Annotated in this window: 56 protein-coding genes (2 of these 56 running past the window's edge); 43 read left to right on the top strand and 13 right to left on the bottom strand. The window is 65.6% G+C overall.

Features of this window, described 5'->3' with window-relative positions; translation table 11 throughout:
* Positions 1 to 509 carry the 5' portion of a hypothetical protein gene (locus tag ACSFCA_RS24505; RefSeq protein ID WP_435461084.1) on the bottom strand. The gene continues 298 nt to the left of window position 1, outside the view, so the window shows 509 of its 807 coding nt (coding positions 1-509); it begins with the start codon at positions 507 to 509; its stop codon lies off the left edge, out of view.
* Complete coding sequence (locus ACSFCA_RS24500) at positions 506 to 2,035, bottom strand: DUF262 domain-containing protein (protein ID WP_435461083.1); 1,530 nt, start codon at positions 2,033 to 2,035, stop codon at positions 506 to 508. Before ACSFCA_RS24500 ends, ACSFCA_RS24505 begins: the two co-directional genes overlap by 4 nt.
* Before the next feature lie 411 nt (positions 2,036 to 2,446).
* Between ACSFCA_RS24500 and ACSFCA_RS24495 the strand changes: the two genes are divergently transcribed.
* The 3 genes from ACSFCA_RS24495 to ACSFCA_RS24485 all read left to right on the top strand — a co-directional run bounded on the left by ACSFCA_RS24495 (position 2,447) and on the right by ACSFCA_RS24485 (position 4,236).
* Positions 2,447 to 2,773, top strand: coding sequence for a hypothetical protein (locus tag ACSFCA_RS24495; RefSeq protein WP_435461082.1), 327 nt, complete (start codon positions 2,447 to 2,449; stop codon positions 2,771 to 2,773).
* Between the two features lie 86 nt (positions 2,774 to 2,859).
* On the top strand, positions 2,860 to 3,795 hold the full coding sequence (locus ACSFCA_RS24490; RefSeq protein WP_435461081.1) for an AraC family transcriptional regulator: 936 nt from the start codon (positions 2,860 to 2,862) through the stop codon (positions 3,793 to 3,795).
* A 150-nt stretch (positions 3,796 to 3,945) separates the two neighbouring features.
* The gene (locus ACSFCA_RS24485; protein WP_435461080.1) at positions 3,946 to 4,236 is read left to right on the top strand and encodes a putative quinol monooxygenase; all 291 of its coding nucleotides are present in this window, start codon (positions 3,946 to 3,948) and stop codon (positions 4,234 to 4,236) included.
* A gap of 83 nt (positions 4,237 to 4,319) precedes the next feature.
* On the opposite strand, the gene ACSFCA_RS24480 is transcribed toward ACSFCA_RS24485, so the two are convergent.
* The 6 genes from ACSFCA_RS24480 to ACSFCA_RS24455 all read right to left on the bottom strand — a co-directional run bounded on the left by ACSFCA_RS24480 (position 4,320) and on the right by ACSFCA_RS24455 (position 7,702).
* Positions 4,320 to 4,550 carry a hypothetical protein gene (locus tag ACSFCA_RS24480; protein ID WP_435461079.1) on the bottom strand — a complete coding sequence of 77 codons (231 nt, stop codon included), beginning with the start codon at positions 4,548 to 4,550 and terminating at the stop codon, positions 4,320 to 4,322.
* Positions 4,551 to 4,772: 222 nt separating this feature from the next.
* A complete protein-coding gene (locus ACSFCA_RS24475) occupies positions 4,773 to 5,375 on the bottom strand; it encodes a hypothetical protein (protein ID WP_435461078.1) in 603 nt (200 codons plus the stop codon).
* Between the two features lie 57 nt (positions 5,376 to 5,432).
* The gene (locus ACSFCA_RS24470) at positions 5,433 to 5,747 is read right to left on the bottom strand and encodes a hypothetical protein (protein ID WP_435461077.1); all 315 of its coding nucleotides are present in this window, start codon (positions 5,745 to 5,747) and stop codon (positions 5,433 to 5,435) included.
* Positions 5,744 to 6,157 (bottom strand): OmpA family protein, encoded by a 414-nt coding sequence (locus tag ACSFCA_RS24465; RefSeq protein WP_435461076.1) that lies wholly within the window; start codon positions 6,155 to 6,157, stop codon positions 5,744 to 5,746. The genes ACSFCA_RS24470 and ACSFCA_RS24465 overlap by 4 nt, the downstream gene beginning before the upstream one ends.
* A 58-nt stretch (positions 6,158 to 6,215) precedes the next feature.
* Entirely contained in the window at positions 6,216 to 6,686 is a 471-nt protein-coding gene (locus ACSFCA_RS24460) for a hypothetical protein (RefSeq protein WP_435461075.1), read from the bottom strand.
* Positions 6,683 to 7,702: a M35 family metalloendopeptidase gene (locus ACSFCA_RS24455; protein WP_435461074.1), complete on the bottom strand. Its 1,020-nt coding sequence runs from the start codon at positions 7,700 to 7,702 to the stop codon at positions 6,683 to 6,685. The genes ACSFCA_RS24460 and ACSFCA_RS24455 overlap by 4 nt, the downstream gene beginning before the upstream one ends.
* Before the next feature lie 231 nt (positions 7,703 to 7,933).
* Here ACSFCA_RS24455 and ACSFCA_RS24450 point away from each other — a divergent pair, with 231 nt between their 5' ends.
* The 4 genes from ACSFCA_RS24450 to ACSFCA_RS24435 all read left to right on the top strand — a co-directional run bounded on the left by ACSFCA_RS24450 (position 7,934) and on the right by ACSFCA_RS24435 (position 12,109).
* Positions 7,934 to 8,500 carry a DUF3455 domain-containing protein gene (locus tag ACSFCA_RS24450; RefSeq protein WP_435461073.1) on the top strand — a complete coding sequence of 189 codons (567 nt, stop codon included), beginning with the start codon at positions 7,934 to 7,936 and terminating at the stop codon, positions 8,498 to 8,500.
* Between the two features lie 100 nt (positions 8,501 to 8,600).
* Complete coding sequence (locus tag ACSFCA_RS24445; RefSeq protein ID WP_435461137.1) at positions 8,601 to 9,125, top strand: sigma-70 family RNA polymerase sigma factor; 525 nt, start codon at positions 8,601 to 8,603, stop codon at positions 9,123 to 9,125.
* Positions 9,122 to 9,838, top strand: coding sequence for an anti-sigma factor (locus ACSFCA_RS24440; protein WP_435461072.1), 717 nt, complete (start codon positions 9,122 to 9,124; stop codon positions 9,836 to 9,838). Before ACSFCA_RS24445 ends, ACSFCA_RS24440 begins: the two co-directional genes overlap by 4 nt.
* A gap of 132 nt (positions 9,839 to 9,970) precedes the next feature.
* Positions 9,971 to 12,109, top strand: a complete 2,139-nt coding sequence (locus ACSFCA_RS24435; protein WP_435461071.1) for an alpha/beta hydrolase domain-containing protein — start codon at positions 9,971 to 9,973, stop codon at positions 12,107 to 12,109.
* Here the strand turns inward: ACSFCA_RS24435 and ACSFCA_RS24430 are convergent.
* Both ACSFCA_RS24430 and ACSFCA_RS24425 read right to left on the bottom strand, forming a co-directional pair.
* A complete protein-coding gene (locus ACSFCA_RS24430; protein ID WP_435461070.1) occupies positions 12,072 to 13,010 on the bottom strand; it encodes a LysR family transcriptional regulator in 939 nt (312 codons plus the stop codon). The two genes, ACSFCA_RS24435 and ACSFCA_RS24430, sit on opposite strands and share 38 nt — an antisense overlap.
* A 27-nt stretch (positions 13,011 to 13,037) precedes the next feature.
* Positions 13,038 to 14,228 (bottom strand): MFS transporter, encoded by a 1,191-nt coding sequence (locus ACSFCA_RS24425; RefSeq protein WP_435461069.1) that lies wholly within the window; start codon positions 14,226 to 14,228, stop codon positions 13,038 to 13,040.
* A gap of 85 nt (positions 14,229 to 14,313) precedes the next feature.
* Between ACSFCA_RS24425 and ACSFCA_RS24420 the strand changes: the two genes are divergently transcribed.
* Positions 14,314 to 14,943, top strand: coding sequence for a 2-hydroxychromene-2-carboxylate isomerase (locus ACSFCA_RS24420; RefSeq protein WP_354338833.1), 630 nt, complete (start codon positions 14,314 to 14,316; stop codon positions 14,941 to 14,943).
* A gap of 22 nt (positions 14,944 to 14,965) precedes the next feature.
* Positions 14,966 to 15,304, top strand: coding sequence for a hypothetical protein (locus ACSFCA_RS24415; protein ID WP_435461068.1), 339 nt, complete (start codon positions 14,966 to 14,968; stop codon positions 15,302 to 15,304).
* A gap of 28 nt (positions 15,305 to 15,332) precedes the next feature.
* On the opposite strand, the gene ACSFCA_RS24410 is transcribed toward ACSFCA_RS24415, so the two are convergent.
* Positions 15,333 to 16,244 (bottom strand): LysR family transcriptional regulator, encoded by a 912-nt coding sequence (locus tag ACSFCA_RS24410; protein WP_435461067.1) that lies wholly within the window; start codon positions 16,242 to 16,244, stop codon positions 15,333 to 15,335.
* Positions 16,245 to 16,437: 193 nt separating this feature from the next.
* Between ACSFCA_RS24410 and ACSFCA_RS24405 the strand changes: the two genes are divergently transcribed.
* The 12 genes from ACSFCA_RS24405 (at position 16,438) to ACSFCA_RS24350 (ending at position 27,944) form a co-directional block, all read left to right on the top strand.
* Positions 16,438 to 17,091 carry a hydrolase gene (locus ACSFCA_RS24405; protein WP_435461066.1) on the top strand — a complete coding sequence of 218 codons (654 nt, stop codon included), beginning with the start codon at positions 16,438 to 16,440 and terminating at the stop codon, positions 17,089 to 17,091.
* Between the two features lie 159 nt (positions 17,092 to 17,250).
* Positions 17,251 to 17,550, top strand: coding sequence for a DUF1427 family protein (locus ACSFCA_RS24400; RefSeq protein ID WP_435461065.1), 300 nt, complete (start codon positions 17,251 to 17,253; stop codon positions 17,548 to 17,550).
* Positions 17,543 to 19,438, top strand: a complete 1,896-nt coding sequence (locus tag ACSFCA_RS24395) for an amidohydrolase (protein ID WP_435461064.1) — start codon at positions 17,543 to 17,545, stop codon at positions 19,436 to 19,438. Before ACSFCA_RS24400 ends, ACSFCA_RS24395 begins: the two co-directional genes overlap by 8 nt.
* A 2-nt stretch (positions 19,439 to 19,440) precedes the next feature.
* Positions 19,441 to 19,839, top strand: a complete 399-nt coding sequence (locus ACSFCA_RS24390; RefSeq protein WP_435461063.1) for a DoxX family protein — start codon at positions 19,441 to 19,443, stop codon at positions 19,837 to 19,839.
* Positions 19,832 to 21,433: an MFS transporter gene (locus ACSFCA_RS24385; RefSeq protein ID WP_435461062.1), complete on the top strand. Its 1,602-nt coding sequence runs from the start codon at positions 19,832 to 19,834 to the stop codon at positions 21,431 to 21,433. The genes ACSFCA_RS24390 and ACSFCA_RS24385 overlap by 8 nt, the downstream gene beginning before the upstream one ends.
* Before the next feature lie 48 nt (positions 21,434 to 21,481).
* Positions 21,482 to 22,303, top strand: a complete 822-nt coding sequence (locus ACSFCA_RS24380; protein WP_435461061.1) for an alpha/beta fold hydrolase — start codon at positions 21,482 to 21,484, stop codon at positions 22,301 to 22,303.
* 72 nt (positions 22,304 to 22,375) lie between these two features.
* Entirely contained in the window at positions 22,376 to 23,251 is an 876-nt protein-coding gene (gene dapF, locus ACSFCA_RS24375) for a diaminopimelate epimerase (RefSeq protein WP_258351240.1), read from the top strand.
* Positions 23,248 to 23,952 carry a DUF484 family protein gene (locus ACSFCA_RS24370; RefSeq protein WP_258351239.1) on the top strand — a complete coding sequence of 235 codons (705 nt, stop codon included), beginning with the start codon at positions 23,248 to 23,250 and terminating at the stop codon, positions 23,950 to 23,952. Before dapF ends, ACSFCA_RS24370 begins: the two co-directional genes overlap by 4 nt.
* A complete protein-coding gene (locus ACSFCA_RS24365; protein ID WP_435461060.1) occupies positions 23,949 to 24,584 on the top strand; it encodes a YdcF family protein in 636 nt (211 codons plus the stop codon). The genes ACSFCA_RS24370 and ACSFCA_RS24365 overlap by 4 nt, the downstream gene beginning before the upstream one ends.
* Positions 24,568 to 25,557, top strand: a complete 990-nt coding sequence (locus ACSFCA_RS24360) for a tyrosine recombinase XerC (protein WP_435461059.1) — start codon at positions 24,568 to 24,570, stop codon at positions 25,555 to 25,557. The genes ACSFCA_RS24365 and ACSFCA_RS24360 overlap by 17 nt, the downstream gene beginning before the upstream one ends.
* Before the next feature lie 10 nt (positions 25,558 to 25,567).
* Entirely contained in the window at positions 25,568 to 26,782 is a 1,215-nt protein-coding gene (locus ACSFCA_RS24355) for a class I SAM-dependent rRNA methyltransferase (protein ID WP_435461058.1), read from the top strand.
* Between the two features lie 109 nt (positions 26,783 to 26,891).
* Positions 26,892 to 27,944, top strand: coding sequence for a CobW family GTP-binding protein (locus ACSFCA_RS24350; RefSeq protein ID WP_093056291.1), 1,053 nt, complete (start codon positions 26,892 to 26,894; stop codon positions 27,942 to 27,944).
* A 77-nt stretch (positions 27,945 to 28,021) separates the two neighbouring features.
* Here the strand turns inward: ACSFCA_RS24350 and ACSFCA_RS24345 are convergent, their stop codons facing one another.
* Complete coding sequence (locus tag ACSFCA_RS24345; protein ID WP_435461057.1) at positions 28,022 to 29,539, bottom strand: YdgA family protein; 1,518 nt, start codon at positions 29,537 to 29,539, stop codon at positions 28,022 to 28,024.
* A 383-nt stretch (positions 29,540 to 29,922) separates the two neighbouring features.
* Here ACSFCA_RS24345 and dksA point away from each other — a divergent pair, with 383 nt between their 5' ends.
* The 22 genes from dksA to ACSFCA_RS24235 all read left to right on the top strand — a co-directional run bounded on the left by dksA (position 29,923) and on the right by ACSFCA_RS24235 (position 54,740).
* On the top strand, positions 29,923 to 30,897 hold the full coding sequence (dksA, locus tag ACSFCA_RS24340; RefSeq protein WP_256329220.1) for an RNA polymerase-binding protein DksA: 975 nt from the start codon (positions 29,923 to 29,925) through the stop codon (positions 30,895 to 30,897).
* A gap of 48 nt (positions 30,898 to 30,945) precedes the next feature.
* Positions 30,946 to 32,628 (top strand): STAS domain-containing protein, encoded by a 1,683-nt coding sequence (locus tag ACSFCA_RS24335; protein WP_258351234.1) that lies wholly within the window; start codon positions 30,946 to 30,948, stop codon positions 32,626 to 32,628.
* A gap of 56 nt (positions 32,629 to 32,684) precedes the next feature.
* Positions 32,685 to 33,230, top strand: coding sequence for an ATP-dependent protease subunit HslV (gene hslV, locus ACSFCA_RS24330; RefSeq protein WP_042578379.1), 546 nt, complete (start codon positions 32,685 to 32,687; stop codon positions 33,228 to 33,230).
* A 2-nt stretch (positions 33,231 to 33,232) separates the two neighbouring features.
* Positions 33,233 to 34,555, top strand: coding sequence for an ATP-dependent protease ATPase subunit HslU (hslU, locus tag ACSFCA_RS24325; protein WP_435461056.1), 1,323 nt, complete (start codon positions 33,233 to 33,235; stop codon positions 34,553 to 34,555).
* 272 nt (positions 34,556 to 34,827) lie between these two features.
* Positions 34,828 to 35,256 (top strand): division/cell wall cluster transcriptional repressor MraZ, encoded by a 429-nt coding sequence (gene mraZ, locus ACSFCA_RS24320; RefSeq protein ID WP_081270207.1) that lies wholly within the window; start codon positions 34,828 to 34,830, stop codon positions 35,254 to 35,256.
* Positions 35,257 to 35,264: 8 nt separating this feature from the next.
* Complete coding sequence (rsmH, locus tag ACSFCA_RS24315) at positions 35,265 to 36,188, top strand: 16S rRNA (cytosine(1402)-N(4))-methyltransferase RsmH (RefSeq protein WP_435461055.1); 924 nt, start codon at positions 35,265 to 35,267, stop codon at positions 36,186 to 36,188.
* A gap of 2 nt (positions 36,189 to 36,190) precedes the next feature.
* The gene (gene ftsL, locus ACSFCA_RS24310) at positions 36,191 to 36,547 is read left to right on the top strand and encodes a cell division protein FtsL (RefSeq protein ID WP_258351231.1); all 357 of its coding nucleotides are present in this window, start codon (positions 36,191 to 36,193) and stop codon (positions 36,545 to 36,547) included.
* Complete coding sequence (locus ACSFCA_RS24305; RefSeq protein WP_093056277.1) at positions 36,544 to 38,298, top strand: peptidoglycan D,D-transpeptidase FtsI family protein; 1,755 nt, start codon at positions 36,544 to 36,546, stop codon at positions 38,296 to 38,298. Before ftsL ends, ACSFCA_RS24305 begins: the two co-directional genes overlap by 4 nt.
* Before the next feature lie 2 nt (positions 38,299 to 38,300).
* Complete coding sequence (locus ACSFCA_RS24300; protein WP_435461054.1) at positions 38,301 to 39,860, top strand: UDP-N-acetylmuramoyl-L-alanyl-D-glutamate--2,6-diaminopimelate ligase; 1,560 nt, start codon at positions 38,301 to 38,303, stop codon at positions 39,858 to 39,860.
* Positions 39,857 to 41,293 (top strand): UDP-N-acetylmuramoyl-tripeptide--D-alanyl-D-alanine ligase, encoded by a 1,437-nt coding sequence (locus ACSFCA_RS24295; protein WP_435461053.1) that lies wholly within the window; start codon positions 39,857 to 39,859, stop codon positions 41,291 to 41,293. Before ACSFCA_RS24300 ends, ACSFCA_RS24295 begins: the two co-directional genes overlap by 4 nt.
* Before the next feature lie 15 nt (positions 41,294 to 41,308).
* Positions 41,309 to 42,487 (top strand): phospho-N-acetylmuramoyl-pentapeptide-transferase, encoded by a 1,179-nt coding sequence (gene mraY / locus ACSFCA_RS24290; RefSeq protein WP_093056272.1) that lies wholly within the window; start codon positions 41,309 to 41,311, stop codon positions 42,485 to 42,487.
* 7 nt (positions 42,488 to 42,494) lie between these two features.
* Positions 42,495 to 44,594 carry a UDP-N-acetylmuramoyl-L-alanine--D-glutamate ligase gene (murD, locus tag ACSFCA_RS24285; protein ID WP_435461052.1) on the top strand — a complete coding sequence of 700 codons (2,100 nt, stop codon included), beginning with the start codon at positions 42,495 to 42,497 and terminating at the stop codon, positions 44,592 to 44,594.
* Positions 44,591 to 45,889, top strand: a complete 1,299-nt coding sequence (gene ftsW, locus ACSFCA_RS24280; RefSeq protein ID WP_093056268.1) for a putative lipid II flippase FtsW — start codon at positions 44,591 to 44,593, stop codon at positions 45,887 to 45,889. Before murD ends, ftsW begins: the two co-directional genes overlap by 4 nt.
* Positions 45,886 to 46,950, top strand: a complete 1,065-nt coding sequence (gene murG, locus ACSFCA_RS24275; protein WP_435461051.1) for an undecaprenyldiphospho-muramoylpentapeptide beta-N-acetylglucosaminyltransferase — start codon at positions 45,886 to 45,888, stop codon at positions 46,948 to 46,950. The genes ftsW and murG overlap by 4 nt, the downstream gene beginning before the upstream one ends.
* Complete coding sequence (murC, locus tag ACSFCA_RS24270) at positions 46,947 to 48,416, top strand: UDP-N-acetylmuramate--L-alanine ligase (protein ID WP_435461050.1); 1,470 nt, start codon at positions 46,947 to 46,949, stop codon at positions 48,414 to 48,416. The genes murG and murC overlap by 4 nt, the downstream gene beginning before the upstream one ends.
* Positions 48,413 to 49,384 (top strand): D-alanine--D-alanine ligase, encoded by a 972-nt coding sequence (locus tag ACSFCA_RS24265; RefSeq protein ID WP_093056262.1) that lies wholly within the window; start codon positions 48,413 to 48,415, stop codon positions 49,382 to 49,384. The genes murC and ACSFCA_RS24265 overlap by 4 nt, the downstream gene beginning before the upstream one ends.
* Positions 49,385 to 49,386: 2 nt before the next feature.
* Complete coding sequence (locus ACSFCA_RS24260) at positions 49,387 to 50,175, top strand: cell division protein FtsQ/DivIB (protein ID WP_093078611.1); 789 nt, start codon at positions 49,387 to 49,389, stop codon at positions 50,173 to 50,175.
* A 30-nt stretch (positions 50,176 to 50,205) separates the two neighbouring features.
* Positions 50,206 to 51,435: a cell division protein FtsA gene (gene ftsA, locus ACSFCA_RS24255; RefSeq protein ID WP_007832444.1), complete on the top strand. Its 1,230-nt coding sequence runs from the start codon at positions 50,206 to 50,208 to the stop codon at positions 51,433 to 51,435.
* Between the two features lie 170 nt (positions 51,436 to 51,605).
* The gene (gene ftsZ, locus ACSFCA_RS24250; protein ID WP_093056258.1) at positions 51,606 to 52,820 is read left to right on the top strand and encodes a cell division protein FtsZ; all 1,215 of its coding nucleotides are present in this window, start codon (positions 51,606 to 51,608) and stop codon (positions 52,818 to 52,820) included.
* 255 nt (positions 52,821 to 53,075) lie between these two features.
* Complete coding sequence (gene lpxC, locus ACSFCA_RS24245) at positions 53,076 to 53,999, top strand: UDP-3-O-acyl-N-acetylglucosamine deacetylase (protein ID WP_258351224.1); 924 nt, start codon at positions 53,076 to 53,078, stop codon at positions 53,997 to 53,999.
* Between the two features lie 15 nt (positions 54,000 to 54,014).
* Entirely contained in the window at positions 54,015 to 54,191 is a 177-nt protein-coding gene (locus tag ACSFCA_RS24240; RefSeq protein ID WP_164713437.1) for a hypothetical protein, read from the top strand.
* A 69-nt stretch (positions 54,192 to 54,260) separates the two neighbouring features.
* The gene (locus ACSFCA_RS24235; protein WP_435461049.1) at positions 54,261 to 54,740 is read left to right on the top strand and encodes a hypothetical protein; all 480 of its coding nucleotides are present in this window, start codon (positions 54,261 to 54,263) and stop codon (positions 54,738 to 54,740) included.
* A gap of 6 nt (positions 54,741 to 54,746) precedes the next feature.
* Here the strand turns inward: ACSFCA_RS24235 and ACSFCA_RS24230 are convergent, their stop codons facing one another.
* Positions 54,747 to 55,639: the 3' portion of a LysR family transcriptional regulator gene (locus tag ACSFCA_RS24230; RefSeq protein WP_435461048.1), read on the bottom strand. 67 nt of this gene lie beyond the right edge of the window; 893 of the gene's 960 nt are visible here — the last part of the coding sequence; its start codon lies beyond the right edge, outside the window — the gene reads right to left on this strand; its stop codon occupies positions 54,747 to 54,749.

The raw sequence follows: 55,639 nt of genomic DNA, 5'->3' as shown, positions 1-55,639 counted from the left end.
AGTTTTCGACTTATTGCTTGAACAAGTGGGGCCTCTAGTCGGATTTCAGGTAAATCAAAAGTGCAGTCATCGCATTTCAATTTTCCTGTAACAAAAACGTTTAGAGCAGTGTCGCTGGTTTGATTGGAGATGTTGATCGCGGCAATGAAGTCAATTTTCTTTGGCTCAGTCAGCATTGCGCGCTCAAATCCCACTTTTTCTTCAATATTTGCAATTACCAGCGGTTTTAATCCCTCCCTTCTGGCGCGCGAATCTGCCCACAAAGTGATGGCTACAGCAAACAATGCAAGGCCAGAAAATAACGAAGTCACTGAGCCGAATAAATCACCTGTTGTTCCCAGCTTGCTGAAAAACTTCTCGCATTCAGAACTTCCCTGAAATTTGCATTCAGGACTTAAGCTTGCAATATGCGAGGATAATAAAGGAAGCCAATAGGCAGTGGAAAACCAAAGCGCTATAGCGCAGAGGAGGGCCGTAACTCTGATTCCCCAGTATTTGATGAACTTCATTGGTGGTCGCCTGCCCAAGCGGAGTTATAGTTCTGAAAAATGGAATCGAGATTTCTGAGAAATGCCGGAGGTTCGATTCCTTGGCTTTTAAGTGCTGAAAAGGCAGTTTCATCCAGCGCCATTAATGGAACTGCTCGCGGTAGCTTGCGATCTGATTCTGCAGAGAGAACAACAATTGATTCCATTGTGTCTTCTGAGTTGATGCTTCGAAGCCCGGCGCTTCGATCAATGGCCCTGAGAGTAATACTGGCGGCAGGTATAGCTTCTCCAGTGAGAATGTCCCTTGCCCCAGCTTGGACCAATAGAGCACCTATACCTCTTGCAAGAAGCCCGTTGCGTCGCGCCGGTTGTTTAAATGCGCTGGCGTACTCGATCTTCGAAATTGGTGTTTGAAGATAGATTCCATCACTGATGTAAGAAAAGTCTGCGACAACTCTCGTATTTGCAGCTTGAGAATAATACTGGCCAAACAGTCGATTTATCCACCATTCGGTGATTAAATCGTCGTCAATGTTAGGTTTATTCAGCCAGCCTGCCACTCCCAAAATCATCGACCACGACGGAACGAGGTCTTCAGAGATTACACCAAATCTATTTGCGCAGTACTTCAGGGTTCTGATATATAAATCTAGCGCACTCGACCAGCCGTCTTTTATAAGATTTCGATCAATGGCTAGAAGATCACCCTGCCGGACACCCTTGGCGGCCTTTGGGCCATGCTCGAAGCGAACTAAAAGAGCAAGTAATTTCAGAACTTCCAGTGCATCCGGATTGATTTCTTGCAATATGGGAGTTGCCCGTAAAGCAGTGTCCCATTCATCTCGAAGATGAAATCCGCTGGGATAGAGGGCTGCAACCATTAGGTCGAAGGCATTAAGCTTTACGCCAGTTCTATTTAGCGTTTCGAATATTCTGGCCAAGGCTTCTAGATCGATTTCTTGTTCTAGCTCGATAGCCATTACCTTGTATACCTTTGACTGCAAGCCTCCCAGCTTTCTCTCACGAAGATTTACTATCTTGCTCTTTTCCGCCTCAGCAGGAGTGTGTTCGAGCCATTCGTAAAATGTCTCAAATTCCCAGATCTCTGAAATTAAAGCAATTAACTCCTTTGCTCTATTTTCTTTTGTGCCATAGATTTTCTCAAAAATGGCTCGCTTTTCCCATTTGATATGGCCGTCGTCGCCATTCGTCAGCGCGGAAAAATCTATGTAGTAACAGATCTCAGATGAGTCAGTTATTGCGTGATAGAGGGCGGTGATTCTTTGTTGACCATCCAATATGTATGCATCTAGCTGCTTTCCAGTGATTTTGGGTGCGCTGTCGATTTCTCGGAAGGCAAAAGGTTGTGGACCATTCAGAAGTAATAAAGATCCTATTGGCCATTGCCTGGCAACGCTGTCCAATAATTCAACGACGCGAGCGGGATTCCAAACAAACTCTCTTTGAAAATCTGGCAGTGCTAGGCGTCCTGCGCGAATTCTTTGAATTAAGAAATCGATGCTGTATTGTGATGATTGGAAATCCATAATTACTTCCGTTCCTGATGCTAAGGTTAGCGCGCTGCGGCGTGTAGTGTATGGTTGCAAACACCAAGTGTCAGATTTTATTAACCCAGTATCGATCGAATGGCGTGCCGATCTGAAGGCAACAACGCCTTATGTAGTTTGAGGTGTCGCGGATATACTCCGCCGTCGCGATAAAACGCGATCGGGTTTGGAAGCCCGCTAAAACCCCTGCGATGAAAGCCGCAGGACCCGCACATGGTCTGCGGCTTTTTCGTTCGCGCTGCTTTTTTAGGCGGCTCGAACGGGAGGGCGCGAGCTCTGCCGGTTTCTCTACAAGGGGTTTTCCGGTCTTCCAACCCGTTCGAGCTGCCGCCACCGTTTGGAAGCGGGTGCGGCGGTTGTGGCAAATCAAAATCCCTTGGGAGGCCTTTCATGGCTGCATCTGCTCACGCGCCCGCGCAATCTCGCGCTCGACCCACGTCCCCCGACCCCGCATCCTCCAACCTCGACGACCTCGCCCTCCAAGCCTGCGACGACGCCGACACCCTCAATGACGTGATGCGCGCCTACAGCGCACTCAAGAAGCTCGTCGACACCAGCGCCCTGAACGACAGCGAGGTGCTCACCCCCAGCCGCACCGAACTGAGCGCCTTGCTGGGCGTGCTCAACGACGCGCTACTGCTCCGCATCGATACCGTCAATGGCGCCACCAGCGCGGTGCGCGAAGCGCTGCGACAGAACATCGGCAGCACCCAATAGCACCAGCTGCGCGCCTCAACGACGGGCACGCGCCAACCGGCAACGCTGCGCATCTCGCTTCTCTTCTTCTCTCCACAACAAAACCGATGCCAGCTGCGCCCGTCGCCGACAACAAGCCCGAGGCCCTTCCCACTGCCGCCTGGGCCCGTCTGCGCGACATGGTCGCAGCGCGAACCCCTGCGGACGGCCGTACCGATGCGCTGTATCCGGGGCTGCGCTGCTACCGGTTCTCGCGCCCGGTGCGTTACGAGAAAACCCAGCGCCTCACGCCGGGCGTGGTGGTGGTCTTGCAGGGCCGCAAGACCGCGCACCTCGGCGACCGTCGTTCGCTCGACTACGGCGCCACGCAGTGCCTGGTGCTCGGGGCCGAGGTCGCGTGCCTCGGCACGGTCGTCGGGGCGAGCGCCGAGCACCCGTACCTCGCGATTCATCTCGACCTGCCGCCCGACATGCTGGTGAAGTCTTTTGTCGCGCTGGCGGAAAGCGGCACGCTGGCCGAGCCCGCCCGTGTGACCGAGAGCTTCACGGCTGCGGTGGGGCCAGAGGTGGTCGAGGCTTTTGCCCGCCTGCTGCTGGCGGCCGACGACCCGGTGGACCGCCGCACGCTCGCGCCGCTGGCGGTCGAAGAAATCGTGCTGCGGCTGCTGCGCTCCGAGGCCGCGGCCGCCATCCGCAGTGCGGGCGCCGTTACCAAGGCCGGTGCACGCATACAGACGGCCATCGCCTTCATGCGCCGCCATCTGGGCCGGCCACTGTCGGTGGCCGAAATTGCCAGCCACGTGCACATGAGCCCTTCGCACTTCGCGCACAGCTTTCGCGAGGTGGCCGGCGTCACGCCGATGCGCTGCATTCGCGACCTGCGCCTGGAAGAGGCGCGCATGCTGATGCTGGGCGCGGGGCTGCGGCCCGGCGATGCGGCCGCGAAGGTGGGCTTCGAGAGCGCGGCGCATTTCAATCGCGCGTTTCGCAGGCGCTTCGAGGCAACGCCTGCCGAGTACGTGCGGCGCGTTCAGTCGGGCTGATTGATTGACTGATTGACTGTCTGATATGGGGCGGCTGCGTCTTTCGCAGCCATGGTCAATTTCTTCGCAGCTTCGTGCCTTGGCGCGGGGGAGGGCGTTGGCTAACCTGCCGTCTGCCTTTTTCTTCAAGCCAACGACAAAGAAATTTTCATGAACCCGATCAACGTCATCATCACTTTCGAAGCCAAGCCCGAGCGCGCATCCGCGTTCGCCGAACTCATGCAGCAGGTCAAGCAGTCGCTGCCATCGGCGGATGGATGCCGGGGCGTGCAGTTGTTCGGGCACGGCGACAACGACTGCGTGTTCACGCTGGTCGAGTCGTGGGAGTCACGGAGCCATCATCAGGCTCATATCGCGGGGGTGGTGTCGTCTGGTGCTTGGGACACGATGGAGGCTGAGCTGGCTGGGGCGCCTGTCAGTAGCTATTGCAATGAGCTTTGATAGGGGTGGCGGTTGCGCCGGAGACGCAGTTGGCGATGCCTTGTCCCGCGGGGTGAGGTGCTGATGAGGCCAACGCCTCCGGCTCAATCTCTGCGCGGATCTTGCTCAGGTCTTGGCAGAGGCAGCAGCTGGCTCTCTTCCACCGGTGGCCATTCGCTTGTGGCGTCTTCAACCATTCGTGCATAGGACGGACAACCTTTCCGCACTGTCTCCAGCGTCTTGTTGTTGTACCGGCACTCAAGTACGAGCTCGCGATCTTCAGGATCGAATTGCGTCAGGGTGTGGGGGAGGCCGTTTTTGTACTTCACCGTCATGAACACCTCTCCTCTTTCACCCCAGATGGTTCGGCAGCCGGTGTAGTTCGAGGCGATGTTCCGGGGGAACATGAATATGAAGTACCCGTGGACGCTGTTGATGGCGGCGCTCTTTGGCGGCGCTGAAAGGTCGCAATTCCTATCCCCGGCGTGCACCAGTGAACTGAGCGCCATCAGGCAGAAAAGCGGAAGGCGGAGGTAGCGTAGGAGAGGGGGCATAGGTTAGTCGGGCAAGCTCTGCAACTGTGTTTCAGCGACACCTGCGAAGAAGATCCACGGACAGATATTCTGGAAGGTGCGCAATTCCTGCTTGGCCTCGTCCAGCCGGCCTTCCTCCATGAGATCGTGCGCTCGAAGGATGGTGTCCCCCAGGTATCGTGACCAAGCCCTCTCGTTGGCTCTGAGTTCAAGAACGTACTGTGCAAATTCATCAGCCGAGGCCCATCGGGCACCTTGGGGTCCGGTGTCGTGGAAGCTCTTCGTAAAAAACTCTGCGAAGAGCGCGCGAGTCTCGTCATTGAATTGGGCGGCAATTTCCTCTTTGGACTGCGCAGCAAACTTGTGCCATCTCTCGATCAGTTCGCGCATCTCGTCTTTTGGAGGAAGCGCTCTTGCATGGACAGGGCAGAGCACTCGTCCTGCTGGATCGGCAGACCAGCCGCTTTCCCTTGCCGAGCGAGCCATGTTGCTGGACCACTCCTGTACAGGATCGGTCGCTGGTTGCTCGAGACTCTTTTCGAAGACGTTCCGGCAGCCGTCAAACTGGCAGGCGATTACCAGCTCTGCGAATGCAAGCGCTTCTATGGGGTCACTCGATTCACGCATGCTTGAAAGCTCATCAGAAATGAGATGGGGTGATTCTTCTGCCGGTTTCCGAAGTTGCTAAGCACCATGGATCGCCATCATGGCCCAGAAAGTAACCCACATCGTGCCCGTCCCCAGCAGGCACATTCCCGTAAGAAAAGCGACCAGATAGCCGATTCGCTGCCAGATCCGGGGTGCGCTGGGAACGAAGCGCCAGTAAATCCAGGCCGCCCACACAAAGAGAACCGTCACGGTGACCGGGGCGACGTTGTCGGAGATCGACTGGAACTCGCGTTGCTCCACCGCCCCGATGGCCAAAAATGCGGCTGGCATGGTGAAGAACCATGCCAGAACGCTCAGGCATCCAAGAGCGGTGTGGCGATGGATGTTCATGGCGGAGCCTTTGCATCACCGCTCGGTGCCAAGGGTGGGGCAGGATGGCATTTGGGCAGCTTCAGACCCTCGACATCGGGATAGAGGTGGATAGCCGCGAAATCGTTGTTCTCCCCGAACTGGCTCCTCGGCGATCTGTACCCGTGCGAAAACGTTTCTATTGGAAGGTTGGTGCGCAGCAGTATGCGCAGGGCTCTCACTGTGTTGACCGCGCGTAGTTTGGCCAACGCCTTTGCCTCGCTGGGAATGTCGCCAGAGGCGCCGGTTTCTATCGATGCGCCCTTGTACAAGGGGAGGGATTCGTAGGAGCGGTTCAACCATTCCGAGAGCTTGGTGACCTGCGACCGACTGAGTTCAGCCGAGCCGCGTTCGAAGTAGATCTGTGTCGGCACGATGTAGCTGCATGCCATGGCTTGTCCACCGGTGAGGGATGCAACCAAGGCCCAGAGGATTCTTTCGTACATACGCTCATTGCGGCTTGGGCGATGCTGCGGGGCCTTCAATCCACTTGCAGCATGAAAGTGTCTTGGCGCATGTTGGTTGAACCGTGGCCTGCAGACTGTCCAGGCGCTCAGGGCGTCTTGTCGGTGGGCTCTCGAGTTCATTGACATGGGTTTCCACTTCGAAAGAAGTCCCGGCGCTCAGGGTCTTCAGAAGATCGGCGACCTCGGCAAGTCGGCGCTGTGCTTTTCTTGATGAATCGGCATTGCCTTTGACGGCGACAGCAAAGATGTCGGCGCGGTAAATGCCGTGCGTTGCTCTGCTTGTGTCCTTCTGTTCGATGAACCAGTTTGTCAGAGAGAGGATCTGCTCCGACCCGAGGTGCGTGCTTGTCGAGGGAAACTGTACTTCCCGTTGGAGTCCGCCGAAAGAGCAAGCGGTGGTCCATGCAGGAGCGAGGGCGAAGGCGAGAGGGATGATGGCGTGGAGATATTTCATGCGGATGCTTCGTGATCAATGCCCAAGATATATGCGGCGATGCTGTCTGCGTTCACCCTTGCCTTGGCACGATTCCTTGCGTCCATGGCATTCAGTTTCGAGATCATTGTTCCGTACCACTCGTCGTTGGAGCTGAAGGTGTCATCGAAGTGAGTGACTTCGTGGATTAGCGTCAGTAGCTTGGAGTCGCCATCCAGAACCTCATGTGAATCAAAGTGGATTTTGTTGTTTTCGAATGTGCAAAAGGGGAGAGCGATCGCGATGGTGTGGGTGGTGGTATCCGGCTTGCATACCGCTGCGACAGTGCCCAAGGCACTGCCCATAACACAGGTCGCCAACTTCCCGCCCTCGGTGAAGCGTACAAAGTTCTTGGGTTCTAGATTTTTCAGTACGCGTGCGCATGCAGCCAAGCCTCTTTGTAGATATTCGCGTGTGTTCTGGTCGGCAATGCCAAACCATGTCTTCACATGAGCTTGGGCCGTTTTGTCCCACCGCTCCAATTCGGGTAGCCGTTGCTTGGTGATGTAGCTGACAGCCAAGTCGCGCAGTTTCAGTGTTGCGGTCGCGAATTCCTTGTTGGTCATGTTCGGACAGATGTTCTCGGTCTGTTCGGCTTCCGGCGGGTACGTGACGGTGTCGTCTACCGCCTTTTTGAAGGCAGTCATTTCGGGATTCGAGACCTTGATTGCCGTCCAGGGCAACGCGGAAACGCCAATTGCATGCGCGGCGTCATCGTCATAAACCGCTGATTGCTGTAGCACCGACAGCAGCGGCTGCGGCACCGGACAGTGACACACCACCACGTCCCCCTCCAGCGCTACCTCCGATATGAACTGCGGGCGCCGTGGCCCTCCTGCCTTGGCGATGATGCCGACGCTGTTGCATCCCTCGCAGTAGGCCCTGCCACCGATCAATGCGGCTCGATGGCCAAACAGGTCGAGCATCGGGCCGTCGTAGGGCAGCACTCGCCCGCCAGAAGCCGGCGGATCGCCGACCACAAGAACCTTTCGATCCATTCAATACACCCAGAGTTGATGACCCAGGAGGTGTACGTGGTCGAGCGAGTAAGCACTGTTGTCTATCGTTAAACGGCCGTTCGTATTTCACGGTGCGACGCACATTCGATTCAGGGCCGTTGCTCGCAAGAAAAATCTTTCGTACCCCCTGCATCCAAATCCACCCCTGGCGTGTAGACCCTCCAGCAGCGAGCAGCTGCTGCTGCCCATCTACAACCCAGGAGTAATTTCATGCACACCTCTCGTCCCACCCGCTCGCTCGCCATTCTTGGCGCCGTCTCCGCCGCAGCGTTCCTGACCGCCTGCGGCTCGATGTCTTCAGGCCCCGCCTTCAACCAGTCCAGCCTGCCGCCGACCATTCAAGTGCCTGCCGGCAACAAGGTCGCCATGGAAACCATCGGCAAGGGCGACATCACGTATGAATGCCGCGACAAGGCCAACACCCCCGGCCAGACCGAATGGGTGTTCGTCGGCCCCGACGCCAAGCTGTGGGACCGCGGCGGCAAGCAGGTCGGCAAGTACTACGGCCCGCCGGCCACCTGGGAGTCGAACGACGGCTCCAAGCTCACGGCCACTCAGCTGGCTGTCGCACCCTCGGGGCCGACCAGCCTGCCGTTCCAGCTCGTGAAGGCCAATCCGGCCGTGGGCTCGGGCGCGATGACTGGCGTGACCTACATCCAGCGCGTGGCGCTGCAGGGCGGTGTGGCTCCGGCTGCCGTGCCGTGCACGCCGGCCACCAAGGGCCAGAAGCAGGTTGTGCAGTACCAGGCCGACTACATCTTCTGGAAGGCGTCCTGATCGGCGGGTAATTCAGCGGCGGGGCCATTAGCTCCACTACCATCGGCCGGTGCAAAACCCGCCGCCTACCGTTGCGCCCTTCGACTACGACGCCGCTCTCATGGCTTGCGCCCGCGGCGATCGTCAGGCTTTGCAGCAGCTGTACCAGCGCGAGAGCCGCTACCTGATGGGCGTGGCGCTGCGCATCGTGCGCCAGCGCCAGCAGGCCGAAGACGTGTTGCACGACGCCTTCATCAGCATCTGGCAGCGCGCGGAAACTTTCAACCCGGCGCGCGGTGAGGGCCGTGGGTGGGTCTACAGCGTGGTGCGCAACGCCGCGCTGAACATGGTGCGCAGCGGCGCACGACAGGTGGACGTGAGCGAAGACGCTGCCGAAGCCATTGACGACCAGGCTGCGCTGGCGGCATACGCCTCGGCCGGCGATCCGTTCGAACTGCGCGCCGATCTGGGCAGGCTCGAAAACTGCCTGAAAGGACTGGAGCCCGCGCGGCGCGATTGCATCCTCTATGCGTATGTCGAAGGCTGCTCGCATGGCGAAATCGCCGAGCGGCTGCAGACGCCGTTGGGCACGGTGAAGGCCTGGATCCAGCGCGGCATGCGCGCGTTGCGGGAGTGCATGGCATGAGCGGCAGCAACAACCCGACCGACGACGACATCGACGCGCTGGCGGGCGAGTACGTGCTGGGCACGCTGTCGGCCGGCGCGCGTGCGGCGGTCGAAGCGCGCATGCATAACGAGTCGGCATTGCGCGAAGCCGTGCAGGGCTGGGAGGCGCGGCTGTTGCCGCTCACGGCGCTCGCTCCGCCGGCGGACCCGTCGCCTGCGCTGTGGGCGCGCATCGAGCAGAGCCTTGGCAACGTTGCAGAGCCGAAGCCTGCGCGTCCGTCGGCCTTCTCGGGCTGGTGGAACAACCTTCAGTTGTGGCGCGGCCTGGCAGCAAGCGGGTTCGCCGCCGCCGCATTGATGGTCGCGGTGCTCGTCATGCGCCCGTTGCCTCAGCCGCAGTACATGGTGGTGCTGGTTGCTCCGCAGGACAAGTCGCCTGGCTGGGTGATTCAGACCACCTCGTCGCGTCAGCTGAGCCTGGTGCCGCTGGGCACGTTCGAGGTGCCGCCGCAGAAGGCGCTTCAGTTCTGGACCAAGGCCGATCAGTGGCGTGGCCCGGTGTCGCTGGGGCTGGTCAAGCAGGGGCAGACGCTGCGCATTCCCATCGACAAGCTGCCGCCGCTGGAGCCGAACCAGCTGTTCGAACTCACGCTGGAGCCCGAGAACGGCTCGCCCATCGACCGGCCGACGGGGCCGATCCAGTTCATCGGCCGCGCCGTCAAGGTGATGTAGCAGCGCTCGCTGCGCCTGTCCTTAACCATCGGTTAAGACCGGCTAAACAAGACGCGAATTGTCGGCGTGCCTCCGAATCGTGAGGATGCAAGGCGCCGACACGTTCGGAGCAGCATAAAAACAGGAGACAGCATGCACCCCAGAAACCTGAGCGGGCGCCAGTCACGCCTGCATTGGCTCACGGCGGCCGCGGCTGCCGTGGCGGCGATCGTGGCTGCCGCACCGGCCGAGGCCCGCGTCACCCGCATCGTGATCGACGATGTCTCGGCGCTCACGGGGCAGTTGATTCCGTACGAGCAGATCCGCGGTCGCGCCTTCGGCGAGCTCGACCCGAACGACCCGCACAACAGCATCGTTACCGACATCAAGCTGGGAGCGGACGCCGATGGCAAGGTGCGCTACGAGACCTCGTTCAATCTGGTGAAGCCGGTCGACATGAACCGCGCGAGCGGCTTTCTCTGGCATGACGTACCCAATCGCGGCGGTGCTGGAACTATCGTCGTCGAAGAGCGGGAACTGGGCGACATTGGCCTGCGCAGCGGCTGGCAGGCGGACAACGCCGGCAACACGGGCGTTCCAGTCAACCGCGCCTCGGGCACCAATCATTGGGTGGCGGCGCCTATCGCGAAGGTGGGTGGCGCGGCCGTCACAGGCAATGTGCTCGCGCGAATCGTCAATCAGAGCGGCCCGGACTCCAAGCCGCTGATGGTGCAGACGAACCCCGTGCCATATCTCCCGGCCACGCTGGACACGACCAAGGCGACGCTGAAGACGCACACGAAGGAGACTGTCGACGGCGTTGTCACCGAGGGGCCTGACATCGCCCCGGGCGACTGGGCATTCGCGAAATGCGACGCCGGCAACCCGTTTCCCGGTACGCCGATCGACAACAACCCCGCCAACGCACCTGGCAACCTGCCGGTGCATATCTGTTTGCGCAACGGCTTCGATCCCAAGCTGTTGTACCAGGTGGTGTACCCGGCACAGAACGCTTACGTCCTGGGCGTGGGGATGGCGGCATTCCGCGACGTTGGCACCTTCTTCCGCTACGAAGCCGCCGACGACTCCGGCACGCGCAATCCGGTTGCAGGCTTCGTCAAGGGCACGGCCGTGCGGGGTGTGTCGCAGTCCGGAAACATGGTGCGGCAGTTCATCTTCATGGGCCTGAACCAGGACGAACGCAACCGCATGGTCTACGACGGCGCCTGGCCGATCATCGCGGGCCGCCGGGTGGCCGCCAACTCGCGCTGGGCCCAGCCGGACGGGGTGCTGGAGCTCTACCAGCAGGGCAGCGAAGGCCCGCAGTGGTGGGCGGACTGGCCAGACCCGGTGCGCAAGCAGCCCACCGGCAGCATCTTCTCGCGTTGCGACAAGAACAGCACCTGCCCGAAGGTGATCGAGCATTTCGGGTCGGCCGAGGTGTATGCGCTGAAGCTGACGCCGGAGTGGATCGGCACGGCTGGCGACGCGGACATTCCGTTGCCCCGCAACGTTCGCCGCTACTACGTGCCGAGCAGCAGCCACGGCGGCGGATCTGGTGGCTTCGCGCACATGCCGCCGGAGACTGCCACCAGCCCCATCTGTCCCGGCAACAGCTTTGGCCGCGGCACGCTGGCGGCGAACCCTGTGCCGCACACGGAGATCACCAACGTGCTGCGCATGGCCATGCGCGACTGGGTGTTGAAGGGCACACCGCCGCCGCCGAGCCGGTGGCCCACGCTGACGGGCAAGACGCTGGTTGACGCGAACAAGGCGGCAATGGGCTTTCCGGGCGCCGTGCCCGGCGTTCCGGACTCGATCTTCCAGCGGGAGAACTTTGCGTTTCCGGTGTTCGACTACGACTGGGGCCCGCAATTCGATCACGCGGAAGCTTCTGGCGTGCCTACCAACGTGCCGCCGGTCATCAGGAAGGTCATCCCGATGAAGGTGCCGAAGGTCGATGCCGACGGCAACGAGATCGGGGGCGTGCCCACCGTGCTCGTGATGGCTCCGTTGGGCACCTACCTGGGTTTCAACATCACCGCCGAGGGTTTTCATCAGGGGCAGGTGTGCAACTACGTGGGCGGTTATGTGCCGTTCGCGCGAACGCGTGCCGAGCGCATCGCCCGCGGCGACCCGCGCCTGTCGCTCGAGGAGCGCTATGGCAGCCACGAGGGCTACGAGGCCGCGGTTCGCGCTGCAGCCTTGAAGGCGTTTGCCGAGGGCTTTCTTCTGCCTGCCGATCGTGACCGGCTCATCCGGCAGGCGTCCGAGAGCGCTGTGCTTCGCTGAACGCGGCCGTGCCTTCGATCATCTCCACGAGGGCGGCTGCCGGTACGGACAGTTCCGAGCGGCTGCGCATGGCCAGCAGCAGCACGCGCTCCATCTCGATGCCTTCGAGGCCAACCTGCACGAGGCCGAGGGCCTGGGCATAGAGCGCGGCAGCGGCGCGCGGCAGGATCGCCAGGCCCAGCCCCGATGCGACCATGCGGCACATCGAATCGAAGCTGCGCACCTGCACCCGGATGCGGGGCGTGCGCTGTACCGCGTCGGCCGCCGCCATTACCTTGCGCGTGAGCGACGCGCTTCGTGCCAGCGTGACGAGGTCGTGGTCGAACACGTCCTCGATGGAGGCGTTCTGCCGGCCCTCCAGCGCATGGCCTGCCGGCACGAGCAGGACCAGCTGGTCGACATTGCAGACGATGGTCTCCAGGCCTTCGCGCGGCACGTTGTCGCCGATGACGGCGAGCTCCGCCGTGCCTTTAAGCACGGCGCGGATACCGTCCTCGCTCAATGCGTCTTCCATGTCGATCACGACATGGGGATAGCGGCGCGCATACGCTGCCAGCACGCTCGGCAGGAAGCCTCCGAAAGCGGAAGGATTGGCGCACAACCGCAGGTGGCCGGTGGCACCCGATTGAAGATCGTCAACGGCCTGCACGAGTTGCTCCAGCCGCGCGATCACCTCGATGGCGTGCCGGTGCAGGGTCTGTCCCTCCGGCGTGGCGGTCACGCCGCGCTGCCCCCGCTGGAGCAGGGCGACGCCGCAATGCCGTTCGAGGTCGGTGATGCGCTTGCTCACTGCCGGGAGCGAAACGCCGAATCGATCCGCGCCCGCCGTCAGGCTCCCTGCATCGACGACTGCGACGAAAAGGCGCAGGGAGATGAGATCGAAACGGTTCAGGTTGAGCATGGCGGTTGGATTTGACCACCGCTGCCATCAAGGCTCTGCAGCAGCAGCGGCTCCCCTGCTGGCCGCCACGGCGGCAACGATGCCGATGGCTCCCACCAGCAGGCAAAGCGAAAAGATCACGCCACGCGTCTGCGTCGCATCGGCAAACGCACCGACGATCAGCCCCGCAAGCGGCTGCGTCAGGTTGTTCAGCAGCACGATCACCCCGGTGGTCTTGCCGTAGTCCTTCGCCGGAATGATCCGCTGCCGGTGGATGCGGATGTAGATGCTGAACATCTTGTCGAAGCCAATCACCAGCAGGAAGCCGGCCGCATAGCCCCAGTGATTGGTGCTTACGGCCGTGAGCAGGCCGCCGGCCAGTATCAGCAGATAGGCGGTGATGCCCATATGCTTCAGCGCGATCGATCCCCGGATGATCGCCAGCAGGATCACGATGGTGGCCACGGCCCCGAGCGTCTGCAGCCCGGCGTAGTAGGTGGCGGAGCGCTGGTGCAGCCCGGTGACCATCGCGGCGGAAGAGGCCAGCGTGGTGCCGAGCATCAGGTTCACGCCGGACGTGAGCATGGTCAGTCGCAGCAGGCCTGGCAGGCGCAGCACGTGGCCGAACGCCGTCGCAATGGGCTGCAGGAAGTGGCCCGGCGCGCCCTGCGGCTCGTGCAGCTGCACGGTGTTGCCGCGCCGCCAGTACGCGGTGGCGACATCGGCCAGCAGGAACAGCGCGGCCGCCGCACCGACCACGGCCTGCCACGGCCACAGCGCGAACAGTGCCGCCGCCACCAGCGGCCCGAGCACCATGCCGGCCTGCTCGGCGGTCTGCGCATAGGCCAGCACCTTGTCGAAGCCCTTGTTGCCTGCGATCTGCGGCAGCATCACTTCGCGCGCCATCACGCCCTGCGTGGTGAGCACGCCGCACACCGCCGACAGGGCCACCAGCCACCCGATGCCGCCCATGGCCTCGTTCGCCAGCACGCCGAGCACGCAGGCCAGCGCGCGAAAGATCTGGCTGCCGCGCAACAGCTTGAGCGGAGAGATGCGGTCGCACAGCGCGCCGCAGACAGGAAACGACAGAAAGCGCGGCAGCGTCTCCGCCGCGAAGGCATAGCCCGACCAAGCCACGTCCTGCGTCACCTGGAACACCACCAGCGGCACCAGGAACAGCAGGATCTGGTCGGCCAGCCTGGAGACGAACAGCGACAAGAGGAAGGCCGGGAACTTCATCGTGCCGGCATGGCCTGCGCAGACCCCGAGGGGAGAAGGGTGGGGAGCGCGGTGGCGTCGGGCATGCGCTGAAGATAATCGAAACATGATCGCCCTCGACTGCTACTACAGCCTCTCTTCCCCCTGGGCCTACCTCGGCGGCCCGCAACTTCAAGACATCGTGCGCCGCCACCACGTGCGGCTCACGCTCAAGCCGTACGACTTCCAGGCCGTGGTGCCGCAGACCGGCGGCATTCCGCTGAAGACCCGGCCCGAGCCGCGCCGCACGTACCACGCGCTGGAGCTCGCCCGCTGGAGCGACTACCTCGGCATGCCCATGAACCTGGCGCCCGCGCACTACCCCAAGGGCGCGCCGACCGACCCCAACTGGAACAAGTACCCGGGCTGGATGGTGATCGCCGCGCAGCTGCAGGGGCTCGATGCACAGCCGCTGTCGCATGCGCTGCTGCGCGCGCTGTGGGCCGAGGAGCGCGACACCTCGCAGGCCGAGGTGCGCATCGCGGTGGCCGATGAGACCGGCTACGACGGCGCCTCGCTGCAGGCACTGGAGCAGGCGGCCGAGACGCTGGCGGCCTACCGGGTCTACAGCGCTGAGGCGGTGGAGGCGGGCGTGTTCGGGGCGCCGACTTTCATCCTGAACGGCGAGCGGTTCTGGGGGCAGGACCGGTTGGCGTTTCTCGATCGAGCGCTGGACAAGCTGCGCGCGGCGGGCTGAGGCTCCTGCATAGGCCGAGTCAATGATCGACCGCATCGTGTCGAAGCATGGAGAGGTCATTGCCGTCATCGACTACAGGGCTGACGAAGACATCCCGTACTGCTTCTTCGCCCGGATTCTCGAAAACCGGTTTCCGCAAAAGCTGGTCGCACTCATCGATGAGTACAACGGCCTCGTCGATGACGGCGTGCTTTCGCTGCTCGATGAGATCGAGGAACGGATCTACGCCTACGGGCTGAAGTTGACCGATCGCGACGAGAAACTGTTCTGCATCCGTCTGGATGACGCGGCTTCCATGTGGTTCTTTACGAGGTATCCGACGGCTGGCGGTTTTGTGTCCGACTATCCGGGCACATCCTGATAAGTCCGGAAGGCGTCGCCGCGTCGGCTCAGAAGGCCGAGCGCGGCAGCAGCGCCGGTATCAGCGTTCGGTTCATCCGCTCGCGCCACCAGCGCAGCGCCTGCCCCTGCGCGCCGGTCTTCCAGGCCAGCCAGAAGGCCTCGGGCGGGCGCGGCTCCTCGGTGGGCAGTTCGACCAGCGTGCCGCGCTTCAGCTCACCCACGATGCAGGCGCGCGGCAAGAAGCCGTGGCCCAGGCCGGCCACCTGGCAGGCGATCTTCGCGGGCATCGAGGGCACGGTGATGCGCGGCTGGCCGGCCAGCAGGCCGACAGTGCGCTCCGACAGCGTGCGTGCGCTGTCGCCCACCACGATGGCGTTGCACTCCAGCAGGTCGCCGCGCTGCAGCGGCCGGCCGAGCCGGGTGAGCGGGTGCGAAGGCGCCACGCAGAACGCGAAGTCGAGGCTGCCCACGGTCACGGCCTGGTAGCCGCCGCCGGCCGGGCCTTCGCCCGCGGCGATGACGATGTCGGCGCGGCCCTCGCGCAGCGCCTCCCAGCTGCCGGTGAGCGCCTCGCAGCCGATGCGCAGCCGCGTGCCGCAGCGCAGGTCTTCGAAGGCGCGGATGTCGTCGATGAGCGCTTGCGTGGGAATGAGCGAGTCGTGCACGAGGCGCAGCTCCGACTCGTAGCCGGTGGCGATCAGCCGCATGCGTGATTCGAGATCGCTCGCGGCGCTGAGCAGCCAGCGGCCCTCCTTGAGCATTTCTTCGCCGGCGGCGGTGAGGGTCACGCGCGGGCCGTTGCGCTCGAACAGCAGCATGCCTAGCTGTTCCTCCAGCTTGCCCACGGCGTACGAGATGGTGGAGGGCACCTTGTTCAGGCGAGTGGCGGCGGCGGCGAAGGAGCCGTGGCGGGCGATGGCGTCGACGACCTCGATGGCTTCCAGGCTGAGTTTGAGCACGCTGCGGTTCCTTGAAAGAAGAAGGAAGGGTTAAGTGGGAAATCGATGATCGAAAACTTCGATCATTGAATGTGAAAAGTTTCGTCGATGACGGCTTGATGGGCCTCGATGATTCATTCCGTGCCTAGGAGATTCCCTCCGAAAGCAAATTGTGAATGCAATCGAACATCCGCTCAACCCGAAGGAGCTTTCCATGACCGTCAAAGCAACCCCCACCGCCGGCGCCAAGCTGCTCACCCCCACCGATCACACGCTGGTAATGATCGACTTCCAGTCGCAGATGGCCTTTGCCACGCATTCCATCGACGCCGTGAACCTGCGCAACAACGCCGCGCTGGTGGCGCAGGCGGCGGCCGGCTTCGGCGTGTCGACCATCCTCACGACGGTGGCCGAGAAGAGCTTCTCGGGCCCGATGTTCAGCGAGATCACCGACGCCTTCCCGGGCCAGAAGATGCTCGACCGCACCTCGATGAACACCTGGGAAGACGCGGCCGTGATCGAGCGCGTGAACCAGATCGGCAAGCCGCGCATCGTGCTGGCGGGCCTGTGGACCAGCGTGTGCATCGTCGGCCCGGCACTGTCGGCGCTCGACCAGGGCTTCGAGGTGTACGTGATTGCCGACGCCTGCGGCGACGTGTCGGCCGAGGCGCACAACCGCGCGATGGAGCGCATGGTGCAGGCCGGCGCGCAGCCGATGACCTCGCTGCAATACCTGCTCGAGCTGCAGCGCGACTGGGCCCGCGGCGACACCTACGAGCTGACCACCGGCATCGCGAAGAAGGTGGGCGGCGCCTACGGCCTTGGCGTGACTTACGCCAAGACCATGTTCGGCGCGCACGAAGGCTGACGAGGCACGAATAAACCTACTGCGCGCTCCGATCTCGCACCTGCGGTCCTCGCCGTACCTGAGTACGGCTGCGGTCCTCGGCGCGACCTCGGAGCGCTCGCTACGGTTTCTTCGCGCCTCGTCGCGCCCTCGACAACTTTCGTCAAGGACAAACAGACCATGAAGACCTATGTCGTCTCCCTCTCGCTCGGCCTGCTGGTCGGCGTGATCTACGCACTGTTCCAGGTGCGCTCGCCGGCGCCGCCGGTCATCGCCCTGGTGGGGCTTCTCGGGATCCTGCTCGGCGAGCAGATCCCGCCGCTCATCAAGAGCTGGGTCAAGCCCGACGCCGTGGCCACCTCGTGGCTGAACCATCAGGTCAAGCCGCACGTGTTCGGCGAGTTGCCGAAATGCCTGCCCGCCCAAACCGCCGCCCAAACCGCCGCCGAAACCCCCAACAAGGAAACCCGCCATGGCTGAGAACATGACGACCCCGCCCGACCTGATCCTTCATCGCGGGCTGTTCACCACCCTCGACCGCGCCAACCCCACGGCCGACGCCGTGGCCATCAAGGACGGCCGCTTCACCCACGTCGGCCGCTCGCACGACATCCTGCCGATGGCCGGCAGCCGCACCCGCGTGATCGACCTGCACGGCAAGCGCGTGCTGCCGGGGCTGATCGACAACCATCTGCACATCATTCGCGGCGGTCTGAACTTCAACATGGAGCTGCGCTGGGACGGCGTGCGAAGCCTGGCCGACGCCATGGGCATGCTCAAGCGGCAGGTTGCGAACACGCCCGCGCCGCAATGGGTGCGCGTGGTGGGCGGCTTCACCGAACACCAGTTCGTGGAAAAGCGCCTGCCGACCATCGAGGAGCTGAACGCCGTCGCGCCCGACACGCCGGTCTTCATCCTGCACCTGTACGACCGCGCATTGCTCAACGGCGCTGCGCTGCGCGCGGTGGGCTACACGAAGGACACGCCCGCGCCGCCCGGCGGCGAGATCGTGCGCGACAGCGCCGGCAATCCCACGGGCCTGCTGTTGGCCAAGCCCAACGCGGCCATCCTCTATGCCACGCTGGCCAAGGGGCCGAAGCTGCCCTTCGACTACCAGCTCAATTCCACGCGCCACTTCATGCGCGAGCTCAACCGGCTGGGCGTGACTGGTGCCATCGATGCAGGCGGCGGCAACCAGAACTACCCCGACGACTACGCCGTGATCCAGAAGCTGGCCGACGACGGGCAACTCACCATCCGCCTGGCCTACAACCTGTTCACGCAGAAGCCCAAGCAGGAGAAGCAGGACTTCCTGAACTGGACCGCGACATCCAAATACAAGCAGGGCGACGACTACTTCCGCCACAACGGCGCCGGCGAGATGCTGGTGTTCTCCGCCGCCGACTTCGAGGACTTCCGCCAGCCGCGCCCTGACATGGCGCCCGAGATGGAAGGCGAGCTGGAAGACGTGGTGCGCGTGCTGGTGCAGAACCGCTGGCCCTGGCGCATGCACGCCACCTACGACGAGACCATCAGCCGCTCACTCGACGTGTTCGAGCGTGTCAACCAGGACACGCCGCTGGCCGGCCTGAACTGGTTCTTCGACCACGCCGAGACCATCTCCGACCAGTCGATCGACCGCATCGCGGCGCTGGGCGGTGGCATCGCGGTGCAGCACCGCATGGCCTACCAGGGCGAGTATTTCGTCGAGCGCTACGGCCCCGGCGCGGCCGAAGCCACGCCGCCGGTGAAGCGCATGCTCGAAAAGGGCGTGAAGGTCTCGGCCGGCACCGACGCGACGCGCGTGGCCTCGTACAACCCGTGGGTGTCGCTGTCGTGGCTGGTCACGGGCAAGACGGTGGGTGGCCTGCAGATCACGCCGCAGCGCAACCTGCTCGACCGCGAACAGGCGCTGCGCATGTGGACCGAGAACGTCACCTGGTTTTCGAACGAGGAGGGCAAGAAGGGCCGCATCCAGGCCGGCCAGCTCGCCGACCTCGTGGTGCCCGACCGCGACTTCTTCGCCTGCGCCGAATCGGAGATTGCCGATACCACCGCGCTGCTCACGATGGTGGGCGGCAAGGTGGTCTACGGCGCCGGCCCGTTCACCGCGCACGACGAAGGCGCGCCGCCGCCGGCCATGCCCGACTGGTCGCCCGCGCGCACCTTCGGCGGCTATGCCGGCTGGGCCGATGTCGAAGGGGCTCCGATGCAGAAGGTGATGCGCAACGCAGCGATGTCGTGTGCCTGCGCCAACAACTGCAACGTGCACGGCCACCAGCACGCCACGGCCTGGAGCAGCAAGCTGCCCATTGCCGACCTGAAGAGCTTCTGGGGCGCGCTCGGCTGCGCCTGCTGGGCGGTGTGACGATGCGCTGGACCACTTCGCCGGCGCTTCGCTGGATTGCCTTGCTGCTGCTGTGCGCGGCCTATCTTCAGGGCGGGCTGAACAAGGCGATGGACTTCAACTCGGCCCTCGCGGAGATGAACCACTTCGGCCTGTCGCCCGCCGGCCCGCTGGCCGTGGCGGTCATCGTGCTGGAGCTCGGGGCCTCGGTGTTGATCCTCGCCGGTCGCCTGCGCTGGCTCGGTGCGCTGGCGCTTGCGGGCTTCACGCTGATGGCGACTTTCGTGGCGCTGCGCTTCTGGCAGATGCCGATTGGGCAGGAGCGCTTCATGGCGGCAAACTCCTTCTTCGAACATCTCGGGCTGGTCGGCGGCTTCCTGCTCGTCGCCTGGCATGACCTGAAGGAGCGTGCCCATGTCTGAACATTCGCACAGTGCGGTCGCACCGGCACCGCAGCCCGGCGCCTTTGCGCCGCTTCGCCAGCCGGTGTTCGCGGTGCTCTGGGCCGCCACCGTGCTCGGCAACATCGGCAGCTTCATGCGCGACGTGGCCAGCTCGTGGCTGGTGACGGACCTGTCCGCCAACCCGACGGCAGTGGCGCTCATCCAGACGGCGGCCACGCTGCCGATCTTCCTGCTTGCAATTCCTGCGGGCGTGCTGTCGGACATCCTCGACCGGCGGCGCTTCCTGATCTTCGTGCAAGTGGTGCTCGCGGCCGTCAGCGGTGCGCTGCTGGTGCTTTCGCACACAGGCGCGCTGACGGTCGAATACCTGATCGCGCTGACTTTCGTGGGCGGCATCGGCGCGGCGCTGATGGGGCCGACCTGGCAGTCGATCGTGCCGGAGCTGGTGCCGCGCAGCGATCTGAAGAGCGCGGTGGCGCTGAACTCGCTGGGCATCAACATCGCGCGCTCCATCGGGCCGGCGGCGGGCGGGCTGATTCTTGCGAGCTTCGGCGCGGCCGCCACCTATGGCGTCGACGTGCTGAGCTACGTGTTCGTGATCGCGGCGCTGCTGTGGTGGAAGCGCCCGGCGCCGGTCGACAGCGGCTTGTCGGAGAACTTCTTCGGCGCATTCCGCGCCGGCCTGCGCTACACGCGCGCCAGCAAGGAGCTGCACGTGGTGCTGTTGCGCGCGGCGGTGTTCTTCCTGTTCGCCAGTTCGGTGTGGGCGCTGCTGCCGTTGGTGGCGCGGCAGATGCTCGGCGGCAGCGCGGGCTTCTATGGCGTGCTGCTCGGCGCGGTGGGGGCGGGCGCCATCGGTGGTGCGCTGGTGCTGCCGCGCCTGCGGGCGCGGCTCGATGCCGACGGCATGCTGCTGCTGGCCGCGCTGCTCACCGCGGCCGTGATGGGCAGCCTGGTCTTCGCGCCGCCGAAGTGGCTGGCGGTGCTGCTGCTGTTGCTGCTGGGCCTGGGCTGGATCGTTGCGCTGACCACGCTCAATGGCGTGGCCCAGTCGATCCTGCCGAACTGGGTGCGCGGGCGCGGGCTGGCCGTGTACCTCACGGTGTTCAACGGCGCGATGGCTGCGGGCAGCCTGGGCTGGGGCCTGGTGGCGCAGCAGATCGGCGTGCCGGCCACGCTGGTGGCGGGGGCGGTGGGGCTGGTGGTGGCCGGGCTGGTCTTCCATCGGGTGCGGCTGCCGGCCGGAGAGGCCGACCTGCAGGCATCGAACCACTGGCCCGAGCCGCTGCTCGCCGAGCCGGTGGCGAACGACCGCGGGCCGGTGATGATCCAGGTCGAGTACCGCATCCGCAAGGAAGACCGCCCGGCCTTCCTACAGGCGATGAAGCGTCTGTCTCTCGAACGCCGCCGCGACGGTGCCTACGCTTGGGGCCTGCACGAGCACACGGTCGACGGGGAGCGGGTGATCGAGTGGTTCCTCGTCGAATCGTGGGCGGAGCATCTGCGCCAGCACCATCGCGTGTCGAAGGCCGATGCCGACCTGCAGGGCGAGGCGCTGCGCTTTCACATCGGGCCGGACAAGCCCGAGGTGCATCACTTTCTTGCGATCTGATTTTTCCTTCCCTTCCTTCTTTCTTTTTTTTCACTCCACAGGAAAACCATGACCACACTCACACTGCGCGACGGCACCGAGCTCTACTACAAGGACTGGGGCTCGGGCCAGCCCATTCTCTTCAGCCACGGTTGGCCACTCAGCGCCGACATGTGGGACGCCCAGATGCTGTTCTTCGCGGAGCGCGGCTACCGCACCATCGCGTTCGACCGCCGCGGTTTCGGCCGCTCGAGCCAGCCGTGGACCGGCTACGACTACGACACCTTCGCCGACGACATCGCCGAGCTGATCGAAAAGCTCGACCTGAAGGACGTGATCCTTGCGGGCTTCTCGATGGGCGGCGGCGACGTGACGCGCTACATCGCGCGCAAGGGCGGCGCTCGCGTGGCCAAGCTTGCGCTCATCAGCGCCGTGACGCCGCTGTTCATGAAGACGGCCGACCACCCCGTGGGGCCCGACGCCTCGCTGTTCGCGGGCATCCGCGCCGGCCTGGCCGCCGATCGCCCGCAGTTCCTCGACGACTTCAGCACGCTCTTCTACGGCACCAACCGCCCCGGCGCCAAGGTGTCGCAGGGCGTCTTCAAGCAGACGCTGCAGATCGCGCTGCAGGCCTCGATCAAGGCCACCATCGACTGCGTGACCGCGTTCTCGGAAACCGACTTCCGCCCCGACATGGCGAAGATCGACGTGCCCACGCTCGTGATTCACGGCGACGACGACCAGGTCGTGCCCTTCGAGGCCACCGGCAAGCTTGCGGCCGAGATGATCAAGGGCAGCCAGCTCAAGGTCTACGCAGGTGCGCCGCACGCCACCTGCACCACCCACAAGGACCAGGTGAACGCCGATCTGCTGGCGTTCATCCAGGCCTGATCGTTCCGTCTTCATGGCCACGGGCTTGGACCCGTGGTCGCCAAGGGTAGTGCCGGTGGCGATAATCCCGGAATGCGAATCCGCTTTACCAAGATGCAGGGAGCCGGCAACGATTTCGTCGTGCTGGACGAAACACGCGGCACGCTGGGCCTCAGTGCCGCGCAATACCGCTTTCTGGCCGACCGCCATTTCGGCGTCGGCGCCGACCAGATCCTGACCGTGCGGCCTTCGCCTGCGGCAGGCGTCGACTTTCAATACGTGATCCACAACTCCGACGGCGGCGAAGTGGAGCAGTGCGGCAACGGCGCGCGCTGCTTCATGCGCTTCGTCAACGAACACCACCTGACCGACAAGACGCAAGTGCGCGTGCAGACGCTGTCGGGCGTGATCGAGCCGCGCATGGGTGCCGATGGCCGCGTGACGGTCGACATGGGCGCCCCTGTCTTCGAACCCGAACGCGTGCCTTTCGACATCGCCGGGCTCGACCCGCAGCCCGAAGGAGCCTGGCACAAGTGGCACCTTGCCCTTGGCACGCGCGCGGGCACCGCTATCGTTTCGGTAGCGGTTTTGTCGATGGGCAACCCGCACGCCGTGCAGGTGGTCGACAACGTAGACACCGCCCCCGTGGCCGAGCAGGGCCCGCAGATCGAGCACCATCCGCGCTTTCCGCAGCGGGTGAATGCGGGCTTCATGCAGGTGGTCGACCGCTCGCACATCAGGCTGCGGGTGTTCGAGCGCGGCGCCGGCGAAACGCTGGCCTGCGGCACGGGCGCTTGCGCGGCGGTGGTGGCGGGCATTCGCCTTGGCCTGCTGGAGCGCCGGGTCGACGTGCAGACGCACGGCGGCATTCTCACGATCGAGTGGCAGGGAGAAGGGCAGCCGGTGCTGATGACCGGGCCGGCCACCACAGTCTTCGAAGGCGACATCGAGGTGCCGGAGCTGCCATGACGACCAACTTCACGAACAACAACGACGCCAACGCCATGAACCCGATCACCGAAGACGACATCGCCAACTACCTGGCGAACACGCCCGACTTCTTCGAGCGCCATGCCCAGCTGTTGGCGCAGGTGCAGCTCACCAGCCCGCACGGCAACCGCGCCGTGAGCCTGCAGGAACGCCAGGCCGAGATGCTGCGCGAAAAGATCAAGGCGCTGGAGCACCGCCTGATGGACATGGTGCGCCATGGCACTGAGAACGTCGTCATTGCCGACCGCCTGCAGCGCTGGACCAGCGGCCTGCTGACCACGCGCGACCCGCGCAGCCTGCCGTACCGCATCGCGGTCGATTTGCAGTCGCTGTTCCTGGTGCCGCAGACGGCCATCAAGGTGTGGGGCTGCGGCAGCGAATACCTCAACGAGGCCTATGCCCAGTGGGTGAGCGACGACGTGAAGGCGCTGGCCACCTCGCTGACCTCGCCGTACTGCGGGCTCAATTCGGGCTTCGAGGCGGCCAACTGGCTGCCCGAGCCGCAGGCCGCGATGTCGATTGCGCTGATTCCGCTGCGCCCCGACGCCGAGTCGCCGGCCTTCGGCATGCTGGTGCTGGCGTCGCCCGACGCGCAGCGCTTCAACGCCGAGATGGGCACCGACTTTCTCGAGCGCATCGCCGAGCTGGCCTCGGGCGGACTTTCGCGGCTTCGTCCTTGAAACGCCCGCGCTGGTTGCGGCGGCCGTGGCAGGTCGTGCTGGCTGGCGGGGTGCTGGCCGTGGCGCTGGTGTATGCGGCCATCGGAGCCTTTCTCTGGGGGCATGCCGAAGAGCTGCTGGCGCACCCGCCGCAGCGACCAGCCGACGCGGCGCTGGTGCTCGGCAGTCGCGCGTACCTCGACGGCAAGCCGCATCCGTGCCTTACGGGGCGGGTCGATACGGCTCTGGCGATGGCGAAAGCCGGCTTGGTCAGGCAGCTGGCTTTTTCGGGCGGCGTGGATTCCGAGGACAGCCGCATCGAGGCCATCACGATGGGGGAACACGCAATAGCTTCGGGCTTTGCGGGGCCGATGGTGCTCGAGCCTGCATCGACGTCCACGCGGCTGAACCTGTCGCTGTCGCGTCCGCTGCTGCTGGCGGCCGGCGTGCGCAGCGTGGTCATCGTGTCGGAGCCCTTCCATCTGTGGCGCATCGAGCGGCTCGTGAAGAAGAGCGGCTTCGACCAGAGCTTCGACGTGCAGTACGCGGCGGCGCCCACGTCGTGCTGGCGGGCGCTGGGGCCGTTGTCCAAGGGCGCATTGCGCGAGCCGGCGGCCATCATCAACAATGCCGGCCATGGCTATCTCTTCTGAGCCGGTCGCATCCACTCCCCCGGACTGGATCGAAAAATACCTGGAGCATGTGCGCGTCGAGCGTCGGCTCGCGGCGCGTACGGTCGAGCTCTACGCCTTTCACCTGCAGGCCCTGCGCGACCATGCTGTCGAAGCAAAGCTGCCGCTGGACCGCGTGCAGACCGCCCACGTGCGCCGCTGGATGGCGCAATTGCACAGCGCCGGGCGCGAGCCGCGCGGCATTGCGCTGGTGCTGTCGTGCTGGCGCAGCTTCTACCGCTGGCTGGGCAATGAAGGGCTGATCGGCTTTAACCCCGTGCAGGACGTGCACGCGCCCAAGGCCGGCCGGCCGCTGCCCAAGGCATTGGGCGTTGACGACGCGGTGCGCCTCGCCGAGCTGTACGACCCCGAGGCCGACCCATGGACCGAGGCGCGCGATGGCGCGATCGTCGAGGTGCTCTACGGCTGCGGGCTGCGTGTGAGCGAGCTCACGGGGCTCGACGCGCAGGCGAGCAACACGGCGCGAGGCTGGGTCGATCTCGATGCGATGGAAGCCAGCGTGCTCGGCAAGGGCAGCAAGCGCCGCATCGTGCCAATGGGCAGCAAGGCGGCAGAGGCGGTGCGCGACTGGCTGGCGGTGCGCGGCGATTGCGCCGGGCTGACCACCGCCCGGCTGCGCGACCCGCAAGCGGCGGCCGCGCTTTTCATCAGCGCCAAGGGCATGCGGATGTCGTCGCAGGCGGTGTGGAAGCTGCTGCGCGAGCGCAGTCTCAAGGCCGGCCTAGCGGCACCGGTGCATCCGCACATGCTGCGCCATTCGTTCGCGAGCCACGTGCTGCAATCGAGCAGCGACCTGCGCGCGGTGCAGGAGCTGCTGGGGCACGCCAACATCGCGACCACGCAGGTCTATACGCGGCTGGATTTCCAGCACCTGGCCAAGGTTTATGACGCGGCACATCCGCGCGCCAAGGCCCGGGAAGACAAAGACAAGTAAGCAAGAAACAATGAAAACCCTTCGCCTCAAACCCGGCAAAGAGCGCTCGATGCAGCGCCGCCACCCATGGGTCTTCGAATCGGCCATCGCGCGCGGTGGCGCCGACTCCGGCGAGACCGTGCGCGTCGAGTCGCACGACGGCGCTTTCCTCGCATGGGCGGCCTTCAGCCCCATTTCAAAGATCCGCGCGCGGGCCTGGAGCTTCGTCGAAACGCAGCGCATCGACGCTGCCTTCTTCGCCTCGGTGTGCGCCCGTGCGGTGGCCGCCCGCGGCCTGTTCGACCTGCAGAGCGACGGCGTGCGGCTGGTGCACGGCGAGGCCGACGGCCTGCCGGGGCTGATCGTCGACCGCTATGGCGACACGCTGGTGGCGCAGTTTCTCTCGGCCGGCGTCGAGCGCTGGAAAGATGTTCTGGCCGACGCGCTGCTCAAGGCCACGGGCCTGACGAAGCTCTACGAACGCTCCGACGCCAGCGGCCGCGAGCGCGAAGGCCTGAAGCCCGTCACGGGCTGGCTGCGCGGCGACGGCCCCACAGAGATCATCATTCGCGAGCACGGCTGGAAGCTGTCGCTCGACATCGCGACCGGCCACAAGACCGGCTTCTATCTCGACCAGCGCGACAGCCGCCAGCGCTTTGCCGAGCTGGCGCAGCACCGGCGCTTCCGGCGCGTGCTGAACTGCTTCTGCTACACGGGCGGGTTCACCGTCGCGGCACTGGCGGGGCTGAAGGCCGCGGGCGCGCTCGAAGGCGTGGAGCTGGTGTCGGTCGATTCGTCGCTGCCCGCGCTGGAGCGGGCTCGTGGCCATCTCGCGCTCAACGGCTTTGAAGGACAGGGCATAAAGACCGAGTTTCTCGACGCCAACGTCAACACCGTGCTGCGCGAGTTCATCGACCAGGGCCGCACTTTCGACGCCATCGTGCTCGACCCGCCCAAGTTCGCGCCCACGGTGGCGCACGCCGAGCGCGCCGCGCGGGCCTACAAGGACATCAACCGGCTTGCGCTGAAGCTCCTAGAGCCGGGCGGCGTGCTGCTGACCTTCTCGTGCTCGGGCGGCATCAGCGCCGATCTGTTCCACAAGATCGTGGCCTCGGCGGGGCTCGACGCGGGCGTGGACGGCTACATCGCCGAACGCCTGGGCGCTGCGCCAGACCATCCGATGACCATCGAGTTTCCGGAAGGGGAGTACCTGAAGGGCCTGGTGGTGGTCAGAAAGCCCGCCTGACGCCGTCTTGACCCTGCCGCCAACGCAACTCAGTGGCATTGGCTAAACTGCCGGGCCACGCCTTTCCCCAGCCCCAATTCCTGTTTTCCGCTTCCGGAGCACTATCCCCATGGCCCTCATTCCCGCGACCATCCTCACCGGCTTTCTCGGCTCGGGCAAGACCACGCTGCTCAAACGCATCCTGACCGAAGCCCACGGCCAGAAGATCGCGGTCATCGAGAACGAGTTCGGCGAAGAGAACATCGACAGCGACATCCTTGTGACCGAGTCGAAAGAGCAGATCGTGCAGATGAGCAACGGCTGCGTCTGCTGCACCATCCGCGAAGACCTGCGCGAGGCGCTGCAAATGCTGGCCGCCAAGAAGCGCCAGGGCCTGCTCGATTTCGACCGCGTGGTTATTGAAACCACCGGCCTGGCCGACCCCGGCCCCGTGGCCCAGACCTTCTTCATGGACGACGAGATCGCCGAGAGCTACCTGCTCGACTCGATCCTCACGCTGGTCGATGCCAAGCACGCGCCTCAGCAGCTCAACGACCGCCAGGAAGCGCGTCGCCAGGTGGGCTTTGCCGACCAGATCTTCATCAGCAAGAGCGAGCTGGTGTCGGCCGAAGAGACCGACGCGCTCATTCACCGCCTGAAGCACATGAACCCACGCGCGCCGCAGCAGAAGGCGCATTTCGGCGACGTGCCGCTGAAGGACATCTTCGACCTGCGCGGCTTCAACCTGAACGCCAAGCTCGACATCGACCCCGACTTCCTGAAGGAAGACGACCACGACCATCACGACCATGACCACGCGCATGGCGAGGCGTGCGACCACCCCTCGCACAAGCACGAGGGCCACGGCCACCATCACCACACGGACGATGACGTCAAGAGCTTCGTCTACAAGGCCGACCGCGCCTTCGACCCGGCCAAGCTGGAAGACTTTCTGGGTGCGATCGTCAATATCTACGGCCCGCGCATGCTGCGCTACAAGGGCGTGCTGAACATGAAGGGCACCGAGCGCAAGGTGATCTTCCAGGGCGTGCACCAGCTGATGGGCAGCGACCTGGGGCCCGAGTGGGGCAAGGACGAGGCGCGCCAGAGCCGCATGGTGTTCATCGGCATCGAGCTGCCGCGCGAAATTCTCGAGCAGGGGCTGGAGCAGTGCCTGGTCTGAGTTGAAGGCTTGCTGAAATAGAAAACGGCGCTGGCCCCAAAAGGCCAGCGCCGTTTTTCATTCGGGCCGAGGCCGGCTTACTTGCCGGTTGCGCCCATCCCGCCCAGCGGCTTGCCATTGACCTTCAGGCTGCCTTCGCTGTACTCGACCTGGGCGGTGACGTCGTCGCCGTCGCGCTTCACGAAGCCGCTCTGCTCGCCCTGCTCGACCAGGCCGGCCACCATTTCGGGCGGCGGCGTCTGGCCGCTCTCTGCACCGGTTTCGGCCAGCTTCTCGAGCCACTTCATCGGCAGTCGCGCATGGGCCTTGAGCACGCCGCGCTTCATGAGCAGTGCGGTGCCGGGCATCTGCAGGTCTTCGTCGGTCACGCCGGCCATGCTGACCGTGTAGCCGATTTCGGCGCGCTTGCCGTCGATTTCGACCAGCATCTTGTCGAGGCCGGCTTCGGGGCCGTACTTCGCCATGGCCTTGAGGTCGGGCGCGAGCTGCTCGGCCAGCGCCTGCATGGCTGCCTGAGATGCCTTGCTGCTGCCCTTGCCGCAGCCGCTGGCGGCGCTGGACTGCATCCAGGCGTCGGCCAGCTTCTTGTAGCCGGCGGCATGGATGCGGCGCGCGCTGCTGGTCAGTTCGAACTTGTCGATCTTGGTCTCGCCGATCTTGCCGGTGCCCCTGAACGTGCCGCTCGACGCATAGAGGCCGTCCTTGGTGCTCGCGTCGCCGACCAGTTCGATGTTCTGGAGCACGACTGTCGGCAGCGCCTTTGTTGGTTCTGCCGGTGCAGCGCCTTCCTCGGCAGCCTTCTTCTTGACGGCGAACTCGAGGGTGTCGAGCCGGCCTTCGGTTTTGCCGGTGGCCAGGAACCAGCCGGCGCTCATGTCCATGTCGGCCTTGGCGGCGAGCTTGCCCATCTTCATGGTCACGCCGCTACGCGCTTCGCTGAAGTCGAGGCCGGGCATGGTCATGTCGTAGCGCGCCTGGGTGCGCGCGTCGTTGACTTCCAGGCGGGCCTGAATGCCTTGCCAGTCGAGCCGGCCCTTGCCTTCTTCGACCAGCTTGGCGGGCGCGACGGTGAGGTCGGTCGTGAAGGCGCCACTGAAGCCGACCTTGGTGCGCGCGCTCAGGGGCTTGGCGTCGCCGAACAGCTTTTTCGCCGCGGCCTGCGTCTTCTCGTCGAGCACCAGTTCGCTGTCGATGGTGGCCGCTGCCAGCGTGCCGCCGGCCAGCGGGCCGTGGTGGATGGTGTCGCGGATGGTCAGGCGCAACTGCTTGGGCGGCTTGATGCTGCCTGCGTCTTCCTCGTCGTCGGCTTCGGCTTCCTCGCCCTCGGCGGGCTTGTCGGCGGCGGCGGGTGCTGCTGCTGCCGGGGCGGCGGCATCGGCTGCGCAGCCGATTTCCAGCGTCACGGTGCTGACGGCGCCGAAGAAGCCGCGTTCATATTTGCGCTCGGTCACGCGCACCAGCGCGGTCTGCTTCGGCAATTCGTCGAAGGCGATGTCGTAGCGCGACTTGATTTGCGTGCCGGCCCACCAGGTGCTGCCGCCGTAGGCGACGGCGATAGCCGCGGCCAGGACTCCCAAAACTACTTTCTTGTTCAAGACTTGCTTTCTTTTTGCGAATGAACGGATAGGCCCCCTGCGCCATATGGACAAAGGCCCGGGGCCGCGCTGCTCCCACAGACAGCGCCGCGCGATGCTAACGGAGTTGGCCGGCACGACGAGACATCGCCCGCGCCTGCGAGTTCTCTATACAATCGCGCGCCTGTTCCGGCAGCCATGTCCAGTTCTCGTGGACAAGATGTGACTTCCGGCACGGGGCGCCGCACGTTCCTGGTGGGCTTTCGGGGGTATAACCCCGGGGTTCGCCACTTGCGAGCACCCCGACAACGGGGAGCCCGCGTGGTCTGAAAGCCGCAAGTGGCTCCCATGGGAGGAGACACCCAGTGAAAGCGCGTTCCAGTTCGACCAAGGAGCCAGTCACCGTGAAGAAACCCGCCGCCAAGGCCACGCCAGCACCCAAGCCCGCCACAAAGAAGGCGCCGGCTGCGAAGCAGGCTGTACCTGCGGCCAAAAAGGTTTCCGCCACCGCACATGGCTCCGCAGCGAAGGAGAAAAGCGCGCCGTCCAAAAAGCCCGCAGCACCACCGGCCAAGGCCGCGACCGCTGCGACCAAGAAGTCCGCCAAGCCTGCAACTGCCGCCACCAAGACCGCAGGCGCGGGCTCATCGTCATCCAAACCCGTCGGCCGCCCTGCTGCCGTTCCTTCTGCCCCCTCGATCCCCATGAAAAAAACGGCTGCCGCCTCCACTTCCGCCCCGGCGACACCCTCGATGCCCGTTCAAACCCCCACGCCCGCACCCGCCGCGCGTGGTGGCCGTGTGTCCCGGCTGTCGCAACTGACCGTGCCCTCGATGCCGCAATCTGTCGCATCGACCGCCGCCAAGTCCAGCTTCTCGCAGGCGCCTTCCACCGCGCTGGTGCCGCCGCCGCCCCTGGCCGTGAAGAAAGACCCGAAGCTGGCCAACAACTGGAAGACCAAGACTCCCTCCGAGCTGAGTGACGCTGAAGTCATCGCCATGCCCGACGACGAGTACATGAACGAAAAGCAGATGGCGTTCTTCCGCCTGAAGCTCGAAGAACTCAAGCGCGGCATTCTCGAGAACGCCGGCGAGACCACCGAGCATCTGCGTGAAGACACGGTGGTCGTGCCCGACCCGGCCGACCGCGCCACCATCGAGGAAGAACACGCCCTCGAGCTGCGCACCCGCGACCGCGAGCGCAAGCTGCTCAAGAAGATCGAGCAGTCGATCCAGCGCATCGACGCCGGCGACTACGGCTACTGCGACGAAACCGGCGAACCCATCGGCGTCGGCCGCCTGCTGGCCCGCCCGACGGCCACGCTGTCGCTCGAAGCGCAACAGCGCCGCGAACTCAAGCAAAAGATGTTCGGGGATTGAACAGGGTCAAGGTAGATAGAGCCCAGCGACTTCGATAGCCTTCGCCGAATGCCAAAGGAAGAATCGGGCCGCCTTTTTTCCAAGGTGGCCAAATTTGTCCGCAATCCCCTGAAGGATTGGTCGGAGCTGGATGCCCCTGCTTCCGCCTCGACCTCGGACTCTTCGCTGCCCGCCCAGCAGACCTACAGCCGCGAGATGCTGAAGGAGATGATCGAGCGGCGCCAGCGCAACGATTTCGTGCGCCGGCGCGAGTTCGACATGCTGCGCAAGCTGCGCCAGCGCGAGGCCGCCGCCCATGCCTTCGAGGCGACGGCTACGCCGTCTTCCTTCAACATCAACAGCACCTCCGAGAAATCGGAAGGCCGCGCGCTCACGCTCAAGAAGATCGACGAGATCGAGCAGCAGATGTCGCAGCAGTGGTGGAAAGGGCGGGGCCCGAACGGCGAAACGCTGGTCAACCCGCCGCCTGACGCCGGCGCCGAGACGCTGCCGCCGGTGCATACCGACGATCTGCTGTCCGAGCCCGCCGTGTTGCCAATCATCCCGCCAGCGGCTGCAGCCGAGGCCGGTGGCGACGCCCCGGCGGTGGCCGCCAGCGTGCCGCTGCTGTCGTCGCGCCTTGCACATGACGGCGCGCTGGAGGAGGCGGTGATCCGCTTCGCGCACGGCGACGACGCTGGCGCCGAAGCCATCCTGCTGCAGGCTTTGGCCTCCACCGAGGGCACGACGCCCGTCGAGGGTGGGCACGACGCCGCGGCCGAACGCGACGACAACCGCTGGCGCGCCCTGTTCGATCTGTACCGCGCGACCGGTGACGCTGCCAAGTTCGCGGCCGCCCGCATGCGCTATGCGCAGCGCATGCGGCGCATGGGCCCCGACTGGGTCTCGCTCGATGAGCTGGCCCGCAGCGTCAAGGCCGTCACTGCCAGCGAAGAGGCGGCCGGGGCCGCCGCCGAAGGCAGCAGCGCCCATGCCGACTGGACCTGCCCCACGCGCCTGGCGCGCGAAGGCCTGATGGAGCTCACCCGCGCGCTGTCGAAGGCGGGCTCTGTGTGGACGCTCGACTGGCGCGGGCTGCACGCCATCGAGCCTGAGGCTGCTGCGCCACTGCGCGTGCTGTTCACCCATTGGGCCGATTCGCCGGTGCAACTGCGCTTCATGGGCTCGGCGCAACTGCTGGCCGTGCTGTCCGAGGCCGCTCCCAACAACGAGCGCGGCACTGACGACATCTGGTGGCAGCTGCACCTTGCGGCGCTTCGCCTGATGCACCTGCCCGACGACTTCGAGCTGGTGGCGCTCAACTACTGCATCACCTACGAGGTGTCGCCGCCTTCCTGGCAGGACCCGAAGGGCGAATGCACCACGCTGGCCGCGCCGCCGGCGAGCCGGCCCAGTTCTGTGTGGTCGCTGCTGTCGGTCGGTGGCGATTCCGAGAGCTTCCCGTCCACCGACAGCGGTTTTGCCGCGCTGGCGGGCGATCTGCGGGGCGAGTCGCTGTCGAGCTGGCAACGGCTGGACAACGACCTGCGCCACACCACGGCGCCAGTCATTTCGTGCGCGGCGCTGCTGCGCATGGACCTGGCCGCCGTGGGCACGCTGCTGAGCTGGGTGCGCGCGCGCGATGCCAATGGCGAGCGCGTGCAGTTCGTCGATGCGCACCGGTTGATTGCCGCGCTGTTCAACCTGGTAGGCATTGCCGATCATTCGACAGTGACGGTTAGGAAAAACTAAAACCTGCGCCGCCCGATGGCGGTTGCATTGCCGCGGCGCACCCCCAGATGGCTGCGATGGAACAGTTTCACGGCACCACCATCGTGAGCGTGCGCCGCAAGACCCCCCAAGGCGACCAGGTCGCCATCGGTGGGGACGGGCAGGTCACTCTCGGCAATATCGTCATCAAGGGCACGGCGCGCAAAGTGCGCCGCCTCTATCACGGCAAAGTGCTCGCCGGCTTTGCCGGCGCCACGGCCGACGCCTTCACGCTCTTCGAGCGCTTCGAGGCCAAGCTCGAAAAGCACCAGGGGCACCTGACCCGCGCGGCAGTCGAGCTCACCAAGGACTGGCGCACCGACCGCGTGCTGCGCAAGCTCGAGGCCATGCTTGCCGTGGCCGACGCCACCACCTCGCTCATCATCACCGGCAACGGCGACGTGCTGGAGCCCGAAGACGGCGTGATCGCCATTGGATCGGGCGGGGCCTACGCCCAGTCGGCGGCCAAGGCGTTGATCGACAACACAGACCTCTCGGCCGAGCAGATCGTGCGCAAATCGCTGGCGATCGCCGGAGAAATCTGCATTTACACGAACATGAACCACACGGTGGAAGCGCTCTGACCATGTCCATGACCCCCCAGGAAATCGTCTCCGAGCTCGACAACCACATCGTCGGCCAGCCGGCCGCCAAGCGCGCCGTGGCCATTGCCCTGCGCAACCGCTGGCGCCGCCAGCAGGTCGACGACAAGCTGCGCCACGAGATCACGCCGAAGAACATCCTCATGATCGGCCCCACGGGCGTGGGCAAGACCGAGATCGCCCGCCGCCTCGCGCGCCTGGCCGATGCGCCCTTCATCAAGGTCGAGGCCACCAAGTTCACCGAGGTCGGCTACGTGGGCAAGGATGTCGATTCGATCATTCGCGACCTCGCCGAAATCGCAGTCAAGCAGACCCGCGAATCGGAAAGCACCAAGGTGCGCGCGCGTGCCGAAGACGCCGCCGAAGACCGCATCCTCGACGTGCTGCTGCCTCCCGCGCGCGGTGCCGATGGCGCGGTGGCCGACACGGGCAACGCCACCCGCCAGGCCTTCCGCAAGAAGCTGCGCGAGCACCAGCTCGACGACAAGGAAATCGAACTCGACCTCGCCGAGACCCGCACCCCACTGGAAATCATGGGCCCCGCCGGCATGGAGGAAATGACCGAGCAGCTGCGCGGCATGTTCGGCCAGATCGGTGGCGGCAAGCGCAAGACACGCAAGCTCAAGATCGCCGAGGCGCTGCGCCTGCTGATCGACGAGGAAGCGGCCAAGCTGGTCAACGAGGACGAGATCCGCACGCAGGCGATCACCAATGCCGAGCAGAACGGTATCGTCTTCATCGACGAGATCGACAAGGTCGCCACGCGCAGCGAAGCGCAAGGCTCCGACGTGTCGCGCCAAGGCGTGCAGCGCGACCTGCTGCCGCTGGTGGAGGGCACGGCCGTCACCACCAAGTACGGCGTGGTGCGCACCGATCACATGCTGTTCATCGCGAGCGGCGCCTTCCACCTGAGCAAGCCGAGCGACCTGATTCCCGAGCTACAGGGGCGCTTTCCGATCCGCGTCGAGTTGCAATCGCTGTCGGTGGCGGACTTCGAAAGCATCCTCACGCAGACCCGCGCGTCGCTGGTGAAGCAGTACCAGGCGCTGCTCGCCACCGAGGGCGTGACGCTCGAATTCACGCCCGAAGGCGTGAACCGGCTGGCCACCATCGCCTTCGAGGTGAACGAGCGCACCGAGAACATCGGCGCTCGCCGTTTGTCGACCGTGATGGAACGCCTGCTGGATGAGGTAAGCTTCGACGCGACCCGCCTCGAAGGGCAATCGATCCGCATCGATGCCGCTTATGTCGACCAGCGCCTTGCGGCACTAAGTCACGACGAAGACCTTTCGCGCTTCATCCTCTGAAGCTGCTTCTCCTTCCCCCTGTAACGGGGGAATCCTTCACGCATCACATTCATTGCGTGAGCTAAGTACTTAATTTTCAACGAAATTCGCCGATTCCATGGTTTTGGAATCGGCGCTAAGTCGTTGATTCCATTACAAAAAATAGCCCAAACGGCCAGTTGCTTCCGAAGTGTTTCCTGCTACAGTGCAAAAAAGTGCAGTTAAGTGGGAAAAAGTGCGGGTAGTGCCCCTTTCGGGTGCCGCAGCACTCCCAACACAGGGGTTTCGTGGTCGTGTTTCAAGGCGCTTCATCGCTCAGTCTGGATGCCAAGGGGCGGCTCTCCGTGCCGACCCGGCATCGTGACGTCCTGAGCGCGACGGCAGGCGGCCAGCTCACGATCACCAAGCATCCGCACGGATGCCTGATGGTGTTCCCCCGTCCCGAATGGGAAAAATTCCGCGAGCGCATCGCCGCGCTGCCGATGTCGGCGCAGTGGTGGAAGCGCGTTTTCCTGGGCAACGCCATGGACGTCGAGATGGACGGCACCGGCCGCATCCTGGTGTCGCCCGAACTGCGCGCGGCCACCGGCATCACGCGCGAGACGCTGCTGCTGGGCATGGGCAACCACTTCGAACTCTGGGACAAGGCCACGTACGAGGCCAAGGAGGCCGAGGCCACCCAGGGCGAGATGCCGGATGTGTTTCAGGACTTTGCGTTCTGAGGACCCAAGTGAACACCCCATGGACCCATACGACCGTCTTGCTGAACGAAGCGGTGGAAGCTCTTCTTTCCGGCAGCACGGCGGCAACCGGCACCTACGTGGATGCCACCTTCGGGCGGGGAGGGCATGCGCGTGCAATCCTCTCCAGGCTGGCGCCGGAAGGCAGGCTGATCGCATTCGACAAGGATGCGGAAGCAGTGGCCGAAGCAGCGCGCATCTCCGATGCGCGTTTTTCTATCCGCCACCAGGGATTCCGCTCGCTGGGCGAATTGCCCGACGCGAGCGTCGACGGCCTGTTGATGGACCTGGGCGTGAGCTCGCCGCAGATCGACAACCCGGTGCGCGGTTTCAGTTTTCGTTTCGACGGCCCGCTCGACATGCGCATGGACACCACGCGCGGCGAGAGCGTGGCCGAATGGCTGGCAACGGCCGAACTTCAGCAGATTGCAGAGGTGATCCGTGACTATGGCGAAGAACGGTTTGCTGTTCAGATTGCAAAGGCGATTGTTGCTCGCCGACAAGAACGGGGCCCAATTTCAACCACCACCGAACTGGCCGAGCTCGTGGCTGGCACGGTCAAAACCCGCGAGCAGGGCCAGAACCCTGCAACGCGCACATTTCAGGCTTTTCGGATTTTCATCAACGCCGAGCTTGAAGAGCTGCAACAGGCGCTAGAAGCGAGTCTGTCCGTGCTCAAACCCCAGGGGCGGCTCGCGGTGATCAGCTTCCACTCGCTGGAAGACCGCATCGTGAAGCAGTTCATCGCCAGGCACTCGAAGGAGGTCTACGACCGCCGCGCGCCGTTTGCCGCCCCGAAGGTCATGAAGCTGCGCGCCCTGGAGCGCATCAAGCCGTCCGATGCCGAGGTGAGCGGCAATCCGCGCTCGCGCAGCGCCATTCTTCGCGTCGCAGAACGCACCGGGGCCAGCTGACCATGGCCCGCCTGAACATCCTGCTGCTGCTGGCCGTCATTGCGACGGCTTTGTACCTTGTGCACACGCAGTACATGTCGCGTCAGCTCTATACCGAGCTCGACCGCGTGCAGCAGGAAGCCCGCCGCCTGGAGACCGACCGCGATCGCCTGCAGGTAGAGAAGCGCGCACAGGCCACGCCACTGCGCGTCGAGAAGCTCGCCAAGGAGCAGCTGCAGATGCGCACCACATCGCCGGCCATCACGCAGTATGTACGCCCTGACGGCACGGTGATCCCCGCGGTTGCGCCGGTGGCGCCTGCGCCGACCACACCTAAGCCGACGGCCAAGCCGGTCACCGCAGCGAGGGCCGCACGATGAACCGGGGCAACCGCAGCGTGCGCTACACCACCAGCCCCTTGCTCGCGAGCAAGACGCCGGTGTGGCGCAGCAAGTTCATCGTCGCTGGCATCGCGCTCGGCTTCGTCATGCTGGCGGGCCGGGCGGCCTACGTGCAGGTGCTCAACAACAGCTTCTTCCAGCGGCAGGGCGAAGTGCGTTTCGCGCGCACGCTCGAGCTGCCGGCCAATCGTGGCCGCATCCTCGACCGCAATGGGCTCATCCTGGCCTCCAGCGTGGTGGCGCCCAGCATCTGGGCCATTCCGGAAGACATCGAGCGCGACGACCCCGAGGTGCGCGCCAAGCTCAAGCAGGTCGCCAAGCTGCTCGAGATGTCGCAAAAAGACTTCGACAAGAAGCTCGAGGACGAGGACAAGACCTTCGTCTGGATCAAGCGCCAGGTCGACGAGCCCATCGCCAAGCAGATTGCGGCCATGAACCTCAAGGGCATCTATCAGCGCAAGGAGTACAAGCGCCAGTACCCCGAGGGCGAGGCCGCCGCGCACGTGGTGGGCTTCACCAACGTGGAAGACAACGGCCAGGAAGGCATCGAGCTCGCATTCAACAAGGAGCTGGCCGGCAAGGCCGGTTCGCGCCGGGTCATCAAGGACCGCCTGGGCCGCGTGGTCGAGGGCGTTGGCGAAACCGTGCCGCCGCTCGACGGCAAGGACATCCAGCTCAGTGTCGACAGCAAGGTGCAGTTCTTCGCCTACCAGAAGCTGCGCGACGCCGTGACCGCGCGCAAGGCCAAGGCCGGCAGCGTGGTGGTGCTCGACTCAGTCACCGGCGAAGTGCTTGCGCTGGCCAACTACCCGAGCTACGTGCCCGACAAGCGCCAGAACCTCACCGGCGAGCAGCTGCGCAACCGCGCGCTCACCGACACCTTCGAGCCCGGCTCGACCATGAAGCCGATCACCGTAGGCATGGCGCTGGAAGCCGGCCGCGTGAAGCCCTCGACCCTGATCGAAACCGGCCCGGGCCGATTCCAGATCGGCGGCTTCACCATCAGCGACACCCACAACTACGGCACGCTGACGGTCGAAGGCGTGATCCAGAAGTCGAGCAACGTCGGCGCGCTCAAGATCGCCCAGAAGATGACCCCGCACGAGATGTGGGACACCTACACCGCGCTCGGCTACGGCCAGAAGCCGCAGATCCAGTTCCCCGGCGCCGTGACGGGCCGGCTGCGCCCGTGGAAGACCTGGAAGCCGGTCGAGCAGGCCACCATGGCCTACGGCTACGGCCTGTCGGCGTCGCTGTTCCAGATGGCGCATTCGTACACCTCGTTCGCGCACGACGGCTCGATCATTCCGGTCACCATCCTGAAGAACTCCGAGCCGCCGGTCGGCGTGCGCGTGTTCTCGCCGTCGAATGCGCTGGCGGTGCGCAAGATGCTGCAGATGGCCGCCGGCCCCGGCGGCACCGGCACCCGTGCGCAGACGGTCGGCTACTCGGTCGGCGGCAAGTCGGGCACGGCCCACAAGCAGGTCGGCAAGGGTTACGCGAGTAACAAATATCGCGCATGGTTCACCGGCATGGCGCCTATCGACAAGCCGCGCATCATCGTCGCGGTGATGATCGATGAGCCCAGCGATGGCCAGTATTTCGGCGGCGTCGCCGCGGCGCCCGTGTTCAGCGAAGTCGTGCAGCAGACGCTGCGCATGATGAACGTACCGCCCGATCTGGCGGTCAAACCGCTTGTGATGACGCAGGGCGTCGACGAGAGTTTCTGAACATGCTGACCTTCACTTCCCCCCAACTCGCCGCGGCCTGGCTCAAGGAGCGCGTGCCGCAGGCCGCGCTGCACGCCGACAGCCGCGCCGCGGGCGCGGGCGACGTCTTCATCGCCTGGCCTGGCGCCGCCACTGACGGGCGCAAGCACGTTGCGGCCGCGCTGGCGCAGGGCGCGGCGGTCTGCCTGGTGGAGCGCGAGGGCGTCGAGGCCTTCGGCTTCGAAGGCGACGACCGCATCGTCAGCTACCCTGGCCTGAAGGCCGCCACTGGCCCGATCGCCTCGGCCTTCTACGACAACCCCTCGGCCCTGCTCGACGTGCTGGCCGTGACCGGCACCAACGGCAAGACCTCCACCGCCTGGTGGCTCGCCGAATCGCTCTCCACGCTGCGCGCGGCGGGCGGCGTGCGCGCGATGCGGCCCGACGGCACCATGCAGCGCGACGCGCCGTCGCCCTGTGCGGTGATGGGCACGCTGGGCATCGGCGTGCCGCCCGAGCTGACCTACACCGGCCTCACCACGCCCGACCCGGTGATGATGCAGCGCGAACTGCGCTCGCTGGTCACGCGCGGCTTTGGCGCCTGCGCCATCGAGGCCTCGTCCATCGGCATCGCCGAGCGCCGGCTCGACGGCGCGCAGATCGCCGTGGCCGTGTTCACCAACTTCACGCAGGATCACCTCGACTACCACGGCAGCATGGACGCCTACTGGCAGGCCAAGGCCGAGCTATTCCGCTGGCCCGGCCTGCGCGCGGCGGTGATCAACATCGACGACACGCACGGCGCCAGCCTGTGCGCGAACCTGATCGACGCCGGCATCGGCGCGCTCGACGTCTGGACCGTCTCGGCCGGTGGCAAGCCCGCCCGCCTCGTGGCGCGCGACATCGGCTACGACGCGCAGGGCCTGCAGTTCTCGGTGGCCGAGCACGGCACCGCCACGGTGGAGCGCCTGTCGACCGGCCTGATCGGCCAGTACAACGTGGCCAACCTGCTGGGCGTACTCGGCACGCTGCGCGCGCTGGGCCTCACGCTCGCCCAGGCCGTGGCAGCCTGCGCCAACCTCACCAGCGTGCCGGGCCGCATGGACCGCGCAGGCGCAGGCGAAGGCGCGCCGCTCGCCGTGGTCGACTATGCCCACACGCCCGATGCGCTCGACAAGGCCCTGATCGGCCTGCGCCCGCTGGCAAAGCAGCGCGGCGGCGCGCTCTGGTGCCTGTTCGGCTGCGGCGGCGACCGCGACCCGATCAAGCGCCCGATGATGGCCGCCGTGGCCGAGCGCCAGGCCGACCGCGTTGTCGTCACCAGCGACAACCCGCGCAGCGAAAAGCCCGACGCGATCATCAGCCAGGTGCTGCGCGGCTTCTCGCGCCCCGAGGCCGCCCAGGTGCAGCCCGACCGCGCCGCCGCCATCGCCGATGCCATCGCGCAGGCCGCCCCGCAAGACGTGGTGCTGATCGCCGGCAAGGGCCACGAGGCCTGGCAGGAAATCGCCGGCCAGCGCATCGAGTTTTCCGACAAGGCCCATGCGCTTCAGGCGCTGGCAAAGAGGGGGGCCGCGGCATGACCGACACGACGCCTCTCAACATCACGCTGGCCCAGGTGCAGCAATGGATTCCGGGATCGCGCCTGGTGGGTGACGCCTCGACCGTCATCGCCCGCGTGCATACCGACACGCGCACGCTCGCGCAGGGTGACCTGTTCGTCGCGCTCAAGGGCGAGCGCTTCGATGCCAACGACTTCCTGGCGGACGCCAGGAAGCGCGGCGCTGTGGCCGCCATTGCGCACCACGGCCTCGAAGCGGCCGGCCTCAGCGGCCTCGAAGTGCCCGACTCGCTGGCCGCGCTCGGCGCGCTCGGCGCGGGCTGGCGCGCGCAGTTCGAGCTGCCGCTGATCGCTGTGACCGGCAGCAACGGCAAGACCACGGTCACGCAGATGATCGCGGCCGTGCTGTTCGCCTTCCGCGCCGAACGAGCGCTGGCCACCGCCGGCAACTTCAACAACGAGATCGGCGTGCCGCTCACGCTGCTGCGCCTGCGCGCGCAGCACCAGCGCGCGGTGCTCGAACTGGGCATGAACCATCCGGGCGAAATCGCGCGGCTGGCCACCATCTCGCGCCCGACCATCGCGCTCGTCAACAACGCCCAGCGCGAGCACCAGGAGTTCATGGCCACCGTCGAGGCGGTGGCCGTCGAAAACGCCGCCGTGTTTGCGGTGCTGCCCGAAGGCGGCACAGCCGTCTTCCCCTACGGCGACGCCTTCACCTCGCTGTGGACCGACATGGCGCACGCCGGTGGCTCGCGCCGTTGCATGACTTTCGGCGAACCGGAAGATGCCGACATCTCGCTCGACAGCGCTGAATGGAAGCAGGGCGCCTGGGCCGTGCGCATCCGCACGCCGCTCGGTGCCTTCGATGCGCGCCTGCACATCGCGGGTCGGCACAACGTCGTCAATGCGCTGGCGGCCACGGCCTGTGCGCTCGCGGCCGGCGTGTCGCTCGAGACCATTGCCGCTGGACTGTCGGCCTTCGAGCCGGTCAAGGGCCGTTCGCGCGCCAACGAAATCGTGCTGGCCGGCGGCCATGCGCTCACGCTGGTCGACGACAGCTACAACGCCAACCCCGATTCCGTGATTGCTGCCATCGACGTGCTCGCCGCCCTGCCGGGCCCGCGCTTGCTGGTGCTCGGCGACATGGGCGAGGTGGGCGACCGCTCGCCCGAGTTCCACGCCGAAGTCGGCGAGCGGGCGCGCCAGCGCGGCATCGAGTCCGTCTACACGCTGGGCGCCGCGACGACGCACACCACCGCTGCCTTCGGCGGTGCCGACGGACGCCATTTCGAAGAGTTCGACGCGCTCGGCGCGGCCGTGCTCGCGCGCCTGCCGCAGCTGGGCAGCGTGCTCGTCAAGGGATCGCGCTTCATGAAGATGGAGCGCGTGGTGCAGGCCATCGAGGCGCAGGCACAACCACAACAACAAAAGGAGGCCGGTCATGACGCATGAGCCGCGCGAAACAACATGCTGATGACCCTGGCCCAATGGCTGCAGACGCTCTCGCCCGAGTTCGGGTTTTTGCGCGTTTTCCAGTACCTCACCTTCCGCGCGCTGATGGCTGCGCTGACCGCGCTCGTGGTCGGCCTCGTGGCCGGCCCGTACGTGATCCGCCGCCTGGCCGCGCTCAAGATCGGCCAGCCGATTCGCGGCTACGGCATGGAAACGCACCTCACCAAGAGCGGCACGCCCACCATGGGCGGTGTGCTGGTGCTGTTCGCCATCGCCTTCGCCACGCTGCTGTGGTTCGATATTTCGAACAGGTTCGTGTGGATCGTGCTGTGGGTCACGATGGGCTTCGGCGCCATCGGCTGGGTCGACGACTGGCGCAAGGTGGTGCGCAAAGACCCGGAAGGCATGCGCTCGCGCGAGAAGTACTTCTGGCAGTCGGTGGTCGGCCTCATCGCCGCCTTCTACCTGCTCTTCAGCATCTCGGAGAGCTCCAACTGGCGCGTGGTGCAGCTGTTCTTCGCGTGGGTGCAGTCGGGCTTCGATCTCGACTTTCCGCCCAAGATCAACCTGCTGGTGCCTTTCTTCAAGGAAGTGAGCTACCCGCTCGGCGGCATCGGCTTCGTGATCCTCACGTACCTGGTGATCGTGGGCGCGAGCAATGCGGTGAACCTGACAGACGGCCTCGATGGCCTGGCGATCATGCCGGTGGTGATGGTGGGCTCGGCGCTGGGCGTGTTCGCCTACGTCACGGGCAGCGCGGTGTACTCCAAGTACCTGCTGTTCCCCAACATCCCGGGCTCGGGCGAACTGCTGGTGTTCTGCTCGGCGATGGCCGGCGCGGGGCTCGCGTTTCTCTGGTTCAACACCCATCCGGCGCAGGTCTTCATGGGCGACGTGGGCGCGCTGGCGCTCGGCGGCGCACTGGGCACCATCGCAGTCATCGTGCGCCAGGAGATCGTGTTCTTCATCATGGGCGGCATCTTCGTGGTCGAGGCGATCTCGGTGATGGCGCAGGTCATGTACTTCAAGTACACGAAGAAGCGCTACGGCGAAGGCCGCCGCGTGCTCAAGATGGCGCCGCTGCACCATCACTTCGAGAAGAGCGGCTGGCGCGAGACGCAGGTCGTGGTGCGCTTCTGGATCATCACGATGCTGCTGTGCCTCGTGGGTCTTTCGACGTTGAAGCTGCGGTAACGGAACCATGCAGCATCTGAAAGACCTCCCCGTTCTCATCCTCGGCCTCGGTGCGTCCGGGCTGGCGATGGCGCGCTGGTGCGCGCGCCACGGTGCCGTCGTGACCGTGGCCGATACGCGCGAGGCGCCGTCGCTGCTTGCGACGCTGCGGGCGGAGTGGCCTGAGGTGACGTTCGTCGGCGGGCCGTTCTCGGCTGCGCTGGTCGAAGGCACGCCGATCCGTGCGGTGTATCGCTCGCCGGGGCTGTCGCCCGCGACCATTGCGCCGGTGGCGGAAGCGGCACGTGCTGTCGGCCTGCCGGTCGGTGGCGAGCTGGACCTGTTCGCGCGTGCGTTGCTGGACCTGCGGACGGTGGAAGTGTCGGTGGTCGAGGCTGAGCCGGAACCCGAAGCGGAAGCACCCATCGAGCCGGTGGCAGAAGCGCCCGTGGAAACCGCCGAGCCGGAGGCGCAAGCGCTACTGCCGCTGGATGAGCCCGCGCCCGCCGAGCAGGCAGAAGCCGTGGCCGAGCCGGTACAACAGCCCGAGCCTTTCGAAACCGAAGCACCCGAAGTCGCCGCAGAAACCGCGACCGAACCGGCCGTGCCCGCGCAAGCCGAAGCCATGCCGCGCGATCCTTCGATGAGCGTCGCCGTGCCGCTGCCGCCCGAGGCCGCAGAAGTCGTCGAGCCGGTGGCCGAGCCCGCACCGGAAGTGTCCGCCGTTGTCCCCGAGTCCCTCGAGGCTTCGGCTCCCGCGCCCTCCACCGCTTCCCGCCTGCCTGTCACCGGCAAGCCCTACGTCCCGACCGCCGCCAGGGAGGCTGCCGAGTTCGTCGCCAAGATCGCCGAAATCTCCGCCACCAATCCGGCCTCGGCTGCCGTCGAAGAAGAATCGCCCCAGCTCGAACTGGCCCCCCCCGTCGAGCCCGAAGCCCCCAAGGGCTACACGCCCGCGGTGCTCGCCATCACCGGCACCAACGGCAAGACCACCGTCACCTCGCTCACCGGCCAGCTGGTCGAGCGCGCGGGCAAGACTGTGGCCGTGGCCGGCAACATCGGCCCGACGCTGCTCGACACGCTCTCGGCGCACATGGATGCCGACACTCTGCCCGATGTGTGGGTGCTGGAGCTGTCCAGCTTCCAGCTCGACGGCGTGCAGGGCTTCGAGCCCACGGCCGCCACCGTGCTCAACCTCACGCAGGACCACCTCGACTGGCATGGCGATATGCCGGCCTATGCGGCGGCCAAGGCGCGCATCTTCGGCGCGCATGGGCTCATGATCCTCAACCGTGACGATGCCGACGTGATGGCGATGCTGCCCGCGCCCGTCAGGGCCAAGCTGCAGCGCCCGCAGATCCGCACGCACGTCACCTTCGGTGCAGCCATGCCGCTGCGCTCGGGTGACTACGGCATCGAGCGCGTCAACGGCATGGCCTGGCTGGTGCGCGCGCTGGAAGCCGACGAAACGCAGAAGCGCAAGCGCGGCGCCGTGGTCGAGGAAGAAATCTTCCTGCAGCGCCTGATGCCCGCCGACGCGCTGCGCATCCGCGGCCGTCACAACGCCATGAACGCACTGGCCGCACTCGCGCTGGCCAGCGCCGCTGACTGCCCGCTGGGCCCCATGCTCTACGGCCTGCGCGAATACCACGGCGAGCCGCACCGCGTGGAGCCGATCGCCATCGTGGACGAGGTCGAGTACTTCGACGACAGCAAGGGCACCAACGTCGGCGCCACCGTGGCTGCGCTGATCGGCCTGGGCGAAGAGCGCCGCGTGGTCGTCATCCTCGGCGGCGATGGCAAGGGGCAAGACTTCGAGCCGCTGGCTGAGCCCGTGCGCCAATACGCGCGCGCCGTGGTGCTCATCGGCCGTGACGCGCCGCTCATCGAAGCCGCGCTGGCATCGACTGGCGTTTCGCTGCTGCATGCCGCCTCGATGGACGAGGCCGTGAAGCTCGCGTCCGCACGCGCCAACCCCGGCGACGCCGTGCTGCTGTCACCGGCCTGTGCGAGCTTCGACATGTTCAAGGACTACGCGCACCGCGCCGAGGTGTTCCGCGAGGCCGTGCAGGCCTACGAGGACAGCCCGCGCGGCATGGGCGGTTCGACGACGGAGGACACGGTTTGAACTCTGCCGCCTCAGGCGCCACGCCCAACGCATCCACCAGCCGCTTCGGCGGCTGGTTCAGGCGCGCCCGCAGCGGGATCGACTCGCTGCCCGTGCACCTGCCCGTGCGGCTGGGCGGCGCCGGTATCGCGCAGACAAAAGCCACGCCGATGCGCGTGCTGGGTTTCGACCAGGCGCTGGTCTGGGTCACGGTCGCGCTGCTGACCTGGGGCCTGATCATGGTGTATTCGGCCTCCATCGCGCTGCCCGACAACCCGCGCTTCGCACGCGCGGGCTACAGCGCCTCGTACTTCCTCACGCGGCACGCGGCCTCGGTGATCTTCGCGTTCATCGCCGCGCTGCTGGCTTTCCAGATCCCGATGAAGACCTGGGAGCGCGCCGCGCCCTGGCTCTTCGTGGCCTCGCTGCTGCTGCTGGTGGCCGTGCTCATTCCGCACATCGGCATCAACGTGAACGGCGCGCGCCGCTGGCTGCCGATGGGCTTCATGCGCTTCCAGCCCTCGGAGCTGGCCAAGCTCGCGATGGTGCTCTACGCCGCCAGCTACATGGTGCGCAAGATGGAGATCAAGGAGCGCTTCTTCCGCGCCGTGCTGCCGATGGGCATCGCGGTGGTGGTGGTCGGCATGCTGGTGATGGCCGAGCCCGACATGGGCGCGTTCATGGTGATCGCCGTGATCGCCATGGGCATCCTGTTCCTGGGCGGCGTGAACGCGCGCATGTTCTTCGTGATTGCCGCGCTGGTGGTGGTGGCCTTCGGCACCATCGTCGCGAGCAGCCCGTGGCGCCGCGAGCGCATCTTTGCGTACCTCGATCCGTGGAGCGAAGAGCACGCGCTGGGCAAGGGCTACCAGCTGTCGCACTCGCTGATCGCCATCGGGCGCGGCGAGATCTTCGGCGTGGGCCTGGGCGGCAGCGTCGAGAAGCTGCACTGGCTGCCCGAGGCGCACACCGACTTCCTGCTGGCCGTGATCGGCGAAGAGTTCGGCCTGGTCGGCGTGCTGCTGATCATCGGCCTGTTCCTCTGGCTCACGCGCCGCATCATGCACATCGGCCGCCAGGCGATCGCGCTCGACCGCGTGTTCTCGGGCCTCGTGGCCCAGGGCGTGGGCGTGTGGCTCGGCTTCCAGACCTTCATCAACATGGGTGTGAATCTGGGCGCGCTGCCGACCAAGGGACTGACCTTGCCGCTGATGAGCTTCGGCGGCTCGGCCATCCTGATGAACCTTGTGGCGCTGGCCATCGTGCTGCGCATCGACTACGAGAACCGCGTGCTGATGCGTGGGGGTCGCGTATGACCGGCCGCACCGCACTCGTCATGGCCGGCGGCACTGGCGGCCACATCTTCCCGGGACTCGCGGTGGCCGAGGCCCTGCGCGAGCGCGGCTGGCAGGTGCACTGGCTGGGCGCACCCGGCAGCATGGAAGAAAAACTCGTGCCGCCGCGCGGCTTCGCCTTCGAGCCCGTGCAGTTCGGCGGCGTGCGCGGCAAGGGCCCGCTCACGCTGTTCCTGTTGCCGCTGAAACTGCTGCGTGCCTTCTGGCAGAGCCTGCGCGTGGTGCGCCGCGTGAAGCCCGATGTGTTGGTGGGCCTTGGCGGCTACATCACTTTTCCGGGCGGAATGATGGGCGTGCTGCTCAACAAGCCGCTGGTGCTGCACGAGCAGAACTCGGTCGCCGGCCTTGCCAACAAGGTGCTGGCAGGCGTGGCCGACCGCGTGTTCACGGCCTTCCCCAATGTGTTGAAGAAGGCGCAGTGGGTGGGCAACCCGCTGCGTGCGGCCTTCACTTCGCAGCCCGACCCGGCCACGCGTTTCGCGGGCCGCACCGGTCCGCTGAAATTGCTGGTGGTGGGCGGCAGCCTCGGCGCGCGCGGCCTCAACACCGTGGTGCCGCAGGCGCTGGCGCGCATCGAGCCGGCCACGCGCCCGCAGGTGCTGCACCAGAGCGGCACCAAGCAGATCGACGAACTGCGCGCCAACTACACGGCGGCCGGCGTCGAAGGCGAACTCACGCCCTTCATCGAAGACACCGCGCAGGCCTATGCCGACGCCGACATCATCGTCGCGCGCGCCGGCGCCAGCACCGTCACAGAAATCGCGGCCGTCGGCGCAGCAGCGCTGTTCGTGCCTTTCCCCTCGGCGGTCGACGACCACCAGACCACCAACGCGCGCTTCCTCGTGGACGCGGGCGGCGGATGGCTCGTGCAACAGGCCGACCTCACTCCTGAATTGCTGGCTGACTTGCTACAGAAAACCGAGCGCACCGCGCTGATCGAAAAGGCCGTCAAGGCCAAGACCATGCAGAAGACCGAAGCTGTGGAAGCGGTCGTCCGCGCCTGCGAGGAGCTTGCCAAATGAAGCACGCGATTCGTCACATCCATTTCGTGGGCGTCGGTGGTTCCGGCATGAGCGGTATCGCCGAAGTGCTGCTGAACCTGGGCTACAAGATCACCGGTTCCGACCTGTCCGACAGCGTCACGCTGCGCCGACTCGCGGGCCTGGGCATCGGCACCTTCGTGGGCCACGCCGCCGCGCACATCGACGGCGCGGACGCGGTCGTCACTTCCACCGCCGTGCAGTCGGACAACCCCGAAGTGCTGGCCGCACGCGAGAAGCGCATTCCCGTGGTGCCGCGCGCGCTGATGCTGGCCGAGCTGATGCGCCTGAAGCAGGGCATTGCCATTGCCGGCACGCACGGCAAGACCACCACCACCAGCCTGGTGGCGAGCGTGCTCGATGCCGCCGGGCTCGACCCGACCTTCGTGATCGGCGGGCGCCTGAACAGCGCGGGCGCCAACGCGCAGCTCGGCAGCGGCGACTACATCGTGGTCGAGGCCGACGAGTCGGACGCCTCGTTCCTGAACCTGCTGCCGGTGATGGCGGTGGTCACGAACATCGACGCCGACCACATGGAGACCTACGGGCATGACTTCGCGAAGCTCAAGAAAGCCTTCGTCGACTTCCTGCACCGCATGCCGTTCTACGGCGTGGCCATTCTCTGCACCGACGATCCGGCGGTGCGCGAGATCGTGGCCGACGTGACCTGCCCGGTCACCAGTTACGGCTTCGGCGAAGACGCCCAGGTGCGCGCCATCGACGTGCGCGCCGTCGGCGGCCAGATGCACTTCACCGCGCAGCGCCGCAACGGCGTGACGCTGCCCGACCTGCCCATCGTGCTGAACCTGCCGGGCGAGCACAACGTGCGCAATGCGCTGTCGGTGATCGCGGTGGCCGTGGAGCTCGGCATTCCCGACGAAGCCGTGCAGCGCGGCCTCGCGGGTTTCAAGGGCGTGGGCCGGCGCTTCCAGAGCTACGGCGACGTGGCTGTGCAAGGCGGAGATGCCACCGGCACCTTCACGGTCATCGACGACTACGGTCATCACCCCGTCGAGATGGCGGCCACCATCGCCGCCGCGCGCGGCGCGTTTCCGGGCCGCCGGCTGGTGCTGGCCTTCCAGCCGCACCGCTATACCCGCACGCGCGACTGCTTCGAGGATTTCGTGAAGGTCATCGGCACGGCCGACTCGGTGCTGCTCGGCGAGGTCTACGCCGCAGGCGAGGCGCCCATCGTGGCGGCCGACGGCCGCACGCTGGCGCGCGCGCTGCGCGTGGCCGGCAAGGTCGAGCCGGTGTTCGTCGACGACATCGCCGCCATGCCGCAAGCCATTCTCGACAACGCCCGCGCGGGCGACGTGGTGCTTTCCATGGGCGCCGGCTCCATCGGCGCGGTGCCGGGCAAGGTCGTCGAACTCGGCGCGGCGGCCGTCACCGCCGCAGCACCCTCAACATCGCAGCGCGATTCGCGCAAAGGGAGGGCCTCATGAGCCTTCAGGACCCCAAGCTCTTCGGCAAGGTTGCCGTGCTGTTCGGCGGCAGTTCCGCCGAACGCGAAATCTCGTTGATGTCGGGCACCGGCGTGCTCGAAGCCCTGCGCTCGCGCGGTGTCGATGCGCATGCCTTCGACCCTTCGCAGCGCGATCTGGCCGACCTGAAGCGCGAAGGCTTCGCGCGTTGCTTCGTCGCACTGCATGGCCGCCATGGCGAGGACGGCACCGTGCAAGGTGCGCTCGAACTGCTCGGCATTCCGTACACCGGCTCGGGCGTGATGGCCTCCAGCGTGGCCATGGACAAGGTCATGACCAAGCGCATCTGGCAGGCCGATGGCCTGCCGACGCCCAAGTACGTGCGCCTGGCCTTCGACCAGCAAAGCCGCGAGCAGATCATGGCCGTGCCCGACGTGCTCGGCCTGCCGCTGATCGTGAAGCCGCCGCGCGAGGGCTCGTCCATCGGCGTGACCAAGGTCGAGGGCTACTCGCAGATGCAGGACGCGATCACGCTGTCGGCCAAGTACGACGCCGACGTGCTCTGCGAAGAATTCATCGAAGGCGAGGAAGTGACCTGCGCAGTGCTCGGCCACGGGCTCGACGCGCGCGCGCTGCCGGTGGTGCGCATTTCCGCACCCGAAGGCGCCTACGACTACCAGAACAAGTACTTCACCGACGACGTGAAGTACCAGTGCCCGAGCGGCCTGCCCGAAGCGGAAGAGCACGAGATTCAGCGCATCACGCTGGCTGCCTACCGCACGCTCGGCTGCCGCGGCTGGGGCCGTGCCGACGTGATGATTCGCGCCAGCGACCGCAAGCCCTTCCTGCTGGAGATGAACACCTCGCCCGGCATGACCAGCCATTCGCTGGTGCCGATGTCGGCCCGCGCCGCGGGTATCGCGTACGAAGACCTGTGCCTGCGGGTGCTGGCCTCGGCCGCGCTCGACGCAACGGGAGGCTCGCTATAGCCATGGCCGACAGCATCCCCGCTCCCTTCGACGTCAAGCTCATGAACATCGTCGCGAACATTGCCTTCGCGATGGTGGCGCTCATGCTGCTGGCGGCGGGTGCGTGGTGGGTGCTGCGGCAGCCTTTCTTCCCCATCGGCGGCATCAAGGTGGACGGCGAGGTCACGCACAACAACGCGGTCACGCTGCGCGCCAACGTGGCGCCGCAGCTCACGGGCAACTTCTTCACCATCGACCTGGGGCGCGCACGCGCTGCCTTCGAGTCGGTGCCGTGGGTGCGCAGCGCGGTGGTGCGGCGCGAGTTCCCGAACAAGCTGCGCGTAACGCTGACCGAGCAGGTGCCGGTTGCCAACTGGGGCGACGACGCGGGCTCGAAGCTCATCAACGGCTTCGGCGACGTGTTCGAGGCCAACGTGGCGGAGGTGGACGACAACCTGCCGCGCCTGGATGGCCCGATCGAACAGGCCGGCCAGGTGCTGGGGATGTACCGCGTGCTGCAGCCGCAGTTCCAGCCTTACGACATGAGCATCGACGAGCTCACGCTGTCGAGCCGGGGCAGCTGGAAGGTGGTGCTCGACAGCGGTGCCGAGATAGAGCTCGGCCGCGGCCAGAGCGAGGAGGTGACGGCCCGCCTGCAGCGGTTCCTGAAGACCGTGACCCAGGTCGCGGGCCAGTACCGCCGCACGATGGCCGACGTCGAGGGCGCCGACCTGCGACACAACGACGCGTATGCATTGCGGCTGCGCGGCGTCACCACGGTCTCGCCAGAGGCCCCAAGAAAAATCAAGTAGCGCTCATCGAGAAATCGAGGACATATCTCAATGCCTAAAGAATACAAAGACCTGGTCGTAGGACTCGACATCGGCACCGCCAAGGTGATGGTGGTCGTGGCCGAAGTGCTGCCCGGAGGCGAGCTCAAGCTGGCCGGCCTCGGCATCGCGCCGAGCAACGGCCTGAAGCGCGGCGTGGTGGTGAACATCGACGCCACCGTGCAGAGCATCCAGCAGGCCCTGAAAGAGGCCGAGCTGATGGCCGACTGCAAGATCAGCCGCGTCTACACCGGCATCACCGGCAGCCACATCCGCGGCATCAATTCGAGCGGCATGGTGGCGGTGAAGGACAAGGAAGTGACGCCCGCCGACGTGGCCCGCGTGGTGGAGACGGCCCGCGCCATCAACATCTCGAGCGACCAGCGCCTGCTGCTGGTGGAGCCGCAGGAGTTCGTGATCGACGGCCAGGACGTGAAGGAGCCGATCGGCATGAGCGGCATGCGGCTCGAAGCCAAGGTGCACATCGTGACCGGTGCGCAGAGCGCGGCCGAGAACATCATCAAATGCGTGCGCCGCTGCGGCCTCGAAGTCGACCAGCTGATGCTGAACCCGCTGGCATCGAGCCAGGCGGTGCTGACCGAGGACGAGCGCGAACTCGGCGTGGTGCTGGTCGACATAGGCGCGGGCACGACCGACGTGGCGATCTTCACCAACGGCGCGATCCGCCACACGGCCGTGATCCCGATCGCGGGCGACCTCATCACGAGCGACATTGCCATGGCGCTGCGCACGCCGACGAAGGACGCGGAAGACATCAAGGTCGAGAACGGCTATGCCAAGCAACTGCTGGCCGACCCCGACACGCAAGTCGAAGTGCCGGGCCTCGGCGATCGCGGCCCGCGCATGCTGAGCAAGCAGGCGCTGGCCGGCGTGATCGAGCCGCGCATCGAAGAGATCTTCTCGCTGGTGCAGCAGGTGGTGCGCGAGTCGGGCTACGAAGAGGTGTTGTCGTCGGGCGTGGTGCTCACGGGCGGCAGCGCGGTGATGCCCGGCATGGTCGAGCTCGGCGAAGACATCTTCCTGAAGCCCGTGCGCCGCGGCATCCCGAAGTATTCGAGCGCGCTGTCAGACATGGTTGCGCAGCCTCGCGCAGCGACGGTGATGGGCCTGCTCGAAGAAGCACGTTTTGCGCGCATGCGTGGCTTCAAGGTTGCACAGAAGAATGGGTCGGTAAAGACTGCATTCGGACGTTTCAAAGACTTCATCGTGGGGAATTTCTAGCCATGATCAAGTCTCCACTCTGGCTCGCGCGTGGCAGCCCTCCATTGCATTTCAACGAGCGATGGCGACGAACAGGTCCACCATCGTGACGGACGCATCGTTGATCTCGTCACGGCACAAGAATTATTCATAGACACATAACGGCAACTGCAAGATTCAAGGAGTTAAAAATGACCATCGAAATGATCGAAGTCGAAGAGTTCAATCAGGGCACGCAGATCAAGGTGATCGGTGTTGGCGGTGGCGGCGGCAATGCGGTCGCCCACATGATGGAGCGCGGTGTGCAGGGCGTTCAGTTCGTCTGCGCGAACACCGACGCACAGGCACTGCAGCGCAGCAGCGCGCACAAGATCATCCAGCTCGGCACCAGCGGCCTGGGTGCCGGCAGCAAGCCCGACAAGGGCCGTGAAGCGGCCGAGCTCGCGGTGGACGACATCCGCGCGGCCATCGACGGCGCGCACATGCTGTTCATCACGGCCGGCATGGGCGGCGGCACCGGCACCGGTGCTGCTCCCGTCATCGCGCGCGTCGCGAAGGAAATGGGCATCCTCACCGTGGGTGTGGTGACCAAGCCCTTCGACTGGGAAGGCGGCCGTCGCATGACCAACGCCGACGCCGGCCTGGCCGAGCTCGAAGCGAACGTCGATTCGCTGATCGTTGTGCTCAACGAGAAGCTGCTCGACGTGCTGGGCGAAGACGTCACGCAGGACGAAGCCTTCGCGCAAGCCAACGACGTGCTGAAGAACGCCGTGGGCGGCATCTCGGAAATCATCAATGAGTACGGCGGCGTGAACGTCGACTTCGAAGACGTGCGCACCGTGATGGGCGAGCCCGGCAAGGCCATGATGGGCACTGCTGCCGCAGCCGGCCCGGACCGCGCGCGCATCGCAGCCGAGCAGGCCGTGGCCTGCCCGCTGCTCGAAGGTATCGACCTCTCGGGCGCCAAGGGTGTGCTGGTGCTGGTGACGGCGTCGAAGGGCTCGCTGAAGCTGAACGAATCGAAGCTCGCGATGAACACCATCCGCGCCTACGCTTCGCCGGACGCGCACGTGATCTACGGCGCCGCCTACGACGACAGCCTCGGCGACGAGATGCGCGTGACCGTGGTGGCCACCGGCCTGTCGCGTGCCGATGCCCGCCGCCAGGCACCTACGCTGGAAGTGATCCGCACCGGCACCGACAACATCCCGTTCAACGTGCCGACGCTCGGTGGTACGGGGCACGCCAGTGGTGGCGGCCACAGCCAGCCCAACTACGACGGCATGGCCGTTCCCAGCGTGTGGCGCACCAACCGCACGATGGCCGCAGCGAAGGTGGACGCGCTGTCTTCGGGCGGTATGGACGACTTCGAGATCCCGGCCTTCCTGCGCCGCCAGGCTGATTAAGAGGACACCCCGTTCGATGGTCTCGCTGGAGGCCATCGCGGGGTGAACTTGGCCAGACGCAGAGGGCACGAGGGTTCGCAAGGGGCACAGGGACGACCTGAAAGGGACGTCTGCTGACCCTAGGCGCTGCGCTCACCTCGTGCCCTTTGCGTCCATTTCGCGCCAATTTGGCGGGATTGCATAGAACCCATGTCTATCGGTGCCATAGCGAGGGGCATAGGGCGCCATGCCCGTCGGGCGCCTAAAATCCCGGCCGTGCTGCAACAACGAACCCTCAAGTCGATCAGCCGCGCCGTGGGCGTGGGGCTCCATAGCGGCCAACGCGTGGAGCTGACCCTGCGACCGGCCCCGGCCGACACGGGCATCGTGTTCCGCCGCGTCGACCTGCCCGAGCCAGCCGAGATCCGCATGACTGCCGAGGCGGTCACCGACACGCGCCTTGCATCCACCGTTTCCACCGGCGGCGCCAAGGTGCAGACCGTCGAACACCTGATGTCGGCCTGCGCGGGCCTGGGCATCGACAACCTCTACATCGACATCACGGCCGACGAAGTGCCGATCCTCGACGGGTCGGCCTCGTCCTTCGTGTTCCTGCTGCAAAGCGCGGGCATCGCGCTGCAGAAGGCGCCGCGCCGCTTCATCCGCGTGACTCGCAAGGTCGAAGTGCGCGAAGGCGAGGGCGCCAACGAGAAGTGGGCGAGCCTGGAGCCGTACCACGGCTACAAGCTGAGCTTCGAGATCGACTTCGACCACCGCGTGGTCAATTCCACCGGCCAGCGCGTGGAGTTCGACTTGGGCACCGACTCGTACAGCCGAGACATCGCACGCGCACGCACCTTCGGCTTCACCAAGGACGTCGAGTACATGCGCACCAAGGGCCTCGCGCTCGGTGGTGGGCTCGACAACGCGGTCGTCATGGACGACACCAAGGTGCTCAATGCAGGCGGCCTGCGCTATGACGACGAGTTCGTGAAGCACAAGATCCTCGACGCCATGGGCGACCTGTACATCATCGGCAAGCCGCTGCTGGCGGCCTACACCGCATTCCGCTCGGGCCATGCGCTCAACAACAAGCTGCTGCGTGAGCTGCTTTCGCACAGCGACGCCTACGAAGTCGTGACCTTCGAGGACGAGAAGCGCGCACCGCGCGGTTTCGGCGAAGTCGCCCGCGCCTGGTAGGCCACGCCGTCCCCCATGCTTCTTTTCCGCTGGGCCATCCTGCTGCTTCTGCTGGTGGCGGGCGTGTGCTTTGCGTTCTATGCGGGCACGGGGCAGGCCAAGTACCGGCGCATCGGATGGATCGTGTTGAAGTGGACACTGCTTGCGGCGTTCGGCTTCTTCGCGGTGCTGATCGCCGAGCGCGTCGCGTAGCCTTTGCGTCCTCGTTCGCATGTCCGGAAACGGCATGCGTGGCGGCACGCTGCGGCGCACGATGGCGCCATGAACACCAACACATCCCCCAGCCGGAATCCATTCGGCGTTGAAGATGCGCCCGACCCGGATGGCGCAGATATCGAAGCGTTTGCCCAGAGCATCGAACTGCACGGTGGACCTGATGACCCGAACGCGCCTGCGTGGGGCACACCGGTGAACGACGCGCCGTCCTCGATCGTCGGCGCATGGTCCAGCCGCTGGAATGGCGGCGCCGATCCGACGATTCCCGGTGACTCCGAAGCTGCATGGAAGCAGGGCAAGGCCACCGTACGGGTGGCCGGCAGCCGGTTCTATCTGCTGTTCGATTGGGATGGCGGCGCGCGGCAGGCCCTGCTCGATGTCCGCTATGTCGATCCCGACACGCTCGTGGGCCGCTACATCAACCTGAGCAATCCGGCCATCACGCAGCCCTGGGTGGGCCTGATCGTCGACAACCGCAGGATCGACGGCCGCTGGCCCAACGGGCGATTGGACTTCCGGCGATAGGCCTGCTCAGGCTGCGGCGAGTGCCTGCAAGGCCTGCACCTGCTGCGCAAGCAGCGGCCCCTTGCGGTGCGCAGGCACCAGCAGCATGACCGTGTCTCCCACCGCCTTCGGCCGTCCCCAGGGCGCATGCAGCTTGTCTTGCGCAAGCAATGGCGCGACCAGCCGCTCACGGCCCATCAGCACGCCTTCGCCATCGAGCGCGGCCTGCAGTGCGAGGCTGTAGAGCGAGAAGTCCGGCCCGGCGGCCATTGCTTCGGCTTCGGCCGTCGTGACACCGGGGCGAACAGCCTGCAGCCACCGCGCCCAATCGTCGCGCCACACGGTGTCGTGCAAACCGCCGCAGCGCGCGAGCAGATCCGCCAGGTCATCGAGCGGGCGAGGACGCCCGCTGGGCAGCGCCTGCTGCAGGCGTGGGCTGCACACCGGCAGCAGCCGGTCGCGCACGAGCGGAATCGCTTGCGCACCGACAACGGTCTCGATGTGCTCGCCGGCCCGCGCATAGAACAACCCGAGATCGAAAGGCTCGCGGCGGAAGTTCGGTGGCTGCTCCAGCGCAGTGACCGACACCTGCACGCCGGGCAGTGCGGCCTTCAGTTTCGAGAGCCGGGGCGACAGCCACAGCTGCGCCACGGCTGGCAAGGCAGCCACCTGCAGCGTGCTGCGGCGTGCGGCGGTCTGCGTCTCGTGGCGCAGCGCCTGCACCGCCAGGCCGAGCTGGTCGACGGCCGCGCTGAGCGCTGGCAGTGCGCGCCGCCCGTGCGCGCTGAGGCGAATGCCTTGGCTGTGCCGCTCGAACAGCGCGCCGCCAGCCCAGGTCTCCAGCGTCTTGATCTGCTGCGCGACGGCAGCCGGTGTGACGAAGAGTTCTTCGGCTGCCCGCGCGAAGCTGCCGTGGCGGG

It is taken from the genome of Variovorax multivorans, assembly GCF_051216835.1.
Lineage (GTDB): Bacteria > Pseudomonadota > Gammaproteobacteria > Burkholderiales > Burkholderiaceae_C > Variovorax.
Note: the sequence above shows the minus strand (reverse complement) of the source record. Positions and strands in the feature narration are given on the sequence as shown.

Coding starts and splice junctions, on each gene's coding strand:
- ACSFCA_RS24500 (WP_435461083.1), bottom strand. CDS start 2,035: ATGGATTTCCAATCATCACAATACAGCATCGATTTCTTAATTCAAAGA.
- ACSFCA_RS24495 (WP_435461082.1), top strand. CDS start 2,447: ATGGCTGCATCTGCTCACGCGCCCGCGCAATCTCGCGCTCGACCCACG.
- ACSFCA_RS24490 (WP_435461081.1), top strand. CDS start 2,860: ATGCCAGCTGCGCCCGTCGCCGACAACAAGCCCGAGGCCCTTCCCACT.
- ACSFCA_RS24485 (WP_435461080.1), top strand. CDS start 3,946: ATGAACCCGATCAACGTCATCATCACTTTCGAAGCCAAGCCCGAGCGC.
- ACSFCA_RS24480 (WP_435461079.1), bottom strand. CDS start 4,550: ATGACGGTGAAGTACAAAAACGGCCTCCCCCACACCCTGACGCAATTC.
- ACSFCA_RS24475 (WP_435461078.1), bottom strand. CDS start 5,375: ATGCGTGAATCGAGTGACCCCATAGAAGCGCTTGCATTCGCAGAGCTG.
- ACSFCA_RS24470 (WP_435461077.1), bottom strand. CDS start 5,747: ATGAACATCCATCGCCACACCGCTCTTGGATGCCTGAGCGTTCTGGCA.
- ACSFCA_RS24465 (WP_435461076.1), bottom strand. CDS start 6,157: ATGGCATGCAGCTACATCGTGCCGACACAGATCTACTTCGAACGCGGC.
- ACSFCA_RS24460 (WP_435461075.1), bottom strand. CDS start 6,686: ATGAAATATCTCCACGCCATCATCCCTCTCGCCTTCGCCCTCGCTCCT.
- ACSFCA_RS24455 (WP_435461074.1), bottom strand. CDS start 7,702: ATGGATCGAAAGGTTCTTGTGGTCGGCGATCCGCCGGCTTCTGGCGGG.
- ACSFCA_RS24450 (WP_435461073.1), top strand. CDS start 7,934: ATGCACACCTCTCGTCCCACCCGCTCGCTCGCCATTCTTGGCGCCGTC.
- ACSFCA_RS24445 (WP_435461137.1), top strand. CDS start 8,601: ATGGCTTGCGCCCGCGGCGATCGTCAGGCTTTGCAGCAGCTGTACCAG.
- ACSFCA_RS24440 (WP_435461072.1), top strand. CDS start 9,122: ATGAGCGGCAGCAACAACCCGACCGACGACGACATCGACGCGCTGGCG.
- ACSFCA_RS24435 (WP_435461071.1), top strand. CDS start 9,971: ATGCACCCCAGAAACCTGAGCGGGCGCCAGTCACGCCTGCATTGGCTC.
- ACSFCA_RS24430 (WP_435461070.1), bottom strand. CDS start 13,010: ATGCTCAACCTGAACCGTTTCGATCTCATCTCCCTGCGCCTTTTCGTC.
- ACSFCA_RS24425 (WP_435461069.1), bottom strand. CDS start 14,228: ATGAAGTTCCCGGCCTTCCTCTTGTCGCTGTTCGTCTCCAGGCTGGCC.
- ACSFCA_RS24420 (WP_354338833.1), top strand. CDS start 14,314: ATGATCGCCCTCGACTGCTACTACAGCCTCTCTTCCCCCTGGGCCTAC.
- ACSFCA_RS24415 (WP_435461068.1), top strand. CDS start 14,966: ATGATCGACCGCATCGTGTCGAAGCATGGAGAGGTCATTGCCGTCATC.
- ACSFCA_RS24405 (WP_435461066.1), top strand. CDS start 16,438: ATGACCGTCAAAGCAACCCCCACCGCCGGCGCCAAGCTGCTCACCCCC.
- ACSFCA_RS24400 (WP_435461065.1), top strand. CDS start 17,251: ATGAAGACCTATGTCGTCTCCCTCTCGCTCGGCCTGCTGGTCGGCGTG.
- ACSFCA_RS24395 (WP_435461064.1), top strand. CDS start 17,543: ATGGCTGAGAACATGACGACCCCGCCCGACCTGATCCTTCATCGCGGG.
- ACSFCA_RS24390 (WP_435461063.1), top strand. CDS start 19,441: ATGCGCTGGACCACTTCGCCGGCGCTTCGCTGGATTGCCTTGCTGCTG.
- ACSFCA_RS24385 (WP_435461062.1), top strand. CDS start 19,832: ATGTCTGAACATTCGCACAGTGCGGTCGCACCGGCACCGCAGCCCGGC.
- ACSFCA_RS24380 (WP_435461061.1), top strand. CDS start 21,482: ATGACCACACTCACACTGCGCGACGGCACCGAGCTCTACTACAAGGAC.
- dapF (WP_258351240.1), top strand. CDS start 22,376: ATGCGAATCCGCTTTACCAAGATGCAGGGAGCCGGCAACGATTTCGTC.
- ACSFCA_RS24370 (WP_258351239.1), top strand. CDS start 23,248: ATGACGACCAACTTCACGAACAACAACGACGCCAACGCCATGAACCCG.
- ACSFCA_RS24360 (WP_435461059.1), top strand. CDS start 24,568: ATGGCTATCTCTTCTGAGCCGGTCGCATCCACTCCCCCGGACTGGATC.
- ACSFCA_RS24355 (WP_435461058.1), top strand. CDS start 25,568: ATGAAAACCCTTCGCCTCAAACCCGGCAAAGAGCGCTCGATGCAGCGC.
- ACSFCA_RS24350 (WP_093056291.1), top strand. CDS start 26,892: ATGGCCCTCATTCCCGCGACCATCCTCACCGGCTTTCTCGGCTCGGGC.
- ACSFCA_RS24335 (WP_258351234.1), top strand. CDS start 30,946: ATGCCAAAGGAAGAATCGGGCCGCCTTTTTTCCAAGGTGGCCAAATTT.
- hslV (WP_042578379.1), top strand. CDS start 32,685: ATGGAACAGTTTCACGGCACCACCATCGTGAGCGTGCGCCGCAAGACC.
- hslU (WP_435461056.1), top strand. CDS start 33,233: ATGTCCATGACCCCCCAGGAAATCGTCTCCGAGCTCGACAACCACATC.
- ftsL (WP_258351231.1), top strand. CDS start 36,191: ATGGCCCGCCTGAACATCCTGCTGCTGCTGGCCGTCATTGCGACGGCT.
- ACSFCA_RS24305 (WP_093056277.1), top strand. CDS start 36,544: ATGAACCGGGGCAACCGCAGCGTGCGCTACACCACCAGCCCCTTGCTC.
- ACSFCA_RS24300 (WP_435461054.1), top strand. CDS start 38,301: ATGCTGACCTTCACTTCCCCCCAACTCGCCGCGGCCTGGCTCAAGGAG.
- ACSFCA_RS24295 (WP_435461053.1), top strand. CDS start 39,857: ATGACCGACACGACGCCTCTCAACATCACGCTGGCCCAGGTGCAGCAA.
- mraY (WP_093056272.1), top strand. CDS start 41,309: ATGCTGATGACCCTGGCCCAATGGCTGCAGACGCTCTCGCCCGAGTTC.
- murD (WP_435461052.1), top strand. CDS start 42,495: ATGCAGCATCTGAAAGACCTCCCCGTTCTCATCCTCGGCCTCGGTGCG.
- murG (WP_435461051.1), top strand. CDS start 45,886: ATGACCGGCCGCACCGCACTCGTCATGGCCGGCGGCACTGGCGGCCAC.
- murC (WP_435461050.1), top strand. CDS start 46,947: ATGAAGCACGCGATTCGTCACATCCATTTCGTGGGCGTCGGTGGTTCC.
- ACSFCA_RS24265 (WP_093056262.1), top strand. CDS start 48,413: ATGAGCCTTCAGGACCCCAAGCTCTTCGGCAAGGTTGCCGTGCTGTTC.
- ACSFCA_RS24260 (WP_093078611.1), top strand. CDS start 49,387: ATGGCCGACAGCATCCCCGCTCCCTTCGACGTCAAGCTCATGAACATC.
- ftsA (WP_007832444.1), top strand. CDS start 50,206: ATGCCTAAAGAATACAAAGACCTGGTCGTAGGACTCGACATCGGCACC.
- ftsZ (WP_093056258.1), top strand. CDS start 51,606: ATGACCATCGAAATGATCGAAGTCGAAGAGTTCAATCAGGGCACGCAG.
- ACSFCA_RS24240 (WP_164713437.1), top strand. CDS start 54,015: ATGCTTCTTTTCCGCTGGGCCATCCTGCTGCTTCTGCTGGTGGCGGGC.
- ACSFCA_RS24235 (WP_435461049.1), top strand. CDS start 54,261: ATGAACACCAACACATCCCCCAGCCGGAATCCATTCGGCGTTGAAGAT.